52 protein-coding genes and 4 pseudogenes are annotated in these 56,000 nt (G+C 72.3%); 35 read left to right on the top strand and 21 right to left on the bottom strand.

The genetic code is table 11. The features are described from left to right. The first annotated feature begins 45 nt into the window (after nt 1-45). Complete coding sequence (locus AC07AZ_RS14295) at nt 46-1,281, top strand: glycoside hydrolase family 10-like protein (RefSeq protein ID WP_478847316.1); 1,236 nt, start codon at nt 46-48, stop codon at nt 1,279-1,281. Nucleotides 1,282-1,334: 53 nt separating this feature from the next. Here the strand turns inward: AC07AZ_RS14295 and AC07AZ_RS14290 are convergent, their stop codons facing one another. Together AC07AZ_RS14290 and AC07AZ_RS14285 are read right to left on the bottom strand one after the other, a co-directional pair. Further along, complete coding sequence (locus AC07AZ_RS14290; RefSeq protein WP_371672658.1) at nt 1,335-1,529, bottom strand: DUF1918 domain-containing protein; 195 nt, start codon at nt 1,527-1,529, stop codon at nt 1,335-1,337. A 92-nt stretch (nt 1,530-1,621) separates the two neighbouring features. Then, nucleotides 1,622-2,539, bottom strand: coding sequence for a DMT family transporter (locus AC07AZ_RS14285; protein WP_478847313.1), 918 nt, complete (start codon nt 2,537-2,539; stop codon nt 1,622-1,624). On the opposite strand from AC07AZ_RS14285, the gene AC07AZ_RS14280 reads away from it, so the two are divergent. The 3 genes from AC07AZ_RS14280 (at nt 2,538) to AC07AZ_RS14270 (ending at nt 5,192) form a co-directional block, all read left to right on the top strand. Beyond that, entirely contained in the window at nt 2,538-4,013 is a 1,476-nt protein-coding gene (locus AC07AZ_RS14280; protein WP_478847312.1) for an aminotransferase-like domain-containing protein, read from the top strand. The two genes, AC07AZ_RS14285 and AC07AZ_RS14280, sit on opposite strands and share 2 nt — an antisense overlap. Before the next feature lie 43 nt (nt 4,014-4,056). Further along, nucleotides 4,057-4,494: a GNAT family N-acetyltransferase gene (locus tag AC07AZ_RS14275; protein ID WP_478847310.1), complete on the top strand. Its 438-nt coding sequence runs from the start codon at nt 4,057-4,059 to the stop codon at nt 4,492-4,494. A 104-nt stretch (nt 4,495-4,598) separates the two neighbouring features. After that, nucleotides 4,599-5,192 (top strand): histidine phosphatase family protein, encoded by a 594-nt coding sequence (locus AC07AZ_RS14270; protein ID WP_478847308.1) that lies wholly within the window; start codon nt 4,599-4,601, stop codon nt 5,190-5,192. On the opposite strand, the pseudogene AC07AZ_RS14265 reads toward AC07AZ_RS14270, so the two are convergent. From AC07AZ_RS14265 to AC07AZ_RS14250, 4 genes and pseudogenes are all read right to left on the bottom strand, one after another. Continuing rightward, nucleotides 5,174-5,476 (bottom strand): annotated as a pseudogene (locus AC07AZ_RS14265) (DUF6314 family protein); the annotation flags it as partial. The gene AC07AZ_RS14270 and the pseudogene AC07AZ_RS14265 overlap by 19 nt on opposite strands. A gap of 995 nt (nt 5,477-6,471) precedes the next feature. Beyond that, nucleotides 6,472-7,257, bottom strand: a complete 786-nt coding sequence (locus AC07AZ_RS14260) for a hypothetical protein (protein WP_478847306.1) — start codon at nt 7,255-7,257, stop codon at nt 6,472-6,474. A 277-nt stretch (nt 7,258-7,534) separates the two neighbouring features. Then, a pseudogene (locus AC07AZ_RS14255) lies at nt 7,535-8,047 on the bottom strand (MFS transporter); the annotation flags it as partial. Between the two features lie 64 nt (nt 8,048-8,111). After that, nucleotides 8,112-8,969: a class I SAM-dependent methyltransferase gene (locus AC07AZ_RS14250; protein WP_478847304.1), complete on the bottom strand. Its 858-nt coding sequence runs from the start codon at nt 8,967-8,969 to the stop codon at nt 8,112-8,114. A 47-nt stretch (nt 8,970-9,016) separates the two neighbouring features. Here AC07AZ_RS14250 and AC07AZ_RS14245 point away from each other — a divergent pair, with 47 nt between their 5' ends. Continuing rightward, nucleotides 9,017-9,616 carry a helix-turn-helix domain-containing protein gene (locus tag AC07AZ_RS14245; protein ID WP_478847302.1) on the top strand — a complete coding sequence of 200 codons (600 nt, stop codon included), beginning with the start codon at nt 9,017-9,019 and terminating at the stop codon, nt 9,614-9,616. Between the two features lie 194 nt (nt 9,617-9,810). Here the strand turns inward: AC07AZ_RS14245 and AC07AZ_RS14240 are convergent, their stop codons facing one another. Both AC07AZ_RS14240 and AC07AZ_RS14235 read right to left on the bottom strand, forming a co-directional pair. Beyond that, nucleotides 9,811-9,921, bottom strand: a complete 111-nt coding sequence (locus AC07AZ_RS14240; RefSeq protein ID WP_478847300.1) for a zinc-binding dehydrogenase — start codon at nt 9,919-9,921, stop codon at nt 9,811-9,813. A 23-nt stretch (nt 9,922-9,944) separates the two neighbouring features. Beyond that, nucleotides 9,945-10,091, bottom strand: a pseudogene (locus tag AC07AZ_RS14235) (NADP-dependent oxidoreductase); the annotation flags it as partial. Nucleotides 10,092-10,212: 121 nt separating this feature from the next. Here AC07AZ_RS14235 and AC07AZ_RS14230 point away from each other — a divergent pair. Then, a complete protein-coding gene (locus tag AC07AZ_RS14230; protein ID WP_478847298.1) occupies nt 10,213-10,797 on the top strand; it encodes a TetR/AcrR family transcriptional regulator in 585 nt (194 codons plus the stop codon). 146 nt (nt 10,798-10,943) lie between these two features. Here AC07AZ_RS14230 and AC07AZ_RS14225 read toward each other — a convergent pair whose 3' ends face one another. Both AC07AZ_RS14225 and AC07AZ_RS14220 read right to left on the bottom strand, forming a co-directional pair. Then, nucleotides 10,944-11,138: a hypothetical protein gene (locus tag AC07AZ_RS14225; RefSeq protein WP_478847296.1), complete on the bottom strand. Its 195-nt coding sequence runs from the start codon at nt 11,136-11,138 to the stop codon at nt 10,944-10,946. A 120-nt stretch (nt 11,139-11,258) separates the two neighbouring features. Beyond that, nucleotides 11,259-12,140, bottom strand: a complete 882-nt coding sequence (locus AC07AZ_RS14220; protein ID WP_478847294.1) for an alpha/beta fold hydrolase — start codon at nt 12,138-12,140, stop codon at nt 11,259-11,261. A gap of 103 nt (nt 12,141-12,243) precedes the next feature. Between AC07AZ_RS14220 and AC07AZ_RS14215 the strand changes: the two genes are divergently transcribed. Continuing rightward, nucleotides 12,244-12,723 (top strand): CGNR zinc finger domain-containing protein, encoded by a 480-nt coding sequence (locus AC07AZ_RS14215; RefSeq protein ID WP_478847292.1) that lies wholly within the window; start codon nt 12,244-12,246, stop codon nt 12,721-12,723. A 233-nt stretch (nt 12,724-12,956) separates the two neighbouring features. Here AC07AZ_RS14215 and AC07AZ_RS14210 read toward each other — a convergent pair whose 3' ends face one another. Together AC07AZ_RS14210 and AC07AZ_RS14205 are read right to left on the bottom strand one after the other, a co-directional pair. Then, nucleotides 12,957-13,640: a response regulator gene (locus AC07AZ_RS14210; protein ID WP_478847290.1), complete on the bottom strand. Its 684-nt coding sequence runs from the start codon at nt 13,638-13,640 to the stop codon at nt 12,957-12,959. Further along, nucleotides 13,637-14,869 (bottom strand): sensor histidine kinase, encoded by a 1,233-nt coding sequence (locus AC07AZ_RS14205; protein WP_478847288.1) that lies wholly within the window; start codon nt 14,867-14,869, stop codon nt 13,637-13,639. Before AC07AZ_RS14205 ends, AC07AZ_RS14210 begins: the two co-directional genes overlap by 4 nt. 861 nt (nt 14,870-15,730) lie before the next feature. Here AC07AZ_RS14205 and AC07AZ_RS14200 point away from each other — a divergent pair. From AC07AZ_RS14200 to AC07AZ_RS14150, 11 genes and pseudogenes are all read left to right on the top strand, one after another. Beyond that, entirely contained in the window at nt 15,731-16,564 is an 834-nt protein-coding gene (locus AC07AZ_RS14200; RefSeq protein ID WP_478847286.1) for an inositol monophosphatase family protein, read from the top strand. Between the two features lie 39 nt (nt 16,565-16,603). Beyond that, entirely contained in the window at nt 16,604-17,200 is a 597-nt protein-coding gene (locus AC07AZ_RS14195) for an NADPH-dependent F420 reductase (RefSeq protein WP_478847284.1), read from the top strand. A gap of 255 nt (nt 17,201-17,455) precedes the next feature. Beyond that, entirely contained in the window at nt 17,456-17,797 is a 342-nt protein-coding gene (locus tag AC07AZ_RS14190) for a PadR family transcriptional regulator (RefSeq protein ID WP_063731093.1), read from the top strand. Beyond that, nucleotides 17,794-18,747, top strand: coding sequence for a hypothetical protein (locus AC07AZ_RS14185; RefSeq protein WP_478847282.1), 954 nt, complete (start codon nt 17,794-17,796; stop codon nt 18,745-18,747). The genes AC07AZ_RS14190 and AC07AZ_RS14185 overlap by 4 nt, the downstream gene beginning before the upstream one ends. A gap of 201 nt (nt 18,748-18,948) precedes the next feature. Then, the gene (locus AC07AZ_RS14180) at nt 18,949-19,764 is read left to right on the top strand and encodes a phosphatase PAP2 family protein (protein WP_478847280.1); all 816 of its coding nucleotides are present in this window, start codon (nt 18,949-18,951) and stop codon (nt 19,762-19,764) included. A gap of 38 nt (nt 19,765-19,802) precedes the next feature. After that, nucleotides 19,803-20,794, top strand: a pseudogene (locus AC07AZ_RS14175) (IS630 family transposase); the annotation flags it as partial. 126 nt (nt 20,795-20,920) lie between these two features. Next, entirely contained in the window at nt 20,921-21,949 is a 1,029-nt protein-coding gene (argC, locus tag AC07AZ_RS14170) for an N-acetyl-gamma-glutamyl-phosphate reductase (RefSeq protein WP_478847391.1), read from the top strand. 145 nt (nt 21,950-22,094) lie between these two features. Next, the gene (gene argJ, locus AC07AZ_RS14165) at nt 22,095-23,249 is read left to right on the top strand and encodes a bifunctional glutamate N-acetyltransferase/amino-acid acetyltransferase ArgJ (protein WP_478847278.1); all 1,155 of its coding nucleotides are present in this window, start codon (nt 22,095-22,097) and stop codon (nt 23,247-23,249) included. Further along, nucleotides 23,246-24,157, top strand: coding sequence for an acetylglutamate kinase (gene argB, locus AC07AZ_RS14160; protein ID WP_478847276.1), 912 nt, complete (start codon nt 23,246-23,248; stop codon nt 24,155-24,157). The genes argJ and argB overlap by 4 nt, the downstream gene beginning before the upstream one ends. After that, the gene (locus AC07AZ_RS14155; protein WP_478847274.1) at nt 24,154-25,344 is read left to right on the top strand and encodes an acetylornithine transaminase; all 1,191 of its coding nucleotides are present in this window, start codon (nt 24,154-24,156) and stop codon (nt 25,342-25,344) included. The genes argB and AC07AZ_RS14155 overlap by 4 nt, the downstream gene beginning before the upstream one ends. 19 nt (nt 25,345-25,363) lie before the next feature. Then, nucleotides 25,364-25,903, top strand: a complete 540-nt coding sequence (locus AC07AZ_RS14150) for an arginine repressor (RefSeq protein ID WP_356043573.1) — start codon at nt 25,364-25,366, stop codon at nt 25,901-25,903. 278 nt (nt 25,904-26,181) lie between these two features. On the opposite strand, the gene AC07AZ_RS14145 is transcribed toward AC07AZ_RS14150, so the two are convergent. The 5 genes from AC07AZ_RS14145 to AC07AZ_RS14125 form a co-directional block, all read right to left on the bottom strand. Next, on the bottom strand, nt 26,182-26,970 hold the full coding sequence (locus tag AC07AZ_RS14145) for an FAD:protein FMN transferase (protein ID WP_478847389.1): 789 nt from the start codon (nt 26,968-26,970) through the stop codon (nt 26,182-26,184). Between the two features lie 4 nt (nt 26,971-26,974). Continuing rightward, nucleotides 26,975-27,787 carry an FMN-binding protein gene (locus AC07AZ_RS14140; protein WP_478847272.1) on the bottom strand — a complete coding sequence of 271 codons (813 nt, stop codon included), beginning with the start codon at nt 27,785-27,787 and terminating at the stop codon, nt 26,975-26,977. Nucleotides 27,788-27,815: 28 nt separating this feature from the next. After that, complete coding sequence (locus AC07AZ_RS14135) at nt 27,816-29,198, bottom strand: ferredoxin reductase family protein (RefSeq protein WP_478847270.1); 1,383 nt, start codon at nt 29,196-29,198, stop codon at nt 27,816-27,818. Between the two features lie 75 nt (nt 29,199-29,273). Then, a complete protein-coding gene (locus tag AC07AZ_RS14130; protein ID WP_478847268.1) occupies nt 29,274-29,768 on the bottom strand; it encodes an FMN-binding protein in 495 nt (164 codons plus the stop codon). A 49-nt stretch (nt 29,769-29,817) separates the two neighbouring features. Further along, nucleotides 29,818-31,170 (bottom strand): ferredoxin reductase family protein, encoded by a 1,353-nt coding sequence (locus AC07AZ_RS14125; RefSeq protein WP_478847266.1) that lies wholly within the window; start codon nt 31,168-31,170, stop codon nt 29,818-29,820. A 149-nt stretch (nt 31,171-31,319) separates the two neighbouring features. Between AC07AZ_RS14125 and AC07AZ_RS14120 the strand changes: the two genes are divergently transcribed. Next, nucleotides 31,320-32,060, top strand: a complete 741-nt coding sequence (locus tag AC07AZ_RS14120; protein ID WP_478847264.1) for a response regulator transcription factor — start codon at nt 31,320-31,322, stop codon at nt 32,058-32,060. Nucleotides 32,061-32,203: 143 nt separating this feature from the next. Further along, complete coding sequence (locus tag AC07AZ_RS14115; protein ID WP_478847387.1) at nt 32,204-33,688, top strand: sensor histidine kinase; 1,485 nt, start codon at nt 32,204-32,206, stop codon at nt 33,686-33,688. Between the two features lie 263 nt (nt 33,689-33,951). On the opposite strand, the gene AC07AZ_RS14110 is transcribed toward AC07AZ_RS14115, so the two are convergent. Further along, the gene (locus AC07AZ_RS14110; protein ID WP_478847262.1) at nt 33,952-34,806 is read right to left on the bottom strand and encodes a hypothetical protein; all 855 of its coding nucleotides are present in this window, start codon (nt 34,804-34,806) and stop codon (nt 33,952-33,954) included. A 229-nt stretch (nt 34,807-35,035) separates the two neighbouring features. Between AC07AZ_RS14110 and AC07AZ_RS14105 the strand changes: the two genes are divergently transcribed. The 5 genes from AC07AZ_RS14105 (at nt 35,036) to AC07AZ_RS14085 (ending at nt 41,144) form a co-directional block, all read left to right on the top strand. After that, nucleotides 35,036-36,229, top strand: a complete 1,194-nt coding sequence (locus tag AC07AZ_RS14105; protein WP_478847260.1) for an argininosuccinate synthase — start codon at nt 35,036-35,038, stop codon at nt 36,227-36,229. A 112-nt stretch (nt 36,230-36,341) separates the two neighbouring features. Further along, a complete protein-coding gene (gene argH / locus AC07AZ_RS14100) occupies nt 36,342-37,775 on the top strand; it encodes an argininosuccinate lyase (protein ID WP_478847258.1) in 1,434 nt (477 codons plus the stop codon). A gap of 76 nt (nt 37,776-37,851) precedes the next feature. Continuing rightward, nucleotides 37,852-38,823: an aldo/keto reductase gene (locus tag AC07AZ_RS14095; RefSeq protein ID WP_478847256.1), complete on the top strand. Its 972-nt coding sequence runs from the start codon at nt 37,852-37,854 to the stop codon at nt 38,821-38,823. Nucleotides 38,824-38,928: 105 nt separating this feature from the next. Further along, nucleotides 38,929-39,480, top strand: coding sequence for a TetR/AcrR family transcriptional regulator (locus AC07AZ_RS14090; protein WP_478847254.1), 552 nt, complete (start codon nt 38,929-38,931; stop codon nt 39,478-39,480). After that, entirely contained in the window at nt 39,477-41,144 is a 1,668-nt protein-coding gene (locus tag AC07AZ_RS14085; RefSeq protein WP_478847252.1) for an MFS transporter, read from the top strand. The genes AC07AZ_RS14090 and AC07AZ_RS14085 overlap by 4 nt, the downstream gene beginning before the upstream one ends. Nucleotides 41,145-41,238: 94 nt before the next feature. On the opposite strand, the gene AC07AZ_RS14080 is transcribed toward AC07AZ_RS14085, so the two are convergent. Further along, nucleotides 41,239-41,910: a lysophospholipid acyltransferase family protein gene (locus AC07AZ_RS14080; RefSeq protein WP_478847385.1), complete on the bottom strand. Its 672-nt coding sequence runs from the start codon at nt 41,908-41,910 to the stop codon at nt 41,239-41,241. 358 nt (nt 41,911-42,268) lie between these two features. Between AC07AZ_RS14080 and AC07AZ_RS14075 the strand changes: the two genes are divergently transcribed. The 3 genes from AC07AZ_RS14075 (at nt 42,269) to AC07AZ_RS14065 (ending at nt 44,577) form a co-directional block, all read left to right on the top strand. After that, complete coding sequence (locus AC07AZ_RS14075; protein ID WP_478847250.1) at nt 42,269-43,453, top strand: glycerophosphodiester phosphodiesterase; 1,185 nt, start codon at nt 42,269-42,271, stop codon at nt 43,451-43,453. 74 nt (nt 43,454-43,527) lie between these two features. Beyond that, nucleotides 43,528-44,034 carry an RNA polymerase sigma factor gene (locus AC07AZ_RS14070; protein ID WP_478847248.1) on the top strand — a complete coding sequence of 169 codons (507 nt, stop codon included), beginning with the start codon at nt 43,528-43,530 and terminating at the stop codon, nt 44,032-44,034. A gap of 45 nt (nt 44,035-44,079) precedes the next feature. Continuing rightward, nucleotides 44,080-44,577: a GNAT family N-acetyltransferase gene (locus AC07AZ_RS14065; RefSeq protein WP_478847246.1), complete on the top strand. Its 498-nt coding sequence runs from the start codon at nt 44,080-44,082 to the stop codon at nt 44,575-44,577. Nucleotides 44,578-44,584: 7 nt separating this feature from the next. On the opposite strand, the gene AC07AZ_RS14060 is transcribed toward AC07AZ_RS14065, so the two are convergent. Beyond that, nucleotides 44,585-45,028 carry a hypothetical protein gene (locus AC07AZ_RS14060; protein ID WP_478847244.1) on the bottom strand — a complete coding sequence of 148 codons (444 nt, stop codon included), beginning with the start codon at nt 45,026-45,028 and terminating at the stop codon, nt 44,585-44,587. 1 nt (nt 45,029) lies between these two features. Next, entirely contained in the window at nt 45,030-45,389 is a 360-nt protein-coding gene (locus AC07AZ_RS14055; protein WP_478847242.1) for a hypothetical protein, read from the bottom strand. 69 nt (nt 45,390-45,458) lie between these two features. Between AC07AZ_RS14055 and AC07AZ_RS14050 the strand changes: the two genes are divergently transcribed. The 7 genes from AC07AZ_RS14050 (at nt 45,459) to cobT (ending at nt 55,891) form a co-directional block, all read left to right on the top strand. Beyond that, on the top strand, nt 45,459-46,109 hold the full coding sequence (locus AC07AZ_RS14050; protein ID WP_478847240.1) for an HAD family hydrolase: 651 nt from the start codon (nt 45,459-45,461) through the stop codon (nt 46,107-46,109). Between the two features lie 404 nt (nt 46,110-46,513). After that, the gene (locus tag AC07AZ_RS14045) at nt 46,514-47,548 is read left to right on the top strand and encodes a methionine ABC transporter ATP-binding protein (RefSeq protein ID WP_478847238.1); all 1,035 of its coding nucleotides are present in this window, start codon (nt 46,514-46,516) and stop codon (nt 47,546-47,548) included. Beyond that, complete coding sequence (locus AC07AZ_RS14040) at nt 47,545-48,282, top strand: methionine ABC transporter permease (protein WP_478847236.1); 738 nt, start codon at nt 47,545-47,547, stop codon at nt 48,280-48,282. The genes AC07AZ_RS14045 and AC07AZ_RS14040 overlap by 4 nt, the downstream gene beginning before the upstream one ends. Before the next feature lie 72 nt (nt 48,283-48,354). After that, nucleotides 48,355-49,185: a MetQ/NlpA family ABC transporter substrate-binding protein gene (locus AC07AZ_RS14035; RefSeq protein WP_478847234.1), complete on the top strand. Its 831-nt coding sequence runs from the start codon at nt 48,355-48,357 to the stop codon at nt 49,183-49,185. 158 nt (nt 49,186-49,343) lie between these two features. Further along, nucleotides 49,344-49,982, top strand: coding sequence for a GNAT family N-acetyltransferase (locus tag AC07AZ_RS14030; protein ID WP_478847232.1), 639 nt, complete (start codon nt 49,344-49,346; stop codon nt 49,980-49,982). Nucleotides 49,983-50,090: 108 nt separating this feature from the next. Beyond that, complete coding sequence (gene cbiE, locus AC07AZ_RS14025) at nt 50,091-51,311, top strand: precorrin-6y C5,15-methyltransferase (decarboxylating) subunit CbiE (protein WP_478847230.1); 1,221 nt, start codon at nt 50,091-50,093, stop codon at nt 51,309-51,311. Between the two features lie 365 nt (nt 51,312-51,676). Next, nucleotides 51,677-55,891 carry a nicotinate-nucleotide--dimethylbenzimidazole phosphoribosyltransferase gene (gene cobT, locus AC07AZ_RS14020; RefSeq protein ID WP_478847228.1) on the top strand — a complete coding sequence of 1,405 codons (4,215 nt, stop codon included), beginning with the start codon at nt 51,677-51,679 and terminating at the stop codon, nt 55,889-55,891. The last annotated feature ends 109 nt before the right edge of the window (nt 55,892-56,000 follow it).

Raw genomic sequence — 56,000 nt, 5'->3', positions numbered from 1 at the left:
GAGACGGTCCGCAGCGGCGCGGGCCGGCGGCGGCAGGGGTGGCGGATGGGCCGGGTGACTCGCCGGGCGTTCACGGCGGCAGCGCTGTCGACGCTCGTACTCGGGGCAGACGTGGGCAGCACAGCGGCCGCGCCGGCCGGCCGGCGGCGCTCGGGCCGCGAGATGCGCGGCATGTGGCTGGCGACCGTGACCAACCGCGACTGGCCCTCCCGCCCCGGTCTGCCCGCGCTGCAGCAGCGCACCGAACTGATCGCCCACCTCGACACCGCGGTCCGCGACCGGCTGAACACGGTGGTCTTCCAGGTGCGGCCCACCGCGGACGCGCTGTGGCCCTCGCCGTACGAGCCGTGGTCGCAGTACCTCACCGGCGTCCAGGGCCGCGACCCCGGCTGGGACCCGCTCGGCACGGCCGTGGCCGAGGCGCACGCGCGGGGCCTGGAACTGCACGCCTGGTTCAACCCGTACCGCGTCGCCAACCACGCGGACCCGGCGGGACTGGTGGCGGACCACCCCGCGCGCAGGCACCCGGACTGGGTGGTGCCGTACGGCGGGAAGCTCTACTACAACCCCGGCCTGCCCGAGGTGCGGGCCTTCGTCCAGGACGCGATGCTCGACGCGGTGCGCCGGTACCCCGTCGACGCCGTGCACCTCGACGACTACTTCTACCCCTACCCGGTGCCCGGCCAGACCTTCGACGACGACGCGGCCTACGACCGCCACGGCGGCGCCTTCCCCCACCGGGCCGCCTGGCGCCGCGACAACATCGACCGGCTGGTGCGGGAGACGGCCGCCCGCATCAGGGCGCTCCGGCCGGGGACGCGTTTCGGCGTGAGCCCCTTCGGGGTGTGGCGCAACGCCGTCACCGACCCACTCGGCTCCGACACCCGTGCGGCCGTGCAGACGTATGACGACCTGTACGCGGACACCCGCAGGTGGGCGCGCGAGAACTGGATCGACTACATCTGCCCGCAGCTCTACTGGAACATCGGCTTCGCCGCCGCCGACTACGCGACACTGCTGCCCTGGTGGGCGGAGGTCGTCAGGGGCACCCGCACGAAGCTCTACCTGGGGGAGGCGCTGTACAAGGCGGGCGATCCGGCGCAGCCCGCGGCCTGGCAGGACCCGGCCGAGCTCTCCCGTCACCTCACGCTGGCGAAGCGCTACCCGCAGGCGCGCGGGCATGTCTTCTTCGCCGCCCGCGACGTGGCCGTGGACCGGATCGACGCGATGGCGCGCGTGGTCACCGACCACTACCGCCGGCCGGTGAAGCCCCCGCACTGACCCGGCACCGGCCGTCCGCGCGCCGGGGCCCCACCCTGGTGGGACCCCGGATCCTAGTGCGCGGTGTCCCTGTGCCGGATCTCGGTGTCGGGGCCGGGTGAGCACACGGCCTCGTGCCCGTCCTGGAAGCGGACGCGGTACGGGGGCGTGCCCTCCTGCCCCATCACCTCGACGATGTCGGCGACCTTGTCGTGCTGACCGACCACCCTGCCGTGCTGGACAAGCTGGTCGCCCACGATTGCGTGCATCTGCTGGGCCTCCTCCGGGTGCGGGAGCGGCGGTCCGTGGCCCCGATTCTACGGCGGGAAACGCCCCGGGGACCCGGTGCGGGGGGTGCCGCTCAGCCCCTCGCCCGCTGCGTGACGACGATGCACACGAGCACCGCCGCGGCCGTCAGCGGGGCGGCCACCGTGAGGTGTTCGCCCAGCAACAGCACCGACCACACCAGTGTGAGCAGCGGCTGCGCCAACTGCAACTGGCTGGCCTTGGGGACGCCGACGGCCGCCATGCCCCGGTACCAGACGACCAGGCCGAGGAACTGCGAGCCCGCCGCGACCCACACCAGCCCGGCCACGCTGTGCGCGGTCAGCTGCACCGGCTCGTACGACAGCGCGAGCACCGCGGCCGGCGCACCGAGCGGCAGACACAGCACCAGGGCCCAGCCGATCACCTGCCAGCCCGGCATCACGCGGGCCAGCCGGCCGCCCTCGGTGTAGCCGGCCGCGCACACCAGCAGCGCGGCGAACAGGTAGAGGTCGGCCGCGCCGAGGGCCCCGCCGCTCTGCTGCACCGTGAAGGCGACCACCGCGGCGGCGCCCGCGAAGGCCGCCGTCCAGAACGTGCGGGAGGGCCGGATGCCCGTGCGCAGCGCGGACAGCAGCGCGGTCGTCAGCGGCAGCAGACCGACCACGACGGCGGCGTGCGCGGTGGTGGACGTCCGCAGTGCCAGCGTGGTCAGCAGGGGGAAACCGACGACGACGCCGGCGGCGACGACCGCGAGGCCCGCCCAGTGCCGGCGGCCCGGCAGCGGGACGCGCAGGGCGAGCAGGCAGCCGCCCGCGATCAGCGCGGCCAGCACGCTGCGCACGGCCACCAGCGACCAGGGTCCGAAGCCCTCCAGGCCCCAGGCGGTGGCGGGGAAGGTGAGGGAGAAGGCGACGACGCCCAGGCCGGCCTGGAGGGTGCCCGCGGACTTCACCCCGGTGGGGGTGTCCACCGCTATCCGGGTCTGTGCGGTAGCGCTACTCTGTACTCTCATGCAGGAGAATAGCAGTGTGGCTGAACTGGCGAAACAGTTGCGGCAGGAGCTCGACCGCTACTCGCCAGGTGGGAAGCTGCCGTCCAGTCGTGCCCTCGTGGAGCGGTTCCGGGTCAGTCCGGTGACCGTCTCGCGGGCCCTCGCCCAGCTGTCCGCCGAGGGCCTGGTGACGACCCGCCCGGGCGCCGGCGCCTTCCGCGCTCCGGCCCCCGCCGCGACCGCCCGCCGCGGCGACACCTCCTGGCAGGAGGTCACCCTCAGCGCGGACGCCGCCGCCGACCTCGTACCGCGCTCCGTGGACGCCTCCGGAGTCCTCGTCTCGCTCGCCGCGCCGCCGCCCGGAGTCATCGAGTTCAACGGCGGCTACCTGCACCCCTCGCTCCAGCCCGAGCGGGCCATGGCGGCGGCCCTCGCCCGGGCGGGCCGCCGGCCCGGCGCCTGGGGCCGGCCGCCCATGGAGGGGCTGCCCGAACTGCGGGAGTGGTTCGCGCGGAGCATCGGCGGGCCCGGCGGCGCCGTCACGGCCGCGGAGGTGCTGGTCACCGCGGGCGGCCAGTCGGCGCTGACCACCGCCCTGCGCGCCCTCGCCCCGCCCGGCGCGCCCGTCCTGGTGGAGTCGCCCACCTACCCCGGCATGCTGGCGATCGCCCGCGCGGCCGGACTGCGCCCGGTCCCGGTGCCGGTGGACGCGGACGGCGTGCGACCCGAGCTGCTCGCGGACGCGTTCCGGGCGACCGGCGCCCGCGTCTTCGTCTGCCAGCCGCTGTTCCAGAACCCGACCGGCGCGGTGCTCGCCGCCGGACGCCGCGGCGACGTGCTCCGCATCGCGCGCGAGGCCGGCGCGTTCGTCGTGGAGGACGACTTCGTACGACGGCTCGTGCACGAGGACGCGGGACCGCTGCCGCGCCCGCTCGCGGCCGACGACCCCGACGGAGTCGTCGTGCACGTGGGCTCGCTGACCAAGGCGACCTCGCCCAGCTTCCGGGTGAGCGCCCTCGCCGCGCACGGCCCGGTCCTGGAACGGCTGCGCGCCATCCAGGTCGTCGACACCTTCTTCGTGCCCCGGCCGCTGCAGGAGGCCGCGCTCGAACTGGTCGGCTCCCCCGCCTGGCCCTGCCATCTGCGGACGGTGTCCGCCGAGTTGCGGACCCGCCGGACCGCGATGACGGCCGCGCTGCGGACCGAGCTGCCCGAACTGGCCCTGCCGCACGTCCCGTCGGGCGGATACCACCTGTGGCTGCGGCTGCCCGAGGGCACCGACGAACCGGCCTTCACCGCGGCCGCCCTGCGCGCGGGCGTGGCGCTCACCCCGGGCCGCCCCTACTTCAGCGCCGAACCGCCCGCGGCCCACGTACGCCTGAGTTTCGCCGCGGTCGCCGGCACGGGGGAGATCACCGAGGGCGTACGACGGCTGCGCACCGCGTGCGACGAGGTCCTCGGACCGGCCGCCGTGAAGCCTCCTGCCCGGGGGTGAAAACCGCTCGACGCGACAGCCGCCGACCTGGAAATCTCCCCGCATGACCACCACAGCGCGCCTCGCCGAGGGCTACGACGTCTCCACCGACCCCGACCGCGTCGACGCCGAGTGGGTGCACCGCCGGCTGTCCACCGACGCGTACTGGGCGCTCGGCCGGTCCCGGGAGAAGCAGGACCTGGCGATCGCCGGCTCGCTCAACTTCGGCGTGTACGCGACGCCCTCGGGGGAGCAGGTGGCGTACGCACGGGTCGTCACCGACCGGGCGACCTTCGCCTGGCTGTGCGACGTGTACGTGGACCCCGCGGTCCGCGGCCGGGGCATCGGCACCGCGCTCGTCGAGGCCGTCCGCGAGCACCTGCGGCCGTACGGACTGCGGCGCGTCCTGCTCGCCACCCACGACGCGCACCGGGTGTACGAGAAGGCCGGGTTCGCGGCACTGGCGAAGCCGGAACAATGGATGGCGCTCCTTTTCGAGTGACATGTCCGCCAGGCACGGCCCGCTGCGGCAACCTTTCGCATACCCAGGGTAACTGGCCGGTGATAGCCCTTGACCTGCGAACTCTCACGACTCACGATCGCCGCATGCCACTTCGCGTCACGTTCGTCGCCGCGGCACGCGGGTCCTCGCTGCTCGCGGAGCGCTTCGAGGACGACCGGCCGCTGGACCAGGCCGGATGGGAGGAGGTGCAGCGCGTCGCCCCCGACCTGCTGCCGCTCGCGGCGGCCGAACTGCGCTACTGCTCACCCACTCCGCGCAGCCGCAGCACCGGCGACGCCCTGGGATACGCGCCGCTCGTGCAACTCGCCCTGCGGGACTGCGACATGGGCCGCTGGCGCGGGCTGACGCTCGGCGAGGCGATGGCCCGGGAACCGGAGGCCGTGGACGCCTGGCTCGCCCAGCCGCAGGCCACTCCGCACGGCGGTGAGTCGCGGCTCGCCTTCATCTCCCGGGTCGGCGGCTGGCTGGACACCCGGCCGGTCGGGGACGGCGGCGCCTTCGTCGCCGTGGCCGAGCCGTCCGTGATCCGGGCGGCCCTGGTGTACGTCCTCCAGGCGCCGCCCTCGACCTACTGGAACATCGACGTACGCCCCCTGTCGGCGACCACCGTCACCGGCAGCGCACGCCGCTGGAACCTCCGCCTCGACGGGGTGTCCGCTCAGTCCTCGCGGGCGTAGTCCGTGGTGAGCACCAGGTCCTTGGCCGGACCGCGGACCCGCCACACCGACCGCCAGCGGTCCCGGCCGAGGACGGTGAACTCCCCGCGGTAGAGGTCCGCCGCGCACGGATGGTCGGCGACGTGGTGCCCCGAGGTCAGGTCCAGGCCGTGGAAGGGCCGCCCGTCGGCGAAGCACACGTCCGCGGTCCCCGGCGCACTCCCCTGCAGGAAGCGCAACGTCCGCTCGGCGGGCCGGGCCACGCCCTGCCAGCGGAAGACACCGGACTCGTGATGCAGAAGTCCGACGCGGGCAGCGGGGCCGCCCGCACGGGGCGGACAGCCGAGACTGGCCGACGCCCTCGCGTCCGACGGGGTGCCCTTGCCGGGCGGGTGGCCGGCGTCCGGTGCGGCGTCCCGGCCGGGCGGGCGGCCGGCGTCGGGTGTGCGGTGTCCGTCGGGCGGGTGGCCGGCGTCCGGTGCGGCGTCCCGGCCGGGCGGGCGGCTGGCGTCGGGTGCGCGGTGTCCGTCGGGCGGATGCCCGTCGGCCACGTGGCTGGCGTCCGGTGTGCCGTCTCCTCGGGGCGAGCCGTTTGCGTCGGACGTGCTGACTCTGCCGGGCAGATGGCCTACGTGTGGCGGGCCGCTCCCGCCCGGCACGCGGCCTGCGCCCGGCGGGCCGTCCCCGGCCGCCACGCCGCCTGCCTCGGTCGGGGTTCCCGCCCGCGCGTTCAGCGGCCGGAAGACGGTCGTGCCCTCGAAGCGGCCCTCGTCGCCGCTCGCGAGGTCCCGCACCGATCGGGACACCCGCCAGGTCCCGGCGAGATAGCCCAGTACGTCGGGCACCGGCCAGAAGCCGCCCATCAGCCCCTCCCTCCGTCGCTGCGTCGCCACCCGCCCCGGTGACGCCCCTCAGGGTGTTCCCACCCTGCCGCGCCTTACAGACGGCCCCTGCCCGGAACCCGGCCCGCGCCGCCGCTCGACCTGGCATCCCGCGCCGTCACACAGCACGTGGCCTCGCGTCGACGTCCGGCCCGCCTCCGCTCCGGCATCCCGGTGCCGGTGCGCAGCGCCTGGCCTCGCGTCGGCGCCCGGCCCGTGCCTGTTCAGGCATCCCATTGTCGGGGCGCAGCACGTGAGTTCGCGTCGGCGTCCGGCCCGCCTCCGTTCCGGCATCCCGGTGCCGGTGCCGGTGCGCGGTGCCTGGCCTCGTGTCGGTGTCCGGCACGTACCTCCGCCCCCGGAAAGCCACTGGCCGGCGGGCCTTCACCCCGGCGCCAGGCCCCAGCGTCCCGCCACGGTCACCGGCGCCCGCGGCGTCGGAACCAGCCGGGGCCCGGCTGGAGCGGCATGGGCGACGAGCCCGCTGCCGGGGGCGCCGAAGGGCCCGCCGGGCTTCCGGGGGCGCCCGCCGGACCCGCTTGCGCGGGCGACGGTGCCGCCGGCGGTGGTCCCGCGGGCGCGCCGAACCCGCCGCCGGCCGACGGCGCCTGGGCGGGCGGCCCGAACGGCGCGAGCGTCTTGAAGCGTTCGTCGAGCGTCACGGTCGGGGCTATGCGCCGCAGCGCGGCCCGGACCAGGGTGAGGGGGTGGTCGGGGAACCGCGCGTCCCACTCCTCGTGGTCGCCCACGTGGTACGGCAGTCCGCCCTGGAGGCCGTTCGCGTACGGGTGCGCCCGGAAGTACTCGGCCGGCCCCACCTGGGCCATGATCATCGCCTCGCGCATGCCGGTCGTCGCCCCTTCGGCGGCCTGCACCTTCACCACCGTGCTGCAACCGGCCCGGGGGACCGTCCACGAGCCGAGGAAGACCTGACCGTGCCCGTCCGGACGCGGCATCTTGACCAGTTGCAGGACCGCCGGGACGCCGTCCACGACGCCCGCCGCCGCCTCGATCAGGCCGCCGCCGGCCGCGGCCACGCCGTGCGCGAGGACGGACCGCAGCCGCTCCGGGTCCTCCAGCGGGGCGGGCAGGTCCGGCACCTGGTCGAAGTAGTGGACCGACAGCAGAACGCCTCGCTCGTCGGTCCATACGCCCGGCTCTCGCTCGGTGAAGCCGGTCAGGTCCATGCCGGTGATCGGTGTCATGTAGATCATCATGACGGGCGCGAGCGGCCGCCCGGCCCGCGGGGGTGTGACCGAGATTTTTGGTTGGCAGATCATGGCCCGAACCATGCAGGTCAGGAGCCCGTGGAGAATTCTTGTTGGCGGATCTTGAGAGGGCTATGTGGCGGATCGTGATAGCTGGTGTTCACTGTGCGTGAGCATCGGGCTGTTCGTTGCCCGTTGGTGATCTGCCTGCACCCGAGTCGATGCCCCGGGCGAGCTGTTGAGCTCGTGCCGGCGACTTCTTCGAGTGCGGCGCGGAGAGCGCGCCGCCGATGAGGAGGCCGAAGACGGTGCCGGAGGCCCCGATCGCGCCGAAGATCCCGAAGGCCTTCGCCCGCTCCTGGGCCCCGGTGAACGTCGTGTTCAGCAGGGAGAGCGCGGCCGGTGCGAGAAGGGCGGCGGACACGCCCTGGAAGGCGCGGGCGGTGACCGGCGTGGCGAAGCTGGTCGACATTCCGGCGGCGGCGCAGGCGGCGGCGAAGCCGGCCGCGCCGATGAGGAAGGCGGGTTTGCGGCCGAAGAGGTCGGCGAGGCGGCCGTCGAGCAGCAGCAGTGAGGCGAAGGCCAATGCGTAGGCGGTGATGGTCCACTGCCGGTTGCCGTCGGAGAAGCCGAGGTCGGCCTGGGCCGAGGGCAGGGCGATGTTCACGATGGTGGTGTCGAGGACGACCATCAGCTGGGCGATGCCAATGATCACAAGGATCCACCAGCGCCTGGGCCGGAGAGGCGGTGCGGGCGGCGCCTCGGTGGGCGCATGCCCAGAGGACATGTGTGAGTTGCTCATGACAGGACCGTTTCTGGGTGCACAGGGGGAAACGGGGAGGGCCGGGGGGTCAGAGGCGGCGGGCGGCCCAGGTGGTGCGGGTGGTCCGGACGGTGAGGTCGGCGCGCCGCAGGATGCTGTGGGGGCCGTCGCTGTCGATGACGGCGTCGAGTGCGGCCAGGTCGTAGGCGGTCAGCCGGCCGTCGAGGTGGGAGCGCAGCTTTTGCAGGCACACCTGCGCGTAGCGGCCGGTGGCCGGCGGAAGCGGTGCGGGCAGATCGACGGCGAACGGCCGCTTGGCTTCCAGGACGAATCCCGCGCGGGCCAGGTGCTCGGTCCAGTCGACGGACGGGCCCGGGTTCAGTGTGGCGTGGACGCGGGCTTCCAGACCGGGGCGTCCCACGCCGATGTCGTCGGGCAGGAAGCGGGGGAAGAAGTCCATTTCGGTGACCGCCAGCAGGCCGCCCGGCCGCAGGTTGTCGAACGCTCCGGCGAGTACGCGGTCGGGTTCGGCCATGTGGTGCAGAGAGGCGGCCGCCCAGACCAGGTCGCTGGTCTCCAGCTGCGGCCAGCCCTCGTTCAGATCTGTCTGGACGCCCCGGACCCGGTCGGCGAGGCCCAGCGCGGATGCCTTCTTCGCCAGACGGTGGAGTAGCTGCGGGGAAAGATCCAAGGCCGTGACGGCGGCCTGCGTGAAGTGCTGCGCCAGGGCGAGGGTCCCGGCCCCGGTCCCGCTGCCCAGATCGACGATGTGACCGGGTTCCCGGTCGGACAGCTCGCCCAGCCAGCTGGTCAGCTGCAAGAGGTAGGGCCGCAGGACCTCGGCGTCCAGCTCCAGGAGCTCGGCCATGGCGACCGTGCCGGCGTCGGCTCCAGCGTGGTCCTGGTGCGTGTGAAAGGCACTGGTTTCGGTGGGGTTCGTGCTCATGCTTCGACCGTAACGCGCCCTTGCGCGGATCACATACACTCTTGCATATGACGCAAGAAAGTGATGTGGACAGCACGGTCCGCATGCGCATCCGGAGTCTGCGGCAGGCGCGCGGCTGGTCTCTGGACAACCTCGCCGAGCGCGCCCTGATGAGTCCCTCCGGCCTGAGCCGCATCGAGACCGGTCGCCAGCGCATCAGCCTCGGCCAGCTGACCTCACTGGCACGCGCCCTGGGAACCTCGATCGACCAGCTGGTGGAAAGCGTCAACGACGAGGACGTCGTGATCAGGCCCGAGCGCGACGAGCAGCGTGGACTGACCACCTGGCTGCTGAGCCGCGGATCCGCACCCGCCGGTGTCAGCGTCGCCAAGATGCGCATCACCGACGAGGCACAAGGACCGGGAAGCGATCAGCTCGGGGTGCACCCCGGCAGGGAATGGTTCACCGTCCTGTCCGGAACCGTCACGCTGATCCTCGGCGAACGGGCCGTCCGGGTCGAGACCGGCCAGGCCGCGGAGTTCTCCACCATGATCCCCCACGCCGTCAGGGCACACGGCGGCCCGGCAGAGATCCTCGTCATCCTCGACCACGACGGACAGCGCACCCACCTCCACCCCCGGCGTGAACCGCCCGGCTCCCAGCGCTGAGAGGGACGAGAGAGGTGAGGCGTGTCGTCACCGCATCGACCTGTGGTGCCCGATCCGCGTACGGCGCCGGAGACCGGCCACCGGCCAGGCGCACCCCGCCGCGGTCCAACGGGCTGGTCGCCACCAGGGGCTGTGATCGCTCTTGGGCCTCCTGCGGGCCCTGACACCAATGCGGTGCAGCCGGTCAGCGGGGGTTACGGGACTGTGAAGACGATCTTGGCCTGGATGTGCCCCTGGGCGGCGCGTGCGTGCGCGGCCTGGGCATCCGCGAGCGTGAACGTGCTGTCGATCGCGACGCGGATCACGCCCGAGCTGAGCAGTCGCCCCTCCAGTCGGGCGGGTTGAGGCCGGCCGCGCGGACGCGGACGAGTACCTCGCCCGGCGCCGGTTCGGGCATCTCCGCCTCTTCGTGGCGCAGTACTTCGGGGCCGCCGAACTCGTGCAGCCGGATGGCCTTCATCGTGAGGGCCGACATTGGGTCTCCTTCTGTCCGCGCTGCGGGTACGCTGATTCGGATCAGTGATCCGTATAAGTGGTTCACTGATCCGAATATATGGATCAATGAACCACTTCGTCAAGGGGTAAGTGAGGGACCAATGCGGGCCGACGCCAGGAGAAACCGCGACCATGCGCTCGCCGTGGCCGGCGACGTCATCAGCGAGCAGGGTGTTGACGTCTCGATGCGCGACATCGCGCGCAGGGCCGAGGTCGGGCTCGCGACGCTTCTGCGGCACTTCCCGACGCGCGAGGCACTGCTGGAGGCGCTGCTTCACACGAGCTTCCGCGAGCTGACGGCCAGGGCTGCCGAGCTTGAGGCATCACAGTCAGCCGACGGCGCCCTGGTCGCGTGGGTCCGCGAGTGCGTCGCGTGGACCACCGAGTACCGAGGCGTGACGGTGCTGATGGCGGCCGCCATCGAGGACCCCGAGTCCGCACTGCATACCTCGTGCACCACCCTGCGCGCGGCCGGTGCGCGCCTTCTCGCCCAGGCGCAGGCCGCGGGCATGGCGCGCGACGACATCGACGGCGACGACCTGTTCGCACTGATAGCCATGCTCGCCTGGGCCGGTGACCAACCGGCGCTCGCTCCCCGCGCCGACCGCTTGTTCACCGTTCTCGCCGACGCGATCCTGACGAGCACGGATGGCAGCGGGCGTAGGGGGGTGGACGACGAGCGGTGACCCCGACTTGGCGGCCCGGGGGTGCCGTTTGGATCAGGCCGGGGATGCCGCCATTGAACGCTCACGACGGGTCGAGTCTGGGTGCGGGCGCTGGTTGGCCGGCCCGCCGAACAGCGCGACGGACGCTCCGCGAGCGAAGCGGGCGCTCAGGACCTGTGCGGTCTCGTGCAGCCGACGAGTTCCATGCTCACCGTCGCGACCGCGTCGCAGACGCTGACGTGCGCCTGTGAGTTCGTTGCCCGGCCGGCGGAGCCGATCGCGATGTGGTCCACCTCGTGCAGCTCCGCTGGGGAAGCGCTGATGTTCTCCGGTCCGGAGAAGTCGAGTGTCAGCCCGCGCATGCCGGAACCGTTTCGGTGCGGCGACCTGCTCGGCGCCGACCCTGCGCCGTCTGACGGGAAGACTTCACCCCGTCCACCGCGGCGCGCGAGCCCGCGCCGAGCACCCGACCAGAAGATCAGTCACAGGACTTCCGCTCGGCTCAGTACTCGCCCGAGGAAGCCGCGGAGGTAACCCGCGACGACGTCCAGGTGGCTCTCCAGCAGGAAGTGGCCGCCGTTGATCAGGTGCACCTCCGCGTCCTTGGCGTCGCGGGCGAAGGCTTGCGCGCCGGCCGGGCCGAAGATTTCGTCGTTGCGGCCCCACACGGCGAGCACGGGGACCTCGCTGGTGCGCAGGAATTCGTGGAGCAGCGGGTAGAGCGGGCGGTTGTTCTGGTAGTCGCGGAACAGTGCCAGCTGGATCTCGTCGTTGCCTTCGCGGGAGACGAGGGTGAAGTCGTGCTCCCAGGTGTCCGGGTTGACCAGGCTCGGGTCGGGCACGCCGTGCGTGTACTGCCAGCGGATGGCGTCGACGCTCAGTGCGGCGCGGACGGCGGGTTCGGTGTCGGGGCCGGGGTTCGCCCCGTAGGCCCAGACGTCGGTCCAGAACGACTCGACGAAACCGTCCTCGTATCCGTTGCCGTTCTGGGTGACGAGGGCGGAGATCCGTTCGGGGTGCTTGAGTGCGAGGCGCCATCCGATGGGGGCGCCGTAGTCCTGGACGTAGAGGGCGTAGCGGTCCAGGCCCAGTTGGTCGAGCAGTCCGGAGGTGAGTTCGGCGAGGGCGTCGAAGGTGTAGGTGAACTCCCCTGCGAGGGGGGCGTCGGAGTGGCCGAAGCCGAGGTGGTCCGGCGCGATGACGTGGTAGTCGTCGGCCAGCAGCGGGATGAGCTCGCGGAACATGAACGAGCTGGTCGGGTAGCCGTGCAGCAGGACGATCGCCGGGGCGTCGGCGGGGCCGGCTTCGCGGTAGAAGATCTCATGGCCGTCGACGGTGGCGGTCCGGTGGTGCACCGAGCTCATTTCTAACTCCTTCGAATGCTTAATCCGGTTAGTTCTTCGCCATGCAAGCATGTGAGCGGCTAACCTGTCAACGGATTCGATCTGGTTAGAGAGGGTGGGAGTGATGGACGTGCTGCTGGACCTGCTCAACAGCAGGCCACTGGTCAACGGCGAGGAACACGACGCGTTCGGCGACCCGGCCGGAGGCAGACGCTGGGCGCGGGAGCACGGCGGCGAAGGCAGCCTCGCGGAGCTGGCACTGCTGCGCGAGACGCGGGACACCCTGTGGGACGTGGTGCGCGGAGAAAGCACGCCCGCCGCGTTGAGCCCGTTGCTCGAAGGGGTCCACCAGATCCCGGAGTTCACTTCGGATGGTCTTCAGTGGATGATCAAGACTCCCCCGCACGCCCGGCTGGCCGTCGAGGTGGTGCTCGCCTGGGCCGCCACCGAGAAGCAGCTGCCCGGCCGACTACGCCCCTGCGCCAACGACGAGTGCCGGCTGTTCCTCCTCGACCGCAGCCGCGCCAACCGTGCCCGCTGGTGCTCGATGGCCGTCTGCGGCAACCGCGAAAAAGCACGCCGCCACTACGAACGCACCCGCTGACCGTCTCCCGCGTGCCCAGTGCCCTCGCCACGAGCCGGCACGCGCGTCACCGTGCCGGCCTCTGCGGCGTGACGACGTCGAGCACGCGCATCCCTGCTCCTCCAGGCCTCGGCGGGGCCGGCGCCGGTCTTCCTGCCGTCGGCCCGCCGGTTGTCGCGTACCGCGATGCCGGTGATCCGAACCGGCGTATGGCTCGGGCGTCCGCTTCTTCACCCCCGTGGCGCGCGATCGCGTCACAGGCCAGACGTGTCGTTCGGTTCGATCAGGCCGTGGTGGTGGGCGAAGCGCACGGCGTGCACCCGGTCTCTGAGTCCGAGTTTGGCCAGGACGCGTGAGACATGGGTTTTGACGGTCTGTTCGCCGACGTAGAGCTGTTCGCCGATGTCGGCGTTGGAGAAACCCGCGGCCATCAGCAGGAACACCTCCCGCTCACGTGCGGTGAGCCGGTCCAGGCCGGGCGCTCGTTCCCGGTCCGGACGGTCCGGGGTCAGCGCCTCAACCAGCCGTGGGGCGAGTCGGCTGGTGATCGACGGGTCGAGGTAGGTGTCGCCCCGGGCGGCGACGCGGATCGCGGTCACGAGCTCTTCGGGGGGCAAGCTCTTCAGGACGAATCCGCTCACCCCGCAGGCCAAGGCCGAGCGCAGGTAGTCGTCGGTGCCGAACGTGGTGAGCAGGAGGACTTTCAAGGCTTGCCGCCCTGACGACATCAGCTGGCGGGCGGCCGCGAGTCCGTCGAGTTTCGGCATGCGCACATCCAGGACGGCGAGGTCGGCGCCAAGGGTCCGGACGGCCTCGACGGCGCTGTAGCCGTCGCCGACGTCGGCGACGCATTCCATGTCCGGCTGAGCGTCGAGGACCGCGCGAAAGCCGGACCGGAACATCGCGTGGTCGTCGGCGATCACGATCCGCAAGGTCACGATTCACCTCCCAGGGGAATCGTGACGCTCGACTCCCAGTAGAGCCCGTCGCCGACGACGCCGAAGGCTGCCGATCCGCCCAGTGTCTCCGCGCGCTTGCGCATTCCCTCGAGTCCGATGCCGAAGCCGGCGACCGGGGAGCCGCTCCCCACCGGATCCACGCCGGGGACGACCCGGTTGCGGGCAGTGAGGCCTATGCGGTCGCCACCGTAGTCGAGTTCCACTCGAGCAGGTTTCCCGTCCCCGTGCCGCAGGGCGTTCGTCATCATTTCCTGAGCCACCCGGTACAGCGTGGTGTCGATGGCGCGGGGCAGCGGGTACGGGGTGTTGTAGACGACGTACGTCACCTGCAGGCCGGAAGACCGGACGCCGTCGAACAGATCCGGCAGCATCGCCAGCCCCGGCTGCTCCGGTGACTCGTCACCCTCGTGCAGCAGCGAAAGCAGCCGGCGCAGGTCGACCATCGCGGCCTGACTGGACTCCTCGACCGCGGTGAGCGAGGTGCGCACCGCGCCGTCCTCGGTGAGCGGGTCCGCGGCGAGGTTCAGCCGGGCCGCCGTGGCGTGGACGCCGATCGCGCTCACATGGTGGGAGATGACGTCGTGCAGCTCGACGGCTATCGTTTCGCGCTCCTTGGCCACTGCCGCGGCCACCTCGGCCTGCGCGTCTCGTAGTGCTGCTTGGCGTCGGTGGCGCAGTTCGTCCACGTGCGCTTTGCGGGCGGTGGTGTACCGCCCGACCAGCCACGGCATCAGGGCATTGGCGGCCACGAGGCTCACCAGGGAAGCCGGTGCACCCAGCCCGGCGATCAGCAACGAGCACAGGACCCCGCCGCACGACGCCGCCAGCGCCGCGCCGGCCGCCCAGCCCCGCAACCAGGCACCGGCCCGGTACGCGCTGACCAACTGGCCGGCGGTGCTCGCGCTCCGGCCGGGAAGCACGAAGGCAAGGGCGGAAACCACCATGACGTGCCCGACCGCGACCCAGCCGGAGAACCTCGGCGAAGACACCAGAGCCGCGTCCGCAATCAGTATTGCGGTCAGAAGAAGCGCGTTCCACGGTCCAGGCCCGGGACCACGCGTCAAGAAGCTCACCGCGTCGACGACCAGGCACACGACCCCCACCAGGACCGACTGACGCGCCAGGGACCGCTCCGTCTCGTTCGCACCCGCGCGGCCGAGCCACCTGCGCAGCGCAGAGCGGACCACCTCGTTGGTGCTGCTGAGCATCCGGTCATTGTGCCCGGCGCGAACCGGCCGGAAGTCACTCCCGAGAGGGATAGTGATCACATCGCGGTGTGACGCCGGCCAGTAGCTCCGGCTCTTAGCGTGCCGCCATGCGCTTGTCCCTCTCCCGCCGCCGGACGGTGGCCCTCGCTGCTCGTGCTGAGCACACTCGTCTTCTGGCCGGACGACACCCCGCAGGTCCCGCCCGGCGCCGCGCCGGACTGACCCTCACGTCCTGCACCTACGACACGGAAGAGGGAACGCGGCCCGCAGACTGCGGGACGCTCGTGGGCGCGGAAAACCGCTCGAACCCGGCGTCGAACCTGATCACCCTGCCCGTCGTCCGGATCCGCGCCACCGCGCAGCCCGTAGGCGAACCGATCATCAGGCGCAGGGGCGCTCGCGGGGGCGCTGCTGGGATCGCCGGCGGGAACGGGCCTGTGGACCCCGGTCCTCGGGATCGTCGGCGCGGCGCTGGGCGCGAACCTCTAGTGGAAATCCAAGGCCGCCAACAGCGTGTCGAGATCACCCACACGGCCACCGTGGGGTGACCGACATGTCGGAGCCATGACCACCGGCCAGGATCTGAGCCCTCGTCGTGTGCCGGGTCCGCCCGAGGCTTCGCCCCATCGCGGGGCGGTGACATGCAGGCGCTCAGCAGCTCCGGCGACGCCGCCTTCCTGAAAGAGCTCATCGAGCGCCGCGAGGAGGCAACAGGTTCAGTTGCATGAGAGTCATCTCAGTGGTGATTTACATGCACTTGAAGTTAATGACCGGCCCTTCTACCTTCGAGATGCAGGCGCGAACGAAACACGGTTTCGCCTGGCCCGCTTGATCACCCCCTACTCATTTGGGAGCACCACCATGTCCGAGTCGATTCAGACGACCGAAATCGCTGCGACCGCCGGCTCCGCTTCCGACACCGACCTGCTCGCGCAGACCGCCAACGCCGTACGCGCGGCGGGTTCCGTGCTGCGGGAGCGGTTCGGAGACGTGGTCCGCCACCAGACCCGCGAAGAGCTGATGAGCGCGCTCGCCGCCAACGACGACGCCGCCCTGGAGGTCCTGCGCCCCCGCCTCGCCCTCCTGCGCCCGGACGCCCGCTTCGTGGAGGACGAGCTCGCGGGCGGGGCCCTGCCCCCCGGCGAGTGGTGGGTCGTGGACCCGGCCGAGGGCAACGTCAACCACCTGCACGCCCTGCCGGAGTGGGCGGTGACCGCCACTCTCGTGCGCGACAACCAGCCGGTGCTCACCGTGGTTCACCTGCCGTTGACCGGTGAGACCTACACCGCACTCGCCGGCGCCGGCGCCCACCTCGACGGCCGCCCGCTGCACGTGTCCCAGACCACCGACCTCGGCCTGAGCCTCGTGGCCACGAGCCAGGCCAGGCCGGACGAGAACGAGGGGGTTGTGCGGCGCATCGGCTCCTCCATCACCGCGATGCTCTTCGGCGCGCTCGTGGTGCGCACCTCCGTGCCCGCCACCCTGCACCTGCTGAACGTGGCCGCCGGCCGGATCGACGCCTTCTGGCAGTTCGCCGGCGCCCGCGCGGACCTGCTGCCCGGAGCGCTGCTCGTCACCGAGGCCGGCGGACAGATCTCCGACGCCGAGGGCCGCCCCTGGACCCCGCAGAGCGAGAGCTTCCTGGCTGCCGCGCCCGGCGTCCACGCCGAAGCCGTCACCACACTCTCCCGCTGACCGCACACCACAACCTGCACGCGCGGAAGGACCGACATCATGACCACGATCGCAGTTCTCGGAAACGGCCGCGTCGGCGGCAACCTCGCCCAGGCCCTCATCCGGGCAGGGCATGAGGTGACCGTGGCGGACCGTGCGCCGGGCGCCGCCGCCGACGCCGCCCGGACAGCGCAGATCGTCATCAACGCCACCCCGGGCGCCGGCTCGCTTGAGCGACTCACGGCGCTGTGCGAGGAGCTGCGGGGCAAGATCCTTGTCGACGTCTCCAACGCCACCGTCGACGGACCGGACGGACTGCCCGCCGACCTGATCTACCCCGGTTCAAGCCTGGCCGAGCAGCTCCAGGAAGCGCTCCCCGACACGCGCGTCGTCAAGACGCTCAACACGATGCTCTTCCCGGTGATGACCGCGCCCGCCGCGCTCGCCCAGTCGCCGACCGTCTTCCTCTCCGGCGCGGACCCGGAGGCCAAGCAGGTCGTACGGGGGCTTCTCGCCGACCTCAGCTGGCAGCAGGAGTGGATCACGGACCTCGGTGGGATCGAGACCGCCCGCGCCACGGAGGCCGCGATCCTGTTCGTACCGCACGTGATCCGATCCAGCGGATTCGCGCCCTTCGCCATCTCGATCACCCGCTGAAAGTTCGAGGCAACTCTGCCGGAGGACGACCGTGAGACTTGGCGGCGGCCGTCAATCCATCGCCACAGGGACACCTCATCCTCCCGGCACAGCGGGGCCCACGACAGCCGTCACGCCCCGACGTGACCCGCGTCGAGGAGACCGCCGTCGCGCCCGCCGGCCGGGAGAGGGTGACGCTCGCCGCGGGCGTGGAGGCGCTGCCGGTGACCACCCGAGGCTGGCGATATATTCCGTAGCTCGATATATACTCGATGCATGACCAGACAGAATCCGCCCTTGACGGAACCGCAGTACTTCATCCTTGCTGCACTCATGGATGGTCCGTTGCACGGTTACGGCATCATCAAGGCTGCCGAGCAGGCCACCGACGGGCGGCTCCGGATCGCTGTCGGCACTCTCTACGGCGCGCTGGAGCGGATGGAGCGGGCCGGGCTGGTGGCCGCCGGCCATGAGGAGATCGTGGACGGGCGGGCGCGGCGCTACTACCGGCTCACCGAGGACGGCACCGAGGCGCTCGGCCGGGAGGCGCTGCGGATGCAGCAGGCGGCGGCCGTCGTCATCGGACACTCGCGGGATGCCGGAGCGGCCCCGGCATGAATCGTCTGCTGCTTGCGGCCTATCCCGAGCCCTACCGTTCCCGGCAGGGAGAGGAGGTGCTGGCCTGCCTGTCCGAGGCGTATCCGGGCCGCTCCTGGCCCCCGCCGCGGGAAGTTGCCGCCTTGGCGCGTGCCGGGGTGCAGGCCCGCGCCCGTGCCGTCGTCGACACGGCCCGGCCGTGGTGGCTGGACGGCATCCATCTGGCCGCCCTGGCCCTCGCCGCGCTGGCGCTGGTGCCGTACTTGCAGGATGTGTGGCACTGGGCACTGCACATCGACCCCGGACAGCACGCCATCGCCTTCCACTTCTCCGGCTGGTACCCGTGGGCCGAAGGTCCCACGCGGATACGGCTGCTGCCCTACGGGCTGCTCCCGCTGAGCTGCCTGATCGCCCTGCTGCGCGGCAGACCGTGGATCGCGCTGCCGGCCGCGGCAGCCATGATCTGGGCCGGCGCCACGTCCCACGGCCGCACCCTCTTCGGCGACGAGGGCAAGGCGGGCCTGGGCTACTACGGTCTTGGCGCCCCGATAACGGCCCGTGACCTGGTGCTGTCGGGGGCACTGTGCGCCGCGTGCGCCGTGCTGGCGCTCTGCCGTCCCAGCCGTCTGCGACGCCGCTCGTACCGCTGGCTGGCCCCCGTCGTGCTCGCCATGTTCGTGGCCGGGGACCTGCACATCATCTCCGTCAGTCCGGCTTTCCAGCGCGGTTTGTTCGTCCTCGAAGTCGCCGCGCTGATCGCCGCGTGGGTGGCGACGGCCGCCACCGGCGACCACCGGTGGCTGATCCCGGTCGCGGCGTTCGCGATCGTCCGCACGCAGGCGATCGTCGTCCGGCCGGACGCGTTCATGCAGTCCTTTCCGGACCTGGTCGTCCTCATCCTGCTGATCGCACCCCTCCCCGCCCTGGCGATCGCCGCCCAGCGCCGACAGGGGCAGGCACTCGCCGAATAGGAGCGGACCCCCGGTGGGCCGGCCGAGCCCGGCGGCCCACGTCGTGCCACAAGACGTGCGCGACCGAACTCCCCCAACGGAAGAAACAGAGCGATGATCCAGCACGATTCTCCGTCCCTGCCCGCGCACCGTCCGGGGGCCTCACGGCAGGCCCCCGAGGCTCCCGACGACCCCAGCCCGTCGCGTACGACACGGCCGTGGATGCCGGCTCTGCTGTACACCCTGGGGTTCCTGACGGTCTACCTCCTCGCCATCTGCACCCCGTGGGGGCAACGAGCTGAGAACGCCCTGTTCGATCTCGGTAAACAGGGCGGCGAAGAAGCATGGATCTACCCCCTGTCAGGAGCGGCCTACGGCTCGACGCCCCTGCCGCCGATGGAATTGAGCGCCAAGCCCACCCTGATGGTGGGCCTGGCCGTCATCGTGGTCCTCACCCTGGTGCGGCGGTGCTGGCGGCAGGGATGCGCGGCGCTCGGGGTCGTCATTCTCACGACCGGAGGCAAGGAGGTGCTCAGATCGACCATCCTGCCCCGCCCCGATCTGGTGGGCGCGCCGGAGAATCTCCTTGATCAGGGTTTCCCCAGCGGGCACACGGCCATCCCCGCCGCGCTGACCCTCGCCGCCGTCCTCGTGGTTTCCCCCCGCATCCGCCCCTACGTCGCCACGGCCGGTGTGCTGTGGCTCGCCTGCATCGCCGCCGCCAGCGCGACCATGGGCGGCCACCGGCCCAGCGAAGTGCTGGGAGCCACACTGTTGGCCTGTGCCTGTTACGGCCTCGCAACCTGGCTGCTGCCGCCAGCCGCCGCGCCGGGCGCCACGCGGAGCCCCCGTGCGCTGCCCGTCATCACCCTGACGCTGGCACTGGCCGTCGCCCTCGTTTCCGGCGCACGGAACGACACCCTCACAAGGTCACTGGTCTCCGCGGCGACGGCCTTCATATGTGCGGCCCTGGTCTGGTACGCCGCAGTCGGGCGGCCCGCACACACCGCACGCCGCACACGCTCCGCACTGGACTGACCACCCGGCCGGCTCCGGGCGGGAACCGGCGCATCCCGGCGAAGATCGCCGAAGTGTCGTTCACCAGCGACGACGGGGTCCGCGATGTGATCCACAACTTCAACACCGACGACTTCGACTCGCGCTGCCCGACATACAAGGGCGGGCGGCCCAGGACGTTCACGCTGCCCGAGCGCCGCGAGATCAAGAAGATCGCGAAGTCCAAGCCGACCGAGCACGACCTGCGCTTTTCCACCTGGAGTCTGTCCAAGCCGGCGGACTTCCTGGTCGCAGAGGGGGTGAACGACGACATCAGCCACGAGGGCCTGCGCATCCTGCTCCGCGAGGAAGGCGTCTCCTTTCAACCTGAAGACCTGGAAGACCTCCCGCGACCCGGACTACGCGGCCAGGAAGGCCCGCGTCGAGCACCTCTACGCGATCGCCGACGGGGAGGTCCTGCCCGGGGAAGGCGAGCCCGAAGTCGTCTTCTGCATGGACGAGTTCGGCCCGTTCAACCTCATGCCCCACCCCGGGAAGCAGTGGGCCGAGCACGGTGCCAAGTACAAGGACCCCGACCGTGAGCCGCGCCGCAGGCGGCGGGCGAACTACAACCGCTACGGCGGAGTGCGGCACCTGTTCGCCGCCCTGGACCTGGCCAAGGACAAGCTCTACGGCCACATCAAGCCGGTCAAGCGGCGGACGCAGTTCCTGGAGTTCTGCCGCTGCCTGCGCACCCTCTACCCGGACGAGGTCCGTATCGCGATCGTCTGCGACATCTTCTCCCCGCACCTGACCACGAAGAAGTGCCAGGGGGTCGGCACCTGGGCCGCGGCGAACAACGTCGAGATCGCCTACACCCCGAAGAGACTCCTCCTGCCTCAACCGCATCGAGGCCCAGTTCACCGCCCTGCGCTACTTCACCCTCGACGGCACCGACCACGCCACCCACAAAGAGCAGGGCAGCATGATCAGCCGCCACATCATCTGGCGAAACCGTCATGCCGGCGACCGGCACCTACGCGCCGCCGTCGACAGGGCGAACGTTGCCTGATGCGGCACCAGCGCTCTCCATGTGCCAACCAAAAGTCTCGGTCACAGGGGCCGCCGAGACCCCGATGAATTGCATAAACGTGCAGCGAAACGTATAGTCATGCCATCCAAGAGGAGGATGGACACCATGGCGGTACGGGCGGCAGTGGCCGGAGCGAGCGGGTACGCGGGCGGAGAACTCCTGCGTCTGCTCCTGACGCACCCCGGTGTCGAGATCGGCGCCCTGACCGGCAACTCCAACGCCGGTCAGAGGCTCGGCCAGCTCCAGCCGCACCTGCTGCCGCTGGCCGACCGGGTCCTGGCCGAGACGACCCCCGAGGTCCTCGCCGGACATGACGTCGTCTTCCTCGCACTCCCGCACGGACAGTCCGCCGCGGTCGCCGAACAGCTCGGCCCCGACGTCCTCGTGGTGGACATGGGCGCCGACTTCCGGCTGGAGGACGCGGGCGACTGGGAGCGTTTCTACGGCTCCCCGCACGCCGGCACCTGGCCGTACGGCCTGCCGGAACTGCCGGGCGCCCGCGCCGCGCTGGAGGGGTCCAAGCGCATCGCGGTGCCCGGCTGCTACCCGACCGCCGTCTCCCTGGCGCTGTTCCCGGCCTACGCGGCCGGACTCGCCGCCGCCGAGGCCGTGATCGTCGCCGCGTCCGGCACGTCCGGCGCGGGCAAGGCGGCCAAGCCCCACCTGCTGGGCAGCGAGGTCATGGGGTCCATGTCGCCGTACGGCGTCGGCGGGGTCCACCGGCACACCCCCGAGATGATCCAGAACCTCTCCGCGGCCGCCGGCGAGCCCGTCTCCGTCTCCTTCACCCCGACCCTCGCGCCGATGCCCCGCGGCATCCTCGCCACCTGCAGCGCGAAGGCCGCCGAGGGGGTCACCGGTGAGGTGTTGCGCGCCGCCTACCAGAAGGTGTTCGCCGACGAGCCGTTCGTGCGTCTGCTGCCCGAGGGGCAGTGGCCCGCGACGGCGTCCGTCTACGGTTCCAACGCCGTTCAGGTGCAGGTCGCACACGACGAGGCCGCGGGCCGCATCATCGCCATCAGCGCCATCGACAACCTGACCAAGGGCACCGCGGGCGGTGCCGTGCAGAGCATGAACATCGCCCTCGGACTCGACGAGACCACCGGACTTTCCACGATCGGAGTCGCACCGTGAGCCGCCGGCACCTGCCGGCGGCAGCCGGGGGAGCACCCGCGGCCACCGGGCCGCGGACGACCGGGGGTGCCTCCCAGGCCCTCAAGGCACTGGGGGAGGCCGCACCGCAGCGCCGCGCGGGCGGAGAAGCGAAAGAGGAGATGCAGTGAGCGTCACGGCAGCACAGGGGTTCCGGGCGGCGGGCATCGGCGCCGGGATCAAGCAGAACGGCAACCCGGACCTGGCCCTCGTGGTCAACACCGGGCCCCGCCGCGCCGCCGCCGGTGTCTTCACCTCCAACCGCATCAAGGCCGCGCCGGTCCTGTGGTCCGAGCAGGTCCTCAAGGGCGGCCAGGTCTCCGCCGTGATCCTCAACTCCGGTGGCGCCAACGCCTGTACGGGGCCGAAGGGCTTCCAGGACACGCACGCCACCGCCGAGAAGGTCGCCGAGGTGCTGGAGGGCCACAGCGCGGGCGAGGTCGCCGTCTGCTCCACCGGCCTCATCGGAGTCCTGCTCCCCATGGACAAGCTCCTCCCGGGGGTCGGCGCGGCGGCGGAGGCCCTGAGCGAGCACGGCGGTGAGAAGGCCGCCATCGCCATCAAGACCACCGACACCGTCCACAAGACGTCGGTCGTGACCCAGGACGGATGGACCGTCGGCGGCATGGCCAAGGGCGCCGGCATGCTCGCCCCGGGCCTGGCCACCATGCTCGTCGTGCTGACCACCGACGCCGACCTCGACAGCGCCACCCTGGACAAGGCCCTGCGCGCCGCCACCGCGGTCACCTTCGACCGCGTCGACTCCGACGGCTGCATGTCCACCAACGACACCGTGCTGCTGCTCGCCTCGGGCGCCTCCGGACTCACCCCCGGCTACGAGGAGTTCGCCGCCGCCGTACGCACCGTCTGCGACGACCTCGGCCAGCAGCTGATCCGGGACGCCGAGGGCGCCAGCAAGGACATCCGGGTCGAGGTGGTCAACGCCGCGAGCGAGGACGACGCCGTCGAGGTGGGCCGCTCCATCGCCCGCAACAACCTCCTCAAGTGCGCGATCCACGGCGAGGACCCCAACTGGGGCCGCGTCCTGTCCGCGATCGGCACCACCTCCGCCGCCTTCGAGCCCGACCGGCTGAACGTCGCCATCAACGGGGTCTGGGTGTGCCGCGACGGCGGGGTCGGCGAGGACCGCGACCAGGTCGACATGCGCTACCGCGAGGTGCACATCGTCGCGGACCTCGCGGCCGGCACCGAGACCGCCACGATCTGGACCAACGACCTCACCGCGGACTACGTCCACGAGAACAGCGCGTACTCGTCATGAGCAATGTGACCCGCAGGCACACCGCCCTGCCCAAGGCCCAGATCCTCATCGAGGCGCTGCCCTGGCTGGTCCGGCACAACGGCAAGACCGTCGTCATCAAGTTCGGCGGCAACGCCATGATCGACGAGGACCTGAAGGCCGCGTTCGCCCAGGACGTCGTGTTCCTGCACCACGCCGGCCTCAAGCCCGTCGTGGTGCACGGCGGCGGCCCGCAGATCAGCGCCGCCCTCGACCGGCACGGCATCGTCAGCGAGTTCAAGGCCGGCCTGCGCGTCACCACCGAGGACGCCATGGACGTCGTACGGATGGTGCTGGCCGGGCAGGTCCAGCGCGAACTCGTGGGACTGCTCAACCAGCACGGCCCGCTCGCCGTCGGCCTCACCGGCGAGGACGCGCACACCATCACCGCAACCAAGCACCAGCCCGAGATCGACGGGGAGTTGGTCGACATCGGGCGGGTGGGCGAGATCACCGCGATCGACACCGGCGCGATCGAGGCGCTGCTCGCCGACGGCCGTATCCCGGTCGTCTCCTCGATCGCACGGAGCCAGGACGACGGACATGTCTACAACGTCAATGCTGATACGGCTGCTGCGGCACTCGCTGCGGCGCTGGGCGCCGAAACCCTCATGGTCCTCACCGACGTCGAGGGCCTCTACGAGGACTGGCCGCACAGCGACGAGGTGATCAGCCGCCTCACCGCCTCCCAACTGGAGAAGCTGCTGCCGGAGTTGTCCGCCGGCATGGTGCCGAAGATGGAGGGCTGCCTGCACGCCGTACGCGGCGGGGTGAACACCGCGCGGGTCATCGACGGCCGGGTGCAGCACTCGATCCTGCTGGAGATCTTCACCGACGAGGGCATCGGCACGATGGTCGTGCCCGACGCGCAAGAGGGGGACGCCGGATGACCGGGACCAACGCGGAGCTCACCGAACGCTGGCAGGGCTCGCTGATGAACAACTACGGCACCCCGCGCCTGCCGCTCGTGCGCGGCGCGGGTGCCAGGCTCTGGGACGCCGACGGCAGGGAGTACGTCGACTTCGTCGGCGGCATCGCGGTCAACGCGCTCGGCCACGCGCACCCGGCGGTCGTCCGGGCGGTCAGCGAGCAGATCGCCTCCCTCGGCCACGTCTCCAACCTCTTCGTCGCCGAGCCGCCCGTCGCGCTCGCCGAACGGCTCCTCCAGCTCTTCGGCCGCGACGGCAGGGTCTACTTCTGCAACTCGGGCGCCGAGGCCAACGAGGGCGCCTTCAAGATCGGCCGGCTCACCGGGCGCACCCACATGGTGGCCACCGAGGGCGGCTTCCACGGCCGGACCATGGGCGCCCTCGCCCTCACCGGCCAGCCCGGCAAGCGGGAACCCTTCCTGCCGCTGCCCGGCGACGTCACACATGTGCCCTACGGCGACCCGCAGGCGCTGGCCGCCGCGGTCACCGAGGACACCGCCCTCGTCGTCATCGAGCCGGTCCAGGGCGAGAACGGGGTCGTGGTGCCCCCGCCCGGCTACCTCAAGGCGGCCCGCGCCATCACCGCCGCCTCCGGTTCGCTGCTGGTCCTCGACGAGGTGCAGACCGGTGTCGGCCGTACCGGCCACTGGTTCGAGTACCAGGCGCACGAGGGCGTCCTGCCGGACGTCGTGACGCTCGCGAAGGGACTCGGCGGGGGACTTCCGCTGGGCGCCACCGTGGCCTTCGGGCGGGCGGCGGAACTGCTGCGCCCCGGGCACCACGGGACGACCTTCGGCGGCAACCCGGTCGCCTGCGCCGCCGGCCTCGCGGTGCTCGACACGATCGAGTCCGAGGGCCTGCTGGAGAACGTGAAGCGGCAGAGCGCGCAGCTGCGCGACGGGATCGAGGCGCTGGGCCACCCGTTGATCGCCCATGTCCGGGGTGCGGGCCTCCTGCTGGGTATCGTGCTCACCGAGCCTCTCGCGCCGCAGGTGCAGCAGGCGGCTCAGGACGCCGGCCTCCTGGTGAACGCGCCCGCCCCCGATGTCGTACGGCTGATGCCGCCGCTGAATCTCCGCGACGACGAGGTGGACGCCCTCCTCCGGGCGCTGCCCGGCGTCCTGGACGTGGCCAACGGGGACGGATGACGCGGGGAATGAGACGACGATGAGCCAGGCGCAGGACCACGACCAGACCGCAGGGCCCGCCGTGCCGCAGACCCGCACCGCACGCCACCGCCGGATCGTGGACATCCTCAACCGGCAACCGGTGCGCTCACAGAGCCAGTTGGCGAAACTCCTCGCCGACGACGGGCTGACCGTCACCCAGGCGACGCTCTCCCGGGACCTCGACGAGCTGAACGCGGTGAAGATCCGCAACACCGACGGCGACCTCATCTACGCGGTCCCGAGCGAGGGCGGCTTCCGCACCCCGCGCGCACCGCTGGGCGGGTCGGCGAAGGAGGACCGGATGCGGCGCCTGTCCGCGGAGCTGCTGATCTCCGCGGAGGCCTCCGCGAACCTCGTGGTCCTGCGCACCCCGCCGGGGGCCGCGCAGTTCCTCGCCTCGGCCATCGACCAGGCGGAACTGCAGGACATCCTCGGCACGATCGCCGGCGACGACACCCTGCTGCTGATCAGCCGCGACCCGCTGGGCGGCCAGGCCCTGGCGGACCACCTGCTGCGGCTGGCCCAGAACGGACACTGACCCGCGCTGTCGTTCTCGGTCGGGCTTCGGTCGCGGAACGGTCGATTCCGGGCTGAATGCAGCGACACCTCGGTGCCGAGGGCGACCCCGTCAACCGCATCGACCTCAACGGGCTGATGTCCAGTCGGGTCGGGCAACGATTCGAAGGCGGCAACACCGTGGCGTCTCGCCTGATCGGCGCGACTCCGGCAGTGCTGGGTGTGCTGTACGCCTTCGGGGTGGTCGGACAGTGGGCCGTCAACAAGGGCTACCGAGCTCTTTCTGCTGAACGACCGGGCTCACCCCAGCCGCGCGGCCAGCCCCCCGGTGCACCGCACCTCGTCGCCCGCCGTGATCAGGAGGGCCTCGGTGTCCGGCAGGGACTCCAGCCAGGCCAGGCCCTCCCGGGAACCCATCGCGAAGGCCGCGGTCGCCCAGCAGTCCGCCCAGGTCAGTGCGGGTGCCACGACGGTCACGGCGACCAGGTCGGTGACCGCGGAGCGGCCGGTGCGCGGGTCGACGATGTGGGCGCCGCGTTCGGCGGTGCCGGAGGTCGCGACGGCCAGTTCGTCCGTGCCGCCGGCGGAGATCACGGCGGCCAGCCCGCCGGGCCGCAGCGGGTCCGACACCCCGACGCGCCACGGCCGTTGGGGTCCCGGCGTGCCGAGCAGCTGGACGTCGCCGCCCCCGTTGACGCTCACCCCGCTCGCACCCGCCGCCGCGAGGAGCCGGGCCGCGCGCTCGGCGGCCCAGCCCTTGACGATGCCGGTCGGGTCGAGCCGCCCCTCGTAGCGCAGGCTGAACCAGCCCTCGCTGGTCCGCTCCGCCTCCGCGCCGAGCGCCAGCACCTCGGCGACCAGCGGATCGCACTCCTCGACGGTCAGTTCACCGCGGGCCAGCCGGGACAGCTCGCTGTCCTCGCGGTAGGTGCTGAACACCTCGTTCACCCGGTGCAGCCCGGCGACGGCCTCCTCAAGCGCCGCGCGCACCGCACCGGGTTCCCCGCCGCGGACGTCGAAGGAGAAGACCGTCCCCATGACCTCCTCCGCATGACGTACCGCGGCGGGAGCTTCCGCAGGATCGGCCACCGTGTCAGCCACCGGCCTGGTCCAGCGCCGACTGCAGGGACTGCTTGTAGCCGCTGCTGGTGTACGTCGCCCCGGACACCGAGTCGATGTCGGCGCTGCCGGCGGCCACCGCCTCCTGGTTGAGCTTGGGCACGGACAGCGCGGTCTTCTGGTCGCTGGTCCCGCCCTTCGGCGCCTGGATCGTCTCGGCCTTGGTGATCTTCCCGCCGCTGACGGTGATCCGGACCTGGACGGGCCCGTACTGCGTCTGCGCCACGCTGCCGGTGACGGTCCGGGTGATCTCCGCGCCGCCCGAGCCGCCCGAGCCCTTCGAGGCACCCGCACCGGCGGAGGCGCTCTGCGAGGCGCCCGCGGCGGGCTGGGCCGCCTTGACCTTGTCCAGCGCGGACTGCAGGGACTGCTTGTAGCCGTTGCTGGTGTACGTCGCTCCGGACACGGCGTCGATGTCCGCGCTCTGCGCGGCGACGGCCTCCTGGTTGAGCTTGGGCACGGACAGCGCGGTCTTCTGGTCGCTGGTCCCGCCCTTCGGCGCCTGTACGGCCTCCGCCTTGGTGATCTTGCCGCCGCTCAGGGTCAGGCGTACCTGGACCGCGCCGTACTGGGTCTGGGACACAGTGCCGGTGACGGTGCCGTTCCCGGCCGCCTCGGCGCCGCCCTGTGCCGCCTCCTGGGCCGGCGCGGTCTGCTGCGGGGCGCTGCCCGCCGCCGCCGCGGAGGCCGGGTCGGACGCCGGCTTCAGCGACAGCAGCAGCACGACTCCCGACACGGTCGCGGCGGTGGCCAGCACGACACGCCGGATGGGGTGACTCTTCCTCATCTGGTCTGAGCTCCTGAAGTCCCGTCGCTCACATCTCGAACGACTCGTGATGGATGCGGCGGGCGGGAACCCCCGCGCCGCGCAGTGCTTCGTAGACGGACTGCGCGAAACCGTTCGGCCCGCACATGAACACGTCGTGGTTGTCGATGTCCGGCAGCTTGCGCCGCAGGCTCTCCGCGGAGATGTCCGGGCGTTCCCCGTCCGGGCTGTTGACCGCGTACATGAGCCGGGCGCCGCGCTCCTCGGCGATGGCCGCCAGCTCGTCCCACAGCGCCAGGTCCTGGGTGCTGTTGGCCCGGTAGAGCAGGGTGATGTCGCCGGACGCGCCGGGCAGCGTCTCGAACAGGGCCCGCATCGGGGTGATGCCCACGCCGCCCGCGACCAGCAGCACCTTGCCCTGGCTGCGCCGGCTCGCGGTCAGCGCGCCGTAGGGTCCCTCGGCCCACACCTTCGTGCCGGGGGTGAGCTCGCGCAGCCCGGCGCTGTGGTCGCCGATCGCCTTCACGGTGATCCGCAGCATGTCGGGGCGGGGGGCCGCCGACAGCGAGTAGGGGTGCGAGCTGAAGCGCATGCCCGGGGCGAGGAACCGCCAGCGGAAGAACTGGCCCGCCTCCGCGCCCATCCGGTGCAGTTTCCGGCCGCCGATGAGGACCGACACGATGCCCGGCGTCTCCTCGATCACCGCCTCGACCCGCATGCGGTGACGGAGGTTCAGCCGGATGGGGGTGAGGATGCGGTACCAGACGACCAGGGCGGTGACCGAGCCGTACAGCGCGTACCAGACCGTCTTGGCGACCGGCTCGACCGCGAAGTCGTTGCCGGTGGTCAGCTGGTGCCAGAACGTCAGGAACACCGCCGCGTACGTCATCAGGTGCACGTGGTACCAGGTGTCGTACGGCATCCGGCGGCGGATCCCGCCGATCGAGACCAACCCGATGAGCAGCAGCAGGCCGGCGCCGATGGCGGCCTTGCCCATGTCGGGCAGCTGGTTGATGGAGTCGGTCGTCTGCTGGACGATGTCGCCGAGCGACTTGCCGGCCTGCAGGGCGTAGCCCCACATGGTCAGGAAGATGTGGGCGAGGACGAGGCAGAGCGTGTAGCGGCCGCTCATCGCGTGCCAGCGGGCGACCCGGTCGGAACCGACCCGGCGTTCCAGCGCGGGCACCCGGGCCATCTGGAGCACCACGAGCGCCATCAGGTAGCCGGCCAGCAGGCCGGTGATCCGGCCCGCGTTGAGGATCTTGCCGTTGTCGTCGGGGATGGAGGCGGTGTTGTGCCACCACAGCCACAGCACGCCGGCCGCGCCGGCCCAGACGGCGATCAGCAGGATGGTCGCAGGCGAACGGCGCGGGCGGATGCGGCGCATCGTCTGGCGGCGGGCGGCGCGGCCGCCTGCGAGCGTCGTGGTCACGGTTCCTCCGGGGACGGGGCAAGGGGGGTGGCGTGGTCCCTCGGTCCTCAGATACGTGCGGTGGCGCCCTGGTGTTCAGCTGTGGGCGGAGTCCAGTGCGGACTGGAGTGACTGGCGGTAACCGTCACTGGTGTAGGTGGCACCCGAGACGGTGTCGATCGAGGCGCTCTGCGCCGTCAGGGCCTCACCGCGCAGCCGGGGGAGGGCGTAGCTGTTGATCTCCTGGTCCCGTGGGTTGTCGGTGGGGTAGGTGACGGCCGTCACGTCGGTGAGCTTGCCGTTCTTGAGGGTGATCCGCACCTGGACGGGACCCCAACGGGTCTGGACGGTGTCACCGTCCACGGACCTGGTGCCGCTGGAGCCGCTGGTGGACCCGCTCCCGGACGTGCCGCCGGACCCGCTCGACGCGCTCGCCGAAGGGGCGGTGGACGGGGCGGTCGCCGGGGCCGACACGGCGATCTGCGGGGTCGTGTGCGGCTTGAGGGACAGCAGCAGCACCATCCCCGACACGGTGGCGGCGCTCGCCAGCACGACGCGGCGCAGCGGACGGTTCTTCTTCAGCGCGTGCACGTCTGCTGCCCCAAATCTTCCTGCCTCACGGCTTCCTGCCTCACTGCTCTCAGAGTTCGAACGACTCGTGGTGGATACGGCGGTCCGGCACACCGGCGGCGCGCAACGCCTCGTACACGTCGCGGGCGAAACCGTGCGGCCCGCAGAGGTACACGTCGTGCGCGGCGAGGTCGGGCACCGCCTGGCGCAGCGACCCGGCGGTGAAGCTCGGGCGCCGCCCGTCCGCCCCGTTCAGCGCGTACAGCACCTTCGCGCCACGCCACCGCGCGATGGCCTCCAGTTCGCTGCCCAGCGCCAGGTCCTCGGCCCGGCTCGCCCGGTACAGCAGGGTCACCTCGCCCGGCAGCGTCTCGAAAAGCGCCCGGAGCGGGGTGATGCCGACGCCGCCGCCGATCAGCAGCGCCTTCGGCGCGGTACGCCGGTCGGCGGTGAGGGAGCCGTAGGGACCCTCCGCCCACACCCGGATCCCCGGCCGCAGCAGGGGGATCGCCGCGCTGTGGTCACCGAGCGACTTGACGGTGATCCGCATCAGGTCGGACCGGGGCGGCGCCGACAGGGAGTACGGCGTGGAGGTCCACCACATGCCCTCGGTGAGGAACCTCCAGCGGAAGAACTGCCCGGCCTGCGCGCCCAGTTCGTCCAGCCGCCGCCCGCGTACGACGACGGACCACACTCCGGCCGCCTCCTGGTGCACCGACTCGACCCGCAGCCGGTGCCGCACGTTCAGCCGCACCGGCACGAGAACGCGGAACCAGAGGACCAGCGCCGCGACCCCCAGGTACAGCGCGTACCAGGCGGCCCGGACCGGTCCGCCGCCGGTGAGGTCGGTGCCCAGCTGGACCTGGTGGAAGAAGGTGAGGAACACGGCCAGGTAGGTCAGCAGGTGGACGTAGTACCAGAACTCGAAGCCGACCCGCCGCCGCACGGCACGCGCCGAGGTGATGCCGACCGCGAACAGGATCACCGTGCCGACGGTCGCCTTCAGCATGTCCGGATAGTCGAGGACCACCGTCAGCGTCTCGTGCACGAACGACACGCCGTCCTGGGCGGCGTACCCGGTGAGGATCAGCACGATGTGCGCGACCAGCAGGCAGACGGTGTAGCGGCCCGCCATCGCGTGCCAGCGCGCCACCCGGTCGGAGCCGATCCGGCGCTCCAGCAGCGGCACCCGGGCCATCATCCCGACCAGCACCGCGCAGGCGTATCCGCACAGCAGCCCGGCGATCCGTCCGGCGTTCGTCAGCCAGCCGGCCGTGCCGACCACCGACCCGGCGTTCAGCCACCACGCCGCCACCGCGACCGCGGCCCCGGCCCACAGCAGGGCGAGCAGCGGGCCCGCGGGGGAGCGGCGGGCGGCGGGCGGCACCGGGGGTGCCGTCGTCCGCTCGTGCAGGGTGGTCATGGGTGCGACCTTTCTTCCGTCCTGGCCACCACTGTGCGGGCGCAACCTCTGAGCACGCTCTCAACAGGCACCCGCCGAGCGCACTCAGAGGAAACTCAGAGGGTGCGGCGGCACCGGCCGCCGCACCGAGGGGCGATCCTGGAGAGGCGATGAACACCACCCGCTCCGGCCGCCCCGCGCTCACCCGTCCCGACGGCACGCCCCTGCGTGTCCTCGTCGTCGATGACGACCCCGACCTCGCAGAGGTGCTGTGCGGCGCCCTGCGCTACGAGGGCTGGCAGGTGCGCGCGGCCGGCGACGGCGCGTCGGCGGTCACCGCGGCCGGAGAGCTGGAGCCGGACGCCGTCGTGCTGGACGTGATGCTCCCGGACACCGACGGTTTCGCCGTGCTGCGCTCGCTGCACGCGGTGCTGCCCGAGGTCTGTGTGCTCTTCCTCACCGCGCGGGACGGGGTGGAGGACCGCATCGCGGGCATCACGGCGGGCGGCGACGACTACGTCACCAAGCCCTTCAGCCTGGAGGAGGTCGTCGCCCGGCTGCGCGGGCTGCTGCGCCGCGCCGGGATGGCCCGGCAGCTGGAGGAGGGTCCGCGGCTGGTCGTCGGCGACCTCGTGATGGACGAGGAGGCGCACGAGGTGACCCGCGCGGGCGAACTGGTCGAGCTGTCACCGACCGAGTTCGAGCTCCTGCGGTTCCTGATGCGCAACCCGCGCCGCGTGCTGAGCAAGGCGCAGATCCTCGATCGCGTCTGGTCCTACGACTTCGGTGGCCGCGCCCACGTCGTGGAGCTGTACATCTCCTACCTGCGCAAGAAGGTGGACGCGGGCCGCGAGCCCATGATCCACACGGTGCGCGGGGCCGGCTACGTGCTGAAGCCGGTGTCCAGGTGAGGTCACCGCAGGAGGGGCTGCACCGGGTCGCGGCGGCCTGGGCACGGGCCCTGGCCGCCACGGCACGCCGGGTGAGGCCCGGCCGGGCGGGGACGGCTCGCCGGTCCGGGGCCGGCCGGGCGGGGACGCGGTGGGGCGGGCGTCTGCCCCGGCCGCACACGCTGCGCGCCCGGCTCACCGTGGGTCTCGTCGTCCTGCTCGCCGTCAGCTGCGCCGCCGTGGGCGTGGCCGCCGTACTGGAACTCGACGGATTCCTCACCGGCCGGCTGGACGAGCAGCTGAGCGAGACCGGGAGCCGGTTCCCGGCGAGCCTGGAGCACAACGGGAAGCCGCCAGGCCAGAAGGACGACCACGACGGCGACGAACACGGTGACACCCGCAAGCAGGGCGCCGGCACGCTCGGCGTGCGGCTGGTCGGCGGCTCGGTCACGAACGCGGCGGTCGTCCCCTCCGGCGCGGCCACCACGATGCTCACGGTGCGCCTCACCGCCGGGGACGCGCGGCGCCTCGCCGCGGTCCCGGCCGACGGCAGGGGCCACAGCGCCGGCCTGTCCGGCCTGGGCGACTACCGGGTCATGGCGACGACCGGACTCGACGGCGACGTCCTGATCACCGGCCTGCCCCTGGAGCCGGTCGAGGCCGCCGTGCACCGCCTCGAACTGGTCGCGGGCGTCGTCTTCGGCGCGGCCCTCACCTTCACCGGCGTGGTCGGCGCCCTCTGGGTGCGCTGGTCGCTGCGGCCGCTCAGCCGGGTCGCCGCGACCGCCACCCGGGTCAGTGAACTCCCGCTGGCCAGCGGTGAGGTGGTGCTTCCGTCGCGGGCCCCCGACCCCGACCCGCACAGCGAGGTGGGCCGGGTCGCCAACGCCTTCGACCGCATGCTGCGCCATGTGGAGGACGCGCTCACCGAACGCCACGCGAGCCAGGAGCGGTTGCGCAGCTTCGCCGCCGACGCCAGTCACGAACTGCGCACGCCGGTCGCCTCGGTCCGCGGCCACGCCGAACTCGCCCTGCTGCACCCGGGCCCGGTGCCGGCGGAGGTCTCCCGGGCGCTGGAGCGCATCGCCGCCGAGTCGTCCCGGATGAGCGACATGGTCGACGAACTCCTGCTGCTGGCCCGGCTGGACGCGGGCCGACCGCTGGAACGCCTCCCCGTCGACCTGACCCGTCTGGTCCTCGACGCCGTCACCGACGCCCGGGCCGTCGGCCCCGGCCACCGCTGGACGATGGAACTGCCCGAGGAACCGGTCACGGTGACCGGCGACGAGCACCGTCTGCACCAGGCGCTCGCCAACCTGCTGGCCAACGCCCGCCTGCACACCCCCGCCGGCACGAAGGTGACGGTGTCCCTGGACACGGACGGCGCGGCGGCCGTCCTCAGCGTCCACGACGACGGCCCCGGCGTCGCGGAGGACATCCGCCCGGGCGTCTTCGAACGCTTCACGCGGGCCGACCGCCGGGCCAAGGGCGCGGGCGGCGGCGGGGGCGCCGGCCTGGGCCTGGCGATCGTCGCCGCGGTGGTGGAGGCCCACGCGGGGACCGTGGACCTGCACAGCCGCCCGGGCTCGACGACGTTCACCCTGCGGCTGCCGGCACCGGGTGACGGCGGCCCGGGCGGGACGCCGTAGCACCACGGCGGCCAGGGCGGGATGCCGTAGCACCACGGCGGCCCGGGCGGGATGCCGTAGCACCACGGCGGACCTGGACGGATGCCGTAGCACCACGGCGGCCCAGGCGGGATGCCGTAGCACCACGGCGGCCCGGGTCGCCGTACGGAGAGGTACGGCGGCCCGGGCCGCTCCACGCGGGATCGCGGGGTCCGGCGGAACCGGAGAGCTCCCGCGGCCGCCCCGGCCGGCGCTTCTTCGGGGCGGCCACGGCGCCTGTCACGTCACTTGGTGAGCGTGCAGGCGGCCAGGGAGTCGAGACCGGTCGGCTTGGCCGCGGTGCGGCCGATGGAGATCGCGATGCGGTCGATGGTCGACTTCCGCTTGTCCGCCAGCGGGCCGAGGATCGCGTTCTGGACGAAGTTGGGGCCGCCCTGGCCGACGGTGTCGACCAGGCGCTTGTTGGCCTCGGCGATCTGGGTGTTGAGCAGGGTGAGGTTGCGGGTCACCTCGGCCTGCGCGGTGGCGGGGATCGCGGGCAGCTTCGAGGCCACGTCCGGGCAGCTGATCGTGCCCGCGGCGGCCGTGTTGCCCGTGTTGCCCGCGTTGCCGCCGGCCTGCTGACCGGCCGTCGCCGCCGCGCTCGGGGTGGCCGCCCCGTTGTTCGCGGCCCCGCCGGTGTTGACGCCGCCCGCGTTGAGGACGCAGGGCGCCAGCGCGTCCAGGCCCGTCGGCTTGGCCGCCGTCCGCCCGATCGCCGTCGCGATGCGGTTGACCGTGGCCACCCGCTTGTCCTTCAGCGGGCCGAGGATCGCGTTCTGGACGAAGTTGGGGCCGCCCTGGCCGACGGTGTCGACCAGGCGCTTGTTGGCCTCGGCGATCTGGGTGTTGAGCAGGGTGAGGTTGCGGGTCACCTCGGCCTGGGCGGTGGCGGGGATCGCGGGCAGCTTCGAGGCCACGTCCGGGCAGCTGATCGTGCCGGGGCTGGCGAGCGTCCTCGCGGTGGTGCTGTTGCTGCTCTTGGGCGTCTCCCCGGCGAGGGCGGAGGTGACGACCACCGCGCCGGACAGCGCCAACGCGGCGGCGCCGCCGATGACCGCGACACGACGCTTGTTGTACTTCGGAAGGGCCCTGGACATGCGGATGCCTCACTCGGGTCGAGAGGTGACGGGGGTGATTCGGTTGACCAAACGCGGCGCCTGCGTCTGGCGAGAGGTACGGGAAAGCGGTTTCGCATGTTCAACGACCCTTCGAAATTCCTGCACACACTCCTTCGCGGCCCCCTTCGCGCACAGGGCTCGATTGACGATTCATGCGGAGTACTGCATACTCATGCATGTCAGCGACCGCACTGTTGAGGAGAATCCCGTGGCCGAGCGCGTCGTACTCGCCTACTCAGGCGGTCTGGACACCTCCGTCGCCATCGGCTGGATCGCCGAGGAGACGGGCGCCGAGGTCATCGCCGTCGCGGTCGACGTCGGCCAGGGCGGCGAGGACCTCGACGTCATCCGCAAGCGCGCCCTCGCGTGCGGCGCGGTGGAGGCCGAGGTCGCGGACGCCCGGGACGAGTTCGCCGACGAGTACTGCCTCCCGGCGATCAAGGCCAACGCCCTCTACATGGACCGCTATCCGCTGGTCTCCGCCCTCTCCCGCCCGGCGATCGTCAAGCACCTCGTCGCCGCCGCCCGCAAGCACGGCGCCGGCACGGTCGCCCACGGCTGCACCGGCAAGGGCAACGACCAGGTCCGCTTCGAGGCCGGCATCGTCGCCCTCGCCCCCGACCTCACGTGCATCGCCCCGGTCCGCGACTACGCGATGACCCGCGACAAGGCCATCGCGTTCTGCGAGGACAAGCGGCTCCCGATCGCCACCAGCAAGAAGTCCCCGTACTCCATCGACCAGAACGTCTTCGGGCGCGCCGTGGAGACGGGCTTCCTGGAGGACATCTGGAACGCCCCGATCGAGGACATCTACGAGTACACCTCGAACCCGGCCACCCCGCGCGAGGCCGACGAGGTCGTCATCACCTTCGAGGCGGGCGTCCCGGTCGCCCTCGACGGCAGGCCCGTCACCGTGCTCCAGGCCGTCCAGCAGCTCAACGAGCGCGCCGGCGCCCAGGGCGTCGGCCGGATCGACATGGTCGAGGACCGGCTCGTGGGCATCAAGTCCCGCGAGGTGTACGAGGCTCCGGGCGCGATCGCCCTGATCACCGCCCACCAGGAGCTGGAGAACGTCACCGTCGAGCGTGAACTCGCCCGCTACAAGCGGCAGGTCGAGCAGCGCTGGGGCGAACTGGTCTACGACGGCCAGTGGTTCTCCCCCCTCAAGCGCGCCCTCGACGGCTTCATCGACGAGGCCAACCAGCACGTCAACGGCGACATCCGGATGACCCTGCACGGCGGCCGGGCGGTCGTCACCGGCCGGCGCTCGCAGACCTCGCTCTACGACTTCGACCTCGCCACCTACGACACGGGCGACACCTTCGACCAGGCCGCGGCCAAGGGCTTCATCGACATCTACAGCCTGTCGTCGAAGATCGCCGCGAGGCGCGATCTCGCATAGGGACCCGTGTCCCCCCGCACGCACTAGCCTGGCAGCCGCCTCCCCACGCCCCGCGATCCCTCGCGCGGGTGGGGAGGCGGTCGCACATCGACACCTCCGAGGAGCAACGTAAGTGAGCAGCAACAGCGGTGACGTTCGGCTCTGGGGCGGCCGTTTCGCCGACGGTCCCGCCGAGGCCCTGGCGAAGCTGTCCGCGTCCGTCCACTTCGACTGGCGGCTCGCGCCCTACGACATCGCCGGCTCGCGGGCCCACGCGCGCGTCCTGCACAAGGCCGGACTCCTCACCGAGGACGAGCTGACCCGGATGCTCGGCGGGCTCGACCGGCTCGAAGCCGACGTCGCCTCGGGCGAGTTCACCGGCACCGTCGCCGACGAGGACGTGCACACCGCCCTGGAGCGCGGTCTCCTGGAGCGCCTCGGCCCCGACCTCGGCGGCAAGCTCCGCGCGGGCCGCTCCCGCAACGACCAGGTCGCGACCCTCTTCCGGATGTACCTGCGCGACCACGCCCGGATCATCGGCGGCCTGATCGCCGACCTCCAGGACGCGCTCACCGGCCTCGCCGAGGCGCACCCCGACGTGGCGATGCCCGGCCGCACCCACCTCCAGCACGCCCAGCCCGTGCTCTTCGCCCACCACGTCCTCGCCCATGTGCAGTCCCTGTCCCGGGACGCCGAGCGGCTGCGCCAGTGGGACGAGCGGACGGCCGTGTCCCCGTACGGCTCCGGCGCCCTGGCCGGCAGCAGCCTCGGCCTCGACCCCGAGTCGGTCGCCAGGGACCTCGGCTTCGAGCACGGCAGCGTCGCCAACTCCATCGACGGCACGGCCTCCCGCGACTTCGTCGCCGAGTTCGCCTTCATCACCGCGATGATCGGCGTGAACCTCTCCCGGATCGCCGAGGAGATCATCCTCTGGAACACGAAGGAGTTCTCCTTCGTCACCCTGCACGACGCCTTCTCCACCGGCTCCTCGATCATGCCGCAGAAGAAGAACCCGGACATCGCGGAGCTGGCCCGGGGCAAGAGCGGCCGGCTCATCGGCAACCTGACCGGCCTGATGGCGACCCTGAAGGCGCTCCCGCTGGCGTACAACCGCGACCTCCAGGAGGACAAGGAGCCGGTCTTCGACTCCTGCGACCAGCTGGAGGTCCTGCTGCCCGCCTTCACCGGCATGATGGCCACCCTCACCGTGCACCGCGAGCGCATGGAGGAGCTGGCCCCGGCCGGCTTCTCGCTCGCCACCGACATCGCCGAGTGGCTGGTCAGGCAGGGCGTGCCGTTCCGTGACGCGCACGAGGTGGCCGGCGAGTGCGTGAAGGTCGCCGAGGCGGAGGGCAAGGAGCTCGACGGTCTGACCGACGAGCAGTTCGCGAAGATCTCCGCGCACCTGACCCCCGAGGTCCGCTCCGTCCTCAACGTCCCCGGCGCGCTCGCCTCCCGCGACGGCCGCGGCGGTACGGCGCCCAGCGCGGTCGCCGTCCAACTCGCCGACGCCAAGGCCGACGTCGCCGCGCAGCACCGGTGGGCCACCGCGAAGGCCGGGAAGTAGCAGGTCGGCTGGGACAGGGGCGTCGCGGGTTAGGTTGGTCGCGAGCCGTACCGGAGCCGACCGAACGGAGCCCGTGATGCCCTTCGCCCGACTGGCCTCAGCGACGACCCCCACCTGTCACATCGGCCTGGGGCTCGCCGCCGTCGGCCGACCCGGCTACATCAACCTCGGCCGGGAGCGGGACCTCCCGGCCGACCGCAGCGTCGGTGCCCTGCGGGCCCGCACCCACGAACTCCTCGACGCGGCCTACGCCCAGGGCGTCCGCTACTTCGACGTGGCCCGCTCCTACGGCCGTTCGGAGGAGTTCCTCGCCGACTGGCTCGCCGCCCGGCCCGACGTCAGGGACGTCGTCGTCGGCAGCAAGTGGGGCTACACCTACACCGCGGACTGGTCCACCGAGGCTGAGCGGCACGAGGTGAAGGACCACGGCGTCGAGACGTACGAACGGCAGCGCGCCGAGACGGCCGAGCTGCTCGGCGACCGGCTCGACCTCTACCAGATCCATTCGGTGACCCCGGACAGCCCGGCCCTCACCGACAAGGAACTGCACGCGAGGCTGGCGGAAGCCGCCGCGGGGGGCCTGAGCGTCGGCTTCTCCACCAGCGGTCCCGCACAGGCCGACGCCGTCCGCGCGGCCCTCGCCGTGACGGTCGACGGCGAGCCCCTCTTCCGTACGGTCCAGTCGACGTTCAACGCCCTGGAGACCTCCGCGGGACCCGCCCTCGCCGAGGCCCACGACGCCGGACTCACGGTGATCGTCAAGGAGGCCATGGCCAACGGGCGCCTCGCCGGGCCCCAGGCGCCCGACGCGCTGAAGGCGGTGGCCGAGGAGACGTCCCTCGGCTGCGACGCCGTCGCCCTCGCCCTGGTCCTGCGCGAGCCCTGGGCGGGTGTCGTCCTGTCCGGCGCCGCGACCAGCGGCCAGCTCGCCTCCAACCTGCACGCCGCGGTCGTCGACCTCGACGAGGAGCAGACCGCCCGGCTCGCCGCCCTGGTCGAGGACCCGTACACCTACTGGGAGCGGCGCGGCAGCCTGCCCTGGAACTGAGCGAGCGACCCGCACGCGGCTCCACGACCACGCACCCACCCCCCCCCGTGAGGCACATGCATCCAGGATGAGACAGTGATGTCTCATCTGCGGTACGATTGTCTCATGGCTGTCGATCGTGACCACGTGCTGCGCACCTCCGCGGCCCTGCTGACCCGTAAGTCGACCGCGACCATGGACGAGGTCGCGAAGGCCGCCGGGATCAGCCGGGCCACGCTGCACCGTCTCTTCGCGGGACGCGACGCGCTCGTGCGGGCGCTGGAGTCGCTCGGTATCGCGGAGTGTGAGAAGGCGGTGGCCGCCGCCCGCCTCGACGACGGCCCGGCCCAGGACGCCCTGCGCCGCTTCGTGCGGGAACTCGAACCCGCCGCCGCGCTGCTCGCCTTCCTCTACACCGAGAACCAGCTGTTCGAGGGCGAGCAGCAGCACGGCGGCTGGGACCGGTTGGACGCCCGGATCTCCGCCCTGTTCCGGCGCGGCCAGGACAGCGGCGAGTTCCGCATCGACCTCACCCCCGCCTGGCTCACCGAGGCGCTCTACGGCCTGATGGCCTCCGGCGCCTGGGCGGTCGCGGAGGGCCGCGTCGCCCGCAAGGACTTCACCCACATGATCGTCGAGCTGCTGCTCGGCGGCGCGCTCAGGAGAGAGGAATCATGACCAGCACCCTGCAGCCGGCCGGAACGACCGAGGCGGTGACACGTCCGGGCCGCTGGCTCGCACTGTCCGTCCTCGTGCTCGCCGTGCTGCTGGTGGCCGTCGACGCGACCGTCCTCGGTCTCGCGACCCCCTACATCAGCGAGGACCTCCAGCCCTCCGGCACCCAGCTCCTGTGGATCGGCGACGTCTACTCCTTCGTGATCGCCGGCCTGCTCGTCTCCATGGGCAGCCTCGGCGACCGCATCGGCCGCAAGCGGATCCTGCTCGTGGGTGCCACGGCGTTCGGCGCGATATCCGTCCTCAACGCCTACGCCACGACACCGGAGATGATGATCGCGGCCCGGGCGTTGCTCGGGGTCGCCGGCGCGACGCTGATGCCGGCCACGCTCGCCCTGATCCGCAACCTCTTCCACGACCCCCGCGAACGCAGCCTGGCGGTCGGCGTCTGGGGCGCCACCGCGTCCGCGGGCACGGCCGTCGGCCCGGTCGTGGGCGGCTTCCTGCTGGAGCACTTCTGGTGGGGCTCGGTCTTCCTGATCAACCTGCCCGTGATGGCGGTCCTCGTCGTCGTCGGCATCCGGCTGCTGCCGGAGTCGCGCACCCCGAACCCCGGCCCGTGGGACCTGACCAGCGTCGCGCTGTCGCTGGTCGGCATGATCGGCGTGGTCTACGCCGTCAAGGAGGCCGCCGCGCACGGCCTCACCTGGGAGTCGTCGGCCGTCGGCCTGCTGGGCGCGGCCGCGCTGTACGGCTTCGTGCGCCGCCAGCTCACCCTGCCGGCCCCGCTGCTCGACATGCGCCTGTTCCGCGACCGCGGCTTCAGCGGAGCGGTCCTGGCCGACCTGCTGACCGTCCTCGGCCTGTCCGGCCTGGTGTTCTTCCTCTCCCAGTACCTGCAACTCGTGCAGGGCAGGCCGCCGTTCGAAGCCGGCCTCGCCGAACTCCCGGCCGCCGTCGGCGCGGTGGTCGCCGGCCTGCTCGCCGGCCGCGCGGCCCGCCGCTTCTCGGTGCGCGCCGTCGTCTCCGGCGGGCTCGCCGCGATCGGCCTCGCGCTGGCCTCGCTCACGGTGCTCGACCGGTCCACCGGCTATCCCCTGCTCGGGGCGGCGCTGCTGGTGGTCGGCGTCGGCGCCGGTCTCTCCTTCACGGTGACCGCCGACGTGATCCTGGGGTCCGTCCCCAAGGAACAGGCGGGCGCCGCGTCCGCCGTCTCCGAGACGGCCTACGAACTGGGCGCGGCCCTGGGCATCGCCGTGCTCGGCTCGATCGTGACCGGCGTCTACAGCGGCTTCACCGCGCCCGCCGACACGCCCGCCGGCGCGCACGAGTCGCTGGGCGGGGCACTGGAGGCGTCGACCACCATGCCTCCGGCCACCGCCGAGGCCATGCTGTCCTCGGCCCGCGACGCCTTCACCGAGGGCCTCACCCTGGCATCGGCCGCAGGCGCCGCGGTCCTCCTGATCACAGCGACAGCAGCCTGGCACATGCTGAAAGACCAACGCCTGGAATCCCACCAGCCAACCCCACACGGGGACACGCCGACCCGTGACCCGGCCCCGGGACACCCCGAAAGGGGCGCGGGGAACGGTGCGACACGCCCCCACGCACCCGCATCCGGAAGGCAGCCCGGCCCCGGTGCGAACCCGCCCGCGCCCCGAAACTGACGCCAGGTCAGTACGCCGAACGGGGTGCGGGGAGCGGCCCGACAAGGCCCGTCCGACCCGCACCCACCCGCCACCAGCGGCGGAGCCGAAACCGCTACGCCGCCTTCGCCTTCGTCGCGTACATGTCCACGTACTCCTGCCCGGACAGCCGCATGACCTCCGTCATCACGGAGTCCGTCACCGCCCGCAGCACGTACCGGTCCCGGTCCATCCCCTCGTACCGGGAGAACTCCATCGCCTCACCGAACCGCACGGTGACCCGTCCGGGACGCGGCATCCCCGCACCCCCGGGCTGCAGCTTGTCCGTACCGATCATCGCGAACGGGACGACCGGCGCACCGGTCATCAGGGTGAGCCGGGCGATACCGGTACGGCCCCGGTACAGGCGGCCGTCGGGCGAGCGCGTGCCCTCGGGGTAGATGCCGAACACCCGGCCGTCCTCGAGGATCCGCCGGCCCGTCATGAGCGCCGCCACCCCGCCCCGGCCGCCGTCGCGGTCCACGGGGATCATGCCGACCCCGATGAAGAACCACGCCATGAGCCGTCCCTTGAGGCTCTTGCCGGTGACGTACTCGTCCTTGCCGATGAAGAAGACCTGCCGGTCGCACACCAGCGGAAGGATCATCGAGTCGATGAACGTGAGGTGGTTGCCGGCCAGGATGACCGGACCGTCACCCGGGATGTGCTCCACGCCTTCCACCCGGAGGCGGAACATCAGGCGCATGATCGGTCCGAGCACTGCCTTGATGAACGCGAAGCGGGACAACGGGTCCTCCGGTGTCAAGGGATTCTGTATGAGTCTGTGCAGGTGAGGACATTACTCGCGGTCCGGGGGGTCTTGCACATCGGGTTCACCCAGGTCTTACGCAGTGTTGACGCGTGTTTACCTGCGGCACCCCGCCGTCGTGCGCCGGTAACCCGCCCGGAACCGTGTGACACGGCTCCCGCCGTGCCGGCCACCGGACGCGTACCCCGCCGCGCCGCGCCGATGCCGACGCGCCGTCACCCATCCCCTCCCAGGTGACATCACACGTCACCCGCGTGTTCCGTCGCAGGTCTCCCGCCGGTCATGGACACGCACCTACCATCGGCCCGCACTGACGAGTCGACGGCAGGAGGCGGCCATGGGAACGCAGCAGTCGCAGGAACCGCAGGAGTCACCGGAACAGTCCCGCGGAGCCGGACGCCGGGCGCTCCTCGGCGCGGCGATGCTCGGCGCGGGCGGGGCGGTCCTCGGGCTGTCCGGGACCGCGCAGGCGGCCGGGACCGCGCACGGCGGCGGGGGACTGAAGAGCCTGCCGGTGCCGACGATCATCGGCCACCGCGGCGCCAGCGGCTACCGTCCGGAGCACACCTTCGGCTCGTACGAGCTCGCCCTGGACCTGGGCGCCGACATCGTCGAGGCCGGTGACCTGGTGCCGACCAGGGACGGCCATCTGGTGTGCCGTCACGAGCCGGAGATCGGCGGCACCACGGACGTCGCGAACCACCCGGAGTTCGCCGGCCGCAGAACCACCAAGGTCCTCGACGGGGTCTCCACCACCGGCTGGTTCACCGAGGACTTCACCCTCGCCGAGCTGAAGACCCTGCGCGCCGTCGAACGCGTCCCGGCCAACCGTCCGCACAACACCCTCTACGACGGCCGCTGGGAGATCCCCACGTTCGAGGAGGTGCTGCGCTGGCAGGACGAGCAGACCCGCCGGCGCGGCAAGCAGGTCTTCATCTACCCCGAGACCAAGCACCCCACCTACTTCCGCAAGCTGGGCCTCGGCCTGGAGGAGCGCGTCGCCAAGCTGCTGCGCAAGTACGGCAAGGACAAGCGGAACTCGCCGGTCGTCCTGCAGTCCTTCGAGCCCACCAGCATCCAGCGGCTGAACGAGCTGGTCGACAACCCCCTGGTCGTGCTGCTCTCCACCGCGGGCAGCCGCCCCTGGGACTTCGTCGAGTCGGGCGACCCCCGCACGGTCGCCGACCTGATCACCCCCAGGGGGCTGAGGGAGATCGCCGGCTACGCCCAGGGCATCGGCCCGACGCTCGACCTGGTCATCCCGAAGGACGCGAACGGCAGGCTGACCACGCCGACCACGCTGGTCGCCGACGCGCACAAGCGGGGCCTGATCCTGCACCCGTACACCATGCGCAACGAGAACCCCTTCCTGCCCGCGGAGTTCCGCAAGGGCACGGACGCCGACGGCTACGGCGACGCGTTCGGCGCCTTCAAGGCGTACTTCGCGACCGGCATCGACGGCGTCTTCACCGACAACGCCGACACCGGCGTGCTGGCCCGCGCGGACTTCGTCAACGGCTGAGCGCCCCGACCCGGTTGGAGTGACAGCGGGCCGTCCGGGCAACCCGTGGCCCGGACGGCCGCGTCGTGCCGCATATGACGCACGACCTGCTCGCCACCCTGCGCCCCCTGCTCACCGCCGAGGCATCGGCGGAGGCACACGCCTCCGGAACCGACGCGGGCGACCTCGAACAGGAGGTCTGGCTCCGCCTCCTGGAACGCCTCGACTCCGCCGGCCCGCCCGTCGACCCGCAGGGCTGGCTGCGCCGGACCGTTCGGTCCGAGGTGCGCCGCAGCCGCCGTACCACCCGCCTCGAACGCCCCTACGACACCGAACCCACCGACCACGGCGACCCCGGCCCCGAGCAGCTCGCCCTGGCCGCCGCCCGGCGCCGCGCCCTGCGGGACGCCGTGCGCCGGCTGCCGGGCCGCTGCCCCCGCCTGATGGAGGCCCTCCTGTCGCCGAAGGACCTCACATACCGCGAGATCGCGGGTGAGTTGGGTATGTCACAGGGCAGTCTTGGTCCGGAACGTTCCCGATGTCTGGGATGTCTTCGTCGTTTGCTCACGCCGGAGGTTGCGGCCCGCGGAGGGCGGGGATAGGAGTGAGGGACAACAGGCGATCAGGTGAGCGGGAGGCGTGCGCACATGGGCATGAGCGTGACCATCTCGGCGGCGACCGAGCAGGATGTGGAGCAGATCTTCAGGTTGCAGTACCTCTGCTTCCAGAGCGAGGCGGCGCTGTACGGCAACTACCGCATCGACCCGCTCCTCCAGACGCTGGACTCGGTCCGCGAGGAGGTGGTCACGGACTGCGTCTTCGTGGCGAGGCTGGGTGACGAGGTGGTCGGCTCCGTGCGCGGCAGCCTCACCGAGGACGGCGCCGCCGCCATCGGCAAGCTCTGCGTCCATCCCCGCCTCCAGGGGCACGGCATCGGCGCCCGTCTGCTCCGGGCCGCGGAGTCGGCCCTCGTCGAGCAGCGCGGCGCCACCAGGTTCCGCCTGCACACCGGCCACCGCAGCGAGGGCAACCTCCGCCTGTACCGCCGGGTCGGCTACCAGACGGTGGGCACGTCCAAGGGCGCGGACGGCGTCCCCATGATCGTCCTGGAGAAGCCCGCCGAGGCGTACGCGGCCACGGCCTGAGTCCCGCTCAGGAGGCGTCCGGCTGCTGCCGGGTGCGGGCCCCGCGAAGCCAGTACAGGGCCGACAGCGGCAGCAGCACCGGGATGAAGACGTACCCCATCCCGAAGTCCGACCACACGGTCGAGTCCGGGAAGGCGGACGGCTCGACCAGCGTCCACGTGCCCACGGCCAGCACCCCGAGCAGTTCGGCGGCGCAGCACACCAGGGCCGCCCTGCGCGCCTTCTCCCCGCCCCGCACCAGCGAGTAGGTGATGAAGCCGTAGACCAGGCCCGCCACCGCGGACAGCGAGTAGGCGAGCGGGGCGCGGCCGAAGTCGGTCGAGATCTGCACCGCCGACCGCGACACCGCGCCGACGACCATCACGCCGTACAGCCACACCAGCAGCATCCCGGGGCCGCTGATCAGCCGGGTCCTCGCGGGCTTCACGGGCTTCTCCTCCGTGGCGGTCATCTCAGTTTCCCCAGATGTCATAGAGCCGCACCTCCAGCACGGCGAGCACCACACCGCCCGCCGCGGCCGTCACCGAGCCCCAGCGGGTGCGCTCGGCCAGCGACATGAACGCCACCGCCGGGATACACGCGACCGCCCCCAGCAGATAGGCCACGAAGATCGTCGTGCCCTGGTCCGGCTTCTCGCCGCGCGCCAGCTGCACGATCCCGATCACCAGCTGCACCACGGCGAGCAGCGAGACCACGCCCATCCCGACGAAGTGCCAGTCCTTCGTCGGCTGGTCACGGGAGGCGGCCCAGCCGCACCAGGCGGCGAGCAGAAGCGCGGCGACGCCGGTCACGAGCGTCAGGACGGCAAGCATGCCGCGACCCTATTACGGGCCAAAAGGCCCGGCGCCGCCGCCCCCGGGACGCACCGTAGGGTCGAGGACATGAAGATCCGCGCTGAAGCCCTCCTGTTCGACAACGACGGCACCCTCGTCTCCTCCCTCGCCTCCGTGGACCGCTGCTGGACGCGTTGGGCCCGGGAGTACGGCATCACCGCCGAGGACTTCGCGCGCGTCGAGCTGCACGGCCGGACGGCCGCGGAGATAGCAGCCGACCTGCTGCCCGCCGAGGTGGTGCCGGCGGCCGTCGCGCGGATCGAACAACTCGAGGTGGACGACGTACCCGGCGGGGGTGTGCGCCTGCTGCCCGGTACCCGGGACTTCCTCGGCTCGCTGCCCGCCGACCGGTGGGCCGTCGTCACCTCCGCCACCCGCAGGCTCGCCGAGGCCAGGCTGGAGGCCGTCGGCATCCTGCCCAAGACGCTCATCGCCGCCGACGACGTCACGCGCGGCAAGCCGGACCCCGAGCCCTACCTGCTCGCCGCCCGCGCGCTGGGCGTGGACCCGGCCCGCTGTGTCGTCTTCGAGGACGCTCCGGCGGGTCTGCGGGCCGGGCGGGCGGCCGGGATGGCCACCGTGGCCTTGGCCACAACCCACCGGGCCGACGAACTGTCCGCGGACCTGGTCGTGCCGGACCTCTCGGCCCTGTCCGCGCTGGTCGCCGACGCGGAGGTGGAGATCTCCGTCCGCGGCTGACCGGTGTCCGCCACTGTCCACCATGCGGACACCGGCGGTGGGTAAGGACCGTACGTCTGGTTTACTGATCGCATGACCACGACGAGCAGCCGCACCCTTGCGACCGAGGCGACCCTGACGCCCGGTGCTCGTTGTATGTGTCGAATGCGCGCCTTCTAGAGGGCCCCCGCACCACCCGAGCTCGCGCCCCGAAGCGAGACGCCGTGGCATGTCCGTGCGCCGTATGCCGTACGTGACCGAGCCGCCCCCACCGCCCGAGCGGCGTGGGACCCCCACCGCGCACCTGTTCTCCCCCTCCTTCCCGTAGCGCCACCGGACGAGAACCGTGCCGCGTTCCGACCGAATGCACGCACCGTGCTCCGGGCACACCCATGCCCGCGCACTCGACAGTGACGGAAACCCCAGTGATCACCACCTCGGGCCTGACCAAGGTCTACCGCTCCCGCGGCCGTGAGGTCACCGCCCTCGACGGCGTCGACCTGCACGTCCGTGAAGGCGAGGTGTACGGCGTCATCGGCCAGTCCGGCGCCGGCAAGTCCTCGCTCATCCGCTGCGTCAACCTGCTGGAACGCCCCACCGCGGGGACGGTGACCGTCGCCGGCCAGGACCTCACCGCCCTCGCCGGCCGCGGTCCCCGCGCCGGCCGGGAACTGCGCCGGGCGCGCAGCCGTATCGGCATGGTCTTCCAGCACTTCAACCTGCTGTCCTCCCGAACGGTGCAGGACAACGTCGAACTGCCCCTGGAGATCCTCGGCAGGTCGGGCGCCGACCGCTCCCGCAAGGCGCTCGAACTCCTCGACCTGGTCGGCCTCGCGGACAAGGCCAACGCCTACCCCGCCCACCTCTCGGGCGGCCAGAAGCAGCGCGTGGGCATCGCCCGCGCCCTGGCCGGCGACCCCAAGGTGCTCCTGTCCGACGAGGCCACCAGCGCCCTCGACCCCGAGACCACCCGCTCCATCCTCCAGTTGCTGCGCGACCTGAACCGGCAGCTGGGCCTGACCGTCCTGCTCATCACCCACGAGATGGGCGTCGTCAAGAGCATCTGCGACTCCGCCGCGCTGATGGAGAACGGACGGATCGTCGAGTCCGGCACGGTCAGCGAGCTGCTCGCCACCCCGGGCTCGCAGCTCGCCGGCGCGCTGTTCCCGGTCGCCGGTGAGGCCGGCGGCGAGGACCGGACCGTCGTCGACGTCACCTTCCAGGGCGAGGCCGCGACCCGGCCCGTCATCTCGCAGCTCTCCCGCACCTACCACATCGACATCTCGATCCTCGGCGCCGCCATCGACACCGTCGGCGGGCTCCAGGTCGGCCGGATGCGCATCGAACTGCCCGGCCACTACGAGGACAACGTCGTACCGATCGGCTTCCTGCGCGAACAGGGCCTGCAGATCGACGTGGTGGGCCAGGAGCCCCTGCCGGTGAAGGAAGGTGCCAAGTGACCTGGTCCGAGATGCAGCCCCTGCTGAGCCAGGCGTGTTGGGACACCCTCTACATGGTCGGCTGGTCCACGCTCATCGCCGTCGCCGGCGGCCTCCCGCTCGGTGTCCTGCTCGTCCTCACCGACCGGGGCGGCCTGCTGCAGAACCTGGCCGCCAACAAGGTCATCGGGCAGATCGTGAACATCGCCCGCTCCATGCCGTTCATCATCCTGATGGTCGCGCTGATGAACGTCACGCGCTCGATCACCGGCACGACCATCGGCCGCGAGGCGGCCATCGTGCCGCTCGCCATCGGGGCGATCCCGTTCTTCGCGCGTCTCGTCGAGACGGCTGTCCGCGAGGTGGACGGCGGACTCCTGGAGGCCGTGCAGGCGATGGGCGGCAACACCTGGACGACCGTCCGCAAGGTCCTCGTACCCGAGTCCCTGCCGTCGCTGATCTCCAGCACCACCACCACGATCGTCGCGCTCATCGGCTACTCGGCCATGGCCGGCACGGTCGGCGCCGGCGGTCTCGGCGACATCGCCATCCGCTACGGCTACCAGCGCTTCGAGACCGACCTCATGTGGATCACCGTGGCCGTCCTCGCCGTGGTCATCTCCGTCATCCAGTTCGCCGGCGACCTCGCGGCCCGTTCCCTGCACCGGCGCGGCGGCCACTCCGGCCCCGCACCCCGGCTGCGCCTGCTGAAGGCGAAGGAACCCGCGGCCGCGGACGTCGGCAAGACCGTCTGAGCCACCCGCCCCCACCAGACTCCCCGCCCACCCCACGCGGGGCCGCACCACCCTTAAGGAAAGGCACTTTTCGTGCGTAACACCGCCAAGATCACCACCGCCGTCCTCGCCGCCTCAGCCCTCACCTTCGGGCTCACCGCCTGCGGCTCGGACGACAGCTCCGCCTCCTCCGACACCAGCGGGCCGCTGGTCGTCGCCGCGAGCCCCACCCCGCACGCCGAGATCCTCGACTACGTGAAGGACCACCTGGCGAAGAAGGCGGGACTCGACCTGGAGGTCAAGGAGTTCCAGGACTACATCGTCCCCAACACGGCGACCGAGGACGGCTCGGTGGACGCCAACTACTTCCAGAACCAGCCGTATCTGGACGACTTCAACAAGAAGCGCGGCACCCACATCGTGCCCGTCGTCACGGTGCACCTGGAGCCCCTCGGCCTCTACTCCCACAAGGTCAAGAGCGTCGACGCCCTGAAGAGCGGCGCGACCGTCGCCCTGCCCAACGACACCGTGAACGAGGCGCGCGCCCTGAAGCTGCTGGCCGGAAAGGGACTCATCACCCTCAAGGACGGCGTCGGCACCGAGGCGACCCCGCAGGACATCGCCGAGAACCCGAAGAAGCTCACGTTCAAGGAGGTCGAGGCGGCCCAGACCGTGCGCTCCCTGGACGACGTGGACGCCGCGGTCGTCAACGGCAACTACGCGATCTCCTCCGGCCTGAAGCCCGCCACGGACGCCCTCGTCCTGGAGTCCGCGAAGAACAGCCCCTACGGCAACTTCCTCGCGGTCAAGAAGGGCAACGAGAAGGACCCGCGGGTCGTGAAGCTCGCCAAGCTCCTCACCTCGCCCGAGGTGAAGAAGTTCATCGAGACCAAGTACCAGGGCTCGGTCATCGCGTCCTTCTGACCGCCGGACGCCCGCCGACAGCGCGTACACGGCGTATCGCCACGCACGGGGTCCACTCCCTCACCCGGAGTGGGCCCCCGGTGCGGTTCAGTGCTTTCATGCTGCATGCTGGGCAGTTCAGCAGGCCCTGAAGGTTTCCGAAGGTTACGGAGCGGCGCATGACTAGCACCTTCCCCAACATCTCCATCAGCACGGAGCGGTTGGTGCTGCGGCCCCTCGACGAGGACGACGTGCCCGCCCTGACCGAGATGATGAACGACGAGCAGGTCGCGGCCTGGACCGACGTCCCGCAGCCCTTCACCGAGGACGCCGCCCGCGCCTGGATCACCGAGACCGCGCCCCACGAACGGGCCGCGGGCCGCGGCCTCGACCTCGCCGTGACCGAGTTCCTCACCCAGCGCCTGGTCGGCGTCGTCCAACTCACCAGGACGGACTGGCACATCAGGTCCACCGAACTGTCGTACGTCATCGCCCCCTGGGCCCGCGGCGAGGGCTACGCCTCCGAGGCCGCCCTCGTCACCGCCCAGTGGCTGCTCGGTGACCAGAAACTCGAACGCGTCGAGCTGCGCACCGCCGCCGACAACACCGCCTCCCAGCAGGTCGCCCAGAAGATCGGCTGCATCAGCGAGGGCGTCCTGCGCAACGCCTGCATAGCGCACGTCCGCGCCGAGGACGGCACCTGGACCGACGTCCGCACCGACTTCATCGTGTGGAGCCTGCTGCCCGAGGACCTCGACGGCGCGGGGGAGCAGCTCGCCGACAGCCGTGGTTACACGTCCTATTCGGACTGGAACTGACCCCCCGGGGGGCCGCCGCCCCGGCCGGCGCCACCAGATACCCTCACGGAGCCGAACCCCTCCCGGGCGGCCCCTGACACCCGCGCACATCCCCTGGAGACTGACGAGATGGCCGATCGGGTCACCGTGATCGGCTGGGACGGCTCGCCGCTGACCGCCGCCGCGCGCTCCGCGCTCGGCGCCGCCACCCTGGTGGCGGGCGCCCCCCACCATCTGGCACTCCCCGAGGTCTCACCCGCCGCCGAACGCGTCCGCCTCGGCAGCGTCTCCCTCGCCGCCCGCCGCATCGCCGCCCACCGCGGCACCGCCGTCGTGTTCGCCGACGGCGACCCGGCCTTCTTCGGGGTCGTACGGACCCTGCGCGCACCCGAGTTCGGCCTGGAGGTCGAAGTCGTCCCCGCCGTGTCCTCGGTGGCCGCAGCCTTCGCGCGGGCGGGGATGCCCTGGGACGACGCACAGGTGGTCGTCGCACACCGGCGCACCCTGCGACGCGCGGTGAACGTGTGCCGGGCCCACACCAAGGTCGCCGTCCTCACCTCACCGGGCGCCGGGCCCGCCGAACTCGGCCTGCTCATGGACGGTGTCCACCGCACCTTCGTCATCTGCGAGGAACTCGGCACCGAACGCGAGCGGGTCACGGTCGTCACCTCCGACAAGGCCGCCGACCACATCTGGCGCGACCCGAACGTCGTGATCGTCGCCGGCGGCCAGGTCGCCCCGCCGGCCGGCACGGGCGAGGGCGGCTGGATCAGCGGTCGGGACCCGGGCACCGGTCCGCGCGGCTGGGCACTGCCCGCCGAGGAGTACGACGGCGAGCTCGGCGAGGGTGAGACGGAACTGCTCCGCGCGGCCCAACTCGCCCGCCTCGGGCCGCGCGTCGGCGACCTGGTGTGGGACATCGGCTGCGGCAGCGGCGCCTTCGCCGTGGAGGCCGCGCGCGCCGGGGCGGCCGTCATCGCGGTGGACCGGGACCGGGCGGCCTGCGCCCGCACCGACGCGGCGGCGCGCCGCTTCGGGGTCCAGCTGCAGATCGTGCACGGCGACGCCCCGTACGTCCTGGAGAACCTCCCCGAGCCGGACGTCGTACGTGTCGGCGGTGGGGGAGCGGCCGTGGTCTCCGCGGTCGCCGACCGGCGCCCGCAGCGCGTCGTCACGCACGCCGCCACCCGGGACGCGGCGGAACTCGTCGGCCGGGACCTCACCGAGCACGGCTACCGGGTCGCCTGCGCCCTTCTCCAGTCCGTCGAACTCGACACGCGGGCCTGGACGGAGACCGAGCGGAGTGTCGCCTTCCTGCTCAGCGGCCTGTTGCCGGAGCGGGCACAATGACCCTGTTCGCGTCCCCGTGATCCTGTTGTCGTACTGCGCGCGGTAGGCTGGCCGATCGTTGTACCGCTCTCGGACGCCCGGCGGTTCGTCGGTCAATGTCCGGAAAACCCGCCTCTTTTGGAGCGGGTGTGGTACGGCAGAACCGGAGGACGCGCAACGTGGCGCAGTCCACAGCGGACCGTGACGGATCAAGCTGTCGTGACGGAGCAACGGCCGCGACAATGCCAGTCAATGGCTTTGTCGTCTTTGTCGTCAGGCCGTTCGTGCCGCTGGGCACGCACGCTCGTTCTTCACTGTGGGGCGGTCGGTGCGCCGTTCCGGGTGGGCTGGACGTAGGAGCACTAACCGATGGGCGAGGGGTACGCATGACCGACACCGGCCAGGTCCCGGGCGAGGGACTGCCGGAGAGCGCAGGCATGGTGGAAGAGCCGGGCGTTGCTGCGCACGGCGCGTACACCTACCTCTCCGAGACCACCGCCGAGGACGAAGACCTGTTGCTGCTGCCGGGCGCCCAGGGCGCGTGGGGCAACGAGGTCGCCCCGCCCGCGCCCGAGCCGGTCGTCGAGACGGTGCACGAGCCGGGCCCGCACGAGATGTCCGGCCGCGACAGCGGCTCGGTCGACCTCGGTGGCGTCCGCCTGCCCTCCCCGGCGCCGGTCGCGCCGCGTCGTCCCCTCCACCTCGGACCGCCGATCCCCGACGCCTCCGCGAGCCCCGTCCGCTCCCTCGCCGACCGCGGCCCCGCGGGCGCCCCGGTACGGCAGTCCGTCCCGGCGACGACCGGCCCCGAGTACCTCGACGTACCGCAGCTGCGGGACATGCCCCCGCAGGGCGCGGCCCCCTGGGGAGCCCAGGCGCAGGCCGCGGTCCAGGCTCCGGTGAACCCCCGGGTGCCGGCTGCGGAAACGGTTGTTCCGGCGACGGCACAGGCCGCCGACGCGGTGGGCGTGGCCCAGGCCGTCGTCGCCCGGATCGCCGCCGAGGCCGACACGGTGGGCGACCCGGCCGGCACCGACCCGGCCGACGGCACCGACCCGGCCGACGGCACCGACCCGGCCGACGGCACCGACCCGCAGGCCGCGCAGAGCGAACCGGTCGCGCCGGGTCCCGACGGCGCGTACGGCGCGTACGACGGAGCGGTCACGGCCGGTCACTCCACCGAGGGGTCCGCGCCGGCGGCCCACGAGGCGGCGCAGGTCGCGGCGGCGCAGCAGGAGACCGCGGCGGCCGACGCCGACGCCGACCCCGCGTCCGTGGGCGACTCCGGTCCGGAAGCCGTGCTCACCCCCGACACCGCCGGACAGGTGCCCGGAAGCGGCGCCGAGACCCCGGACGGTCCCGGCGGTGCCTCCGCACCCGAGGCGGGCGCGCTCGACGCGCCCGTGGACCCGGCGGCGTTCGTGGCCGCCGACGCACCGCAGGACGCCGAGGCACCGCAGGTCGCGGAGCACGTCCACGGACCCGACGACGCGCCGTTCGCCGCCGTGGAAGCGACACCCGGTCCCGGGTCCGCCGCGCCCGTCGTCCCCGCCCCGGTGACGGCGGAGGCGCCCGGTGGCGCGCACCCCGAGGCCGCGCACCTCGCGGAAACCGCGGAACCGGCGGCCGACCACCTCGCGACCCCGGACGGGGACGGCCCGGGGGCGGAGGCAGCCGGCACGGACGCCGACGTCATGTCCGCGCCTGCCGCGGACGCCCAGGTCGTGGCCATGACCACGCCTTCCGCGGACGCCCACGTCGTGGCCGCACCCGTCACGGACGCCGACGTCGTGGCCGCACCCGTCACGGACGCACCCGCCACGGAGTCCGAGGCCGGGGTGCTCCCCGAGCCGGCCCCCTGGTACCCGGAAGGGGACGCGGTCCCGGACCCGGGCCCGGACCCGCAGCTCACGGCATCAGCAGAGGCACCGGCACCGGTCCACGAGCCGGTCGCGGAGGCGGAGCCCGCCCCCGCCGGCCTCCACGCCCCTGCCGTGTCCCCCGCCCCCGACGTGCGGCTGACCCCCGACGCCCACCCGGATCAGGGCCCGCAGCTCATCGCGGCCACCCACCTCGCTCAGGCCCCGGTTCCCGCTGCGGACGCCGGCCCGCACGAGGTGCCCGCCGCTGCCCTGGCCGACCCCGCCGTCGACCACACCGTCCCGGCCGCGCACGCCGAGGCCCCCGCCCCGCCGCTGCCCCCGGAGGCGTCCGAGCCGCAGGCGTTCCCCGCCCCGGAGGCCGCCGCCGACTTCACGTGGCCGGCCCCGCAGGCCGAGGTGTTCCTGCCGCCGGCCCCGCTGACCGAGCCGCCGGTCCCGGCCGGGGACGACACGCACTTCGGCGCGGCCCCGCAGGACGGTGCCGCCGCCGAGCCCCAAGAGCCGGCCGCGGCTGCGCCCCAGCCCGCCGAGCCCGCCGGGGCCGGAACTCCCGCCGGGTTCCCGGAACCCGCGGACGGCGCCGCCGGGGAACTGCCCGCCGACGTGACCGCCAAGGCGGCCGTCGACCAGGGCCACGACCACGTCCACCTCCACATCGACGCCGTCGTGCCCCTCCCGGCCTCCGTACCGGTGGAGCCCGACCAGGGCAGGCCGCTGGGCGAGTTCGTACCGGTCGAGGGCTCGGTGCCGAGCGCACCGCACCTCGCGCCGACCCCGCCGCAGCCGCTCGTCCTGCCCGTGGCGGAGGAGCAACCCGCGGCCGCGGTGCCCGCTCCCCGCGAGGCAGACCCCGTTCCCGCACCGGCGGCCGCGCCGGAGCCGGAGCACGACCCCGAACTCGTACAGCACGCGGACGACCTGGACACCCGGGCCGCCGACCAGGAAGAGAGCACGGCCCCGGTGGAAGACGTACGACAGTCCACAGGACCGGCCGCGCCCCCCTACGACGACGCGGAGCGCGAGGCCGTGCTCAAGGTCATGCGTGAGCGCCGCGACATCCGCAACGGCTTCCGTGACGACCCGATCCCGCACGAGGTGCTGCTCCGCGTCCTGGAGGCGGCCCACACCGCGCCCTCCGTGGGTCACTCGCAGCCCTGGGACTTCGTCGTCATCCGCTCCGCCGAGACCCGGCGCAGCATGCACGAACTGGCCGTGCGCCAGCGCGACGCCTACGCGAAGTCCCTCCCCAAGGGCCGGGCGAAGCAGTTCAAGGAACTGAAGATCGAGGCCATCCTCGACACCCCGGTGAACATCGTCGTCACCGCCGACCCCACCCGGGGCGGCCGGCACACCCTCGGCCGTCACACGCAGCCGCAGATGGCGCCGTACTCCTCCGCGCTCGCCGTCGAGAACCTGTGGCTCGCGGCCCGCGCCGAGGGCCTGGGCGTCGGCTGGGTGAGCTTCTTCGACGAGCGTGAGATGGTCCGCGCCCTCGGCCTGCCCGAGCACCTCGAGGTCGTCGCCTACCTCTGCGTGGGCTACGTCGACGAGTTCCCGGCCGAGCCCGAGCTGATGCAGGCCGGCTGGTCCAAGCGCCGGCCGCTGTCCTGGGTCGTCCACGAGGAGACGTACGGCCGGCGCGCCCTGCCCGGTGAGGACCCGCACGACCTGCTCGCCGAGACCGTCGCGCAGATCCGCCCGCTGGACGCCAAGGCGCTCGGCGAGGCATGGGACCGGCAGAAGCGCATGACGAAGCCGGCCGGCGCGCTCGGCATGCTGGAGATCATCTCCGCGCAGCTGTCGGGCCTGTCCCGCCAGTGCCCGCCGCCGATCCCGGAGCCCGCGGCGGTCGCGATCTTCGCCGGTGACCACGGCGTGCACGCCCAGGGCGTCACCCCGTGGCCGCAGGAGGTCACCGCGCAGATGGTGGCCAACTTCCTCGGCGGGGGAGCGGTCTGCAACGCCTTCGCGACCCAGGTCGGCGCCGAGGTCTGCGTCATCGACGTGGGCGTGGCCGCCGAGCTCCCGGCCACGCCGGGCCTGCTGCCGCGCAAGGTCCGCGCGGGCACGTCCGACATGACGACCGGCCCGGCGATGACCCGTGAGGAGGCCAGACAGGCCATCGAGGTCGGCATCGAGACGGCCCGTGACCTGGTGGCCGCCGGCAACAAGGCGCTGCTCACGGGTGAGATGGGCATCGCGAACACGACCGCGTCCGCGGCCCTGATCTCGGTCTTCACCGACACCGACCCCGCCGACGTGACGGGGCGCGGTACCGGTATCAACGACGAGACCCTCGCCCGCAAGACGGAGGTCGTCCGCCGCGCGATCGAACTCCACCAGCCGGACCCGGCCGACCCCATCGGGGTCCTCGCCGCGATCGGCGGCTTCGAGCACGCGGCGATCGTCGGCCTGCTGCTCGGCGGTGCCTCCCTGCGGACGCCGGTGATCCTGGACGGGGTCAGCGCCGGTGCCGCCGCGCTGGTCGCCCGCGCGATCGCCCCCGAGGTCCTCGCGGCCTGCATCGCGGGCCACCGCAGCGCCGAGCCCGGTCATGCCGCCGCGCTCAACAAGCTGGGCCTGCGCCCCCTGGTCGACCTCGACCTGCGCCTCGGCGAGGGCACGGGCGCGCTGCTGGCACTGCCGCTGGTGCAGAGCACGGCGCGGGCGATGCACGAGGTCGCGACGTTCGACTCGGCGGGTGTCACCGAGAAGTAGACCGGACCGGGGGGGGGGGGGAGCCCCCCCCCCCCCCCCCCCCCCCCCCCCCCCACACCCCCCCCCCCCCCCCCCCCCCCCCCCCCCCCCCCCCCCCCCCCCCCCCCTC

It is taken from the genome of Streptomyces sp. NPDC043878, assembly GCF_056435735.1.
Note: the sequence above shows the minus strand (reverse complement) of the source record. Positions and strands in the feature narration are given on the sequence as shown.

Coding starts and splice junctions, on each gene's coding strand:
- AC07AZ_RS14215 (WP_478847292.1), top strand. CDS start 12,244: ATGGACGTGCTGCTGGACCTGCTCAACAGCAGGCCACTGGTCAACGGC.
- AC07AZ_RS14070 (WP_478847248.1), top strand. CDS start 43,528: ATGACGCACGACCTGCTCGCCACCCTGCGCCCCCTGCTCACCGCCGAG.
- AC07AZ_RS14285 (WP_478847313.1), bottom strand. CDS start 2,539: ATGAGAGTACAGAGTAGCGCTACCGCACAGACCCGGATAGCGGTGGAC.
- AC07AZ_RS14260 (WP_478847306.1), bottom strand. CDS start 7,257: ATGACACCGATCACCGGCATGGACCTGACCGGCTTCACCGAGCGAGAG.
- AC07AZ_RS14220 (WP_478847294.1), bottom strand. CDS start 12,140: ATGAGCTCGGTGCACCACCGGACCGCCACCGTCGACGGCCATGAGATC.
- AC07AZ_RS14245 (WP_478847302.1), top strand. CDS start 9,017: ATGACGCAAGAAAGTGATGTGGACAGCACGGTCCGCATGCGCATCCGG.
- AC07AZ_RS14055 (WP_478847242.1), bottom strand. CDS start 45,389: ATGCTTGCCGTCCTGACGCTCGTGACCGGCGTCGCCGCGCTTCTGCTC.
- AC07AZ_RS14295 (WP_478847316.1), top strand. CDS start 46: ATGGGCCGGGTGACTCGCCGGGCGTTCACGGCGGCAGCGCTGTCGACG.
- AC07AZ_RS14280 (WP_478847312.1), top strand. CDS start 2,538: ATGCAGGAGAATAGCAGTGTGGCTGAACTGGCGAAACAGTTGCGGCAG.
- AC07AZ_RS14030 (WP_478847232.1), top strand. CDS start 49,344: ATGACTAGCACCTTCCCCAACATCTCCATCAGCACGGAGCGGTTGGTG.
- AC07AZ_RS14180 (WP_478847280.1), top strand. CDS start 18,949: ATGCCGGCTCTGCTGTACACCCTGGGGTTCCTGACGGTCTACCTCCTC.
- AC07AZ_RS14140 (WP_478847272.1), bottom strand. CDS start 27,787: ATGAGGAAGAGTCACCCCATCCGGCGTGTCGTGCTGGCCACCGCCGCG.
- AC07AZ_RS14185 (WP_478847282.1), top strand. CDS start 17,794: ATGAATCGTCTGCTGCTTGCGGCCTATCCCGAGCCCTACCGTTCCCGG.
- AC07AZ_RS14120 (WP_478847264.1), top strand. CDS start 31,320: ATGAACACCACCCGCTCCGGCCGCCCCGCGCTCACCCGTCCCGACGGC.
- AC07AZ_RS14090 (WP_478847254.1), top strand. CDS start 38,929: ATGGCTGTCGATCGTGACCACGTGCTGCGCACCTCCGCGGCCCTGCTG.
- AC07AZ_RS14110 (WP_478847262.1), bottom strand. CDS start 34,806: ATGTCCAGGGCCCTTCCGAAGTACAACAAGCGTCGTGTCGCGGTCATC.
- AC07AZ_RS14085 (WP_478847252.1), top strand. CDS start 39,477: ATGACCAGCACCCTGCAGCCGGCCGGAACGACCGAGGCGGTGACACGT.
- AC07AZ_RS14290 (WP_371672658.1), bottom strand. CDS start 1,529: ATGCACGCAATCGTGGGCGACCAGCTTGTCCAGCACGGCAGGGTGGTC.
- AC07AZ_RS14150 (WP_356043573.1), top strand. CDS start 25,364: ATGAGCCAGGCGCAGGACCACGACCAGACCGCAGGGCCCGCCGTGCCG.
- AC07AZ_RS14075 (WP_478847250.1), top strand. CDS start 42,269: ATGGGAACGCAGCAGTCGCAGGAACCGCAGGAGTCACCGGAACAGTCC.
- AC07AZ_RS14275 (WP_478847310.1), top strand. CDS start 4,057: ATGACCACCACAGCGCGCCTCGCCGAGGGCTACGACGTCTCCACCGAC.
- AC07AZ_RS14225 (WP_478847296.1), bottom strand. CDS start 11,138: ATGCGCGGGCTGACACTCGACTTCTCCGGACCGGAGAACATCAGCGCT.
- cobT (WP_478847228.1), top strand. CDS start 51,677: ATGACCGACACCGGCCAGGTCCCGGGCGAGGGACTGCCGGAGAGCGCA.
- AC07AZ_RS14200 (WP_478847286.1), top strand. CDS start 15,731: ATGTCCGAGTCGATTCAGACGACCGAAATCGCTGCGACCGCCGGCTCC.
- cbiE (WP_478847230.1), top strand. CDS start 50,091: ATGGCCGATCGGGTCACCGTGATCGGCTGGGACGGCTCGCCGCTGACC.
- AC07AZ_RS14050 (WP_478847240.1), top strand. CDS start 45,459: ATGAAGATCCGCGCTGAAGCCCTCCTGTTCGACAACGACGGCACCCTC.
- AC07AZ_RS14125 (WP_478847266.1), bottom strand. CDS start 31,170: ATGACCACCCTGCACGAGCGGACGACGGCACCCCCGGTGCCGCCCGCC.
- AC07AZ_RS14250 (WP_478847304.1), bottom strand. CDS start 8,969: ATGAGCACGAACCCCACCGAAACCAGTGCCTTTCACACGCACCAGGAC.
- AC07AZ_RS14205 (WP_478847288.1), bottom strand. CDS start 14,869: ATGCTCAGCAGCACCAACGAGGTGGTCCGCTCTGCGCTGCGCAGGTGG.
- AC07AZ_RS14060 (WP_478847244.1), bottom strand. CDS start 45,028: ATGACCGCCACGGAGGAGAAGCCCGTGAAGCCCGCGAGGACCCGGCTG.
- AC07AZ_RS14065 (WP_478847246.1), top strand. CDS start 44,080: ATGGGCATGAGCGTGACCATCTCGGCGGCGACCGAGCAGGATGTGGAG.
- AC07AZ_RS14230 (WP_478847298.1), top strand. CDS start 10,213: ATGCGGGCCGACGCCAGGAGAAACCGCGACCATGCGCTCGCCGTGGCC.
- AC07AZ_RS14155 (WP_478847274.1), top strand. CDS start 24,154: ATGACCGGGACCAACGCGGAGCTCACCGAACGCTGGCAGGGCTCGCTG.
- argB (WP_478847276.1), top strand. CDS start 23,246: ATGAGCAATGTGACCCGCAGGCACACCGCCCTGCCCAAGGCCCAGATC.
- AC07AZ_RS14095 (WP_478847256.1), top strand. CDS start 37,852: ATGCCCTTCGCCCGACTGGCCTCAGCGACGACCCCCACCTGTCACATC.
- argC (WP_478847391.1), top strand. CDS start 20,921: ATGGCGGTACGGGCGGCAGTGGCCGGAGCGAGCGGGTACGCGGGCGGA.
- AC07AZ_RS14270 (WP_478847308.1), top strand. CDS start 4,599: ATGCCACTTCGCGTCACGTTCGTCGCCGCGGCACGCGGGTCCTCGCTG.
- AC07AZ_RS14190 (WP_063731093.1), top strand. CDS start 17,456: ATGACCAGACAGAATCCGCCCTTGACGGAACCGCAGTACTTCATCCTT.
- AC07AZ_RS14195 (WP_478847284.1), top strand. CDS start 16,604: ATGACCACGATCGCAGTTCTCGGAAACGGCCGCGTCGGCGGCAACCTC.